The organism is Campylobacter sp. RM12647 (assembly GCF_020138135.1).
Classification (GTDB): domain Bacteria; phylum Campylobacterota; class Campylobacteria; order Campylobacterales; family Campylobacteraceae; genus Campylobacter_E.
Window position 1 is genome coordinate 1 of record NZ_JACGAS010000013.1, and the last position, 53,140, is coordinate 53,140.

Below are 53,140 nucleotides of genomic sequence, written 5' to 3' on the forward strand. Positions count from 1 at the left end.
GAGTTTAATATACATCATATTACTATTCAGCCAGAAATTAGCGAATAATTAGGAATTAACTTCCTAATTACTCTTCAATTAATTCTTTTTCGCCTTTTTTACGAGCTGCTATGATTAATGGAACTCCGCTTAAATCATAGTGTTTTCTTAATACATTTTGTAAATAGCGTTTGTAAGAAAAATGAAGTGCTTTTGGTCTATTCATTACAAGTGCGATTTTTGGTGGTGCAACGCTATATTGAGTAGCGTAATAAATCTTAACAAGTTTGCCTTTATCGTGTGGCAATGGATGAGCTAGACAAGCTTCTTCTATGATTTGATTTAATTTTGAAGTTTGGATTTTTTGAATGTAGTTTGAATGCACTTTTAAGATTAAATCTAAAAGATTTTTAATACGCTTTTTACTAAGTGCTGAAACGCTAATAATAGGTGCATAGGCTAAGAATTTAAATCTATCAAGCCTTAAATGTTTGCAAACTTCATCAAATTCTTTATCACTCTTACCACATAAATCCCATTTATTTAAAACTATAATCACGCCTAAATAATTCTTACCTAAAAGCCCAGCTATTCTTTCATCAAGCTCGTTAAATCCTTCAGCAGCATCTAATACAAGCAGAGCAATTTGAGAGTTTTCTAGCATTTTTTCGGTGCGATTTAGAGCGTATTTTTCTATACCTAAAATTTTACTTCTTCTTCTAATTCCTGCGGTATCAACAAATTCAAGCGTTTTGCCATTATATTCAATACTTTCATTTACAGGATCAATCGTAGTTCCTGCAATGCTACTTACAACACATCTTTCATCATTTACAAGTGCGTTTAAAAGTGAGCTTTTACCTACATTTACACGCCCTAAAATTGAGATTTTTATATGATTTTCATCAATTTCGCTAACTTCGTTAATGCCTTCTTCATCATATTCACCAGCTATATTTTCATCTAAGAAATCTTCTAAGCTAAGCTCTGAATTATCAGGCACGAAAGTATCACGCAAATGTGAGCTTAAAAAATCATTTAATTCATCAATCCCCGTTGCGTGAGATACGCTTATATTAAATACATTTTTAAATCCAAAACGAGTAAATTCCAAGCTTCTTTCTTCATCTTTTTTACTATCTACTTTATTAATTACTAAAGCTGTTGGTTTTTTAAGCTTTAATAAATCATAAAAATAAGATCTATCATCATCATTTGCACCCAATTTACAATCTACCATATAAACGATTATATCAGCGTCTTTTGCTTCTTTTAAGGTGTTCTTTTTAACATTTTGAAATAATTCATCTTTATCATCAAGCCCACCACTATCTACTAAAATAGCCTTTTTTCCATTAATATCAACTATTTTTCTATTAGTATCTCTAGTAGTGCCACTAATATCAGAAGTTATCGCTAAGCGTTCTTTTGCCAAGCGATTAAATAGTGAGCTTTTGCCAACATTTGGCTTTCCTATTAACATTATTTTTTGCATATATATCCTTTATTAAAAAAGCTCATTTTAGCTATTATTGTTTAAGTCCTAGCAAAGTATCTAACATTTTATCAACCGTTGTGATGATTTTAGCACTTGCACCAAAACTTGCTTGATATTTCATAAGATTGCTTAATTCTTCGTTCATATCAACTCCACTTACTGATTGAAATTCTGCTGTTACATTAGCCAAGATAGCTTCGTTTGTTTTGTATAAAGTATTATTGTTTTCTGCACGACTTGCTATATCTGTTGTCAAAGACCTATAAAATCCTTCAAAAGTAGCTTGAGTGCTTTCTCCTTTAGTATCGTAAAAATCAATTTTATTATATTGAAGTTGATTGATTGCGTTTGCTACATCGTTATTTCCATCAGCACCAGAACTACTTGCTCTAAGTAAAGTTGGGTCGTGTCTTAGGCTAGTATCTACATTTATATTGCTACCATTAGTGCCTTCAAAGAATTTTCCAAGACCAAAAATTCCAGGAAAATTAGTGCCATGATCTTCTACACCTACTTTAAATCCATCTAGTTTAGGAATAAGACTAAAAATACCACTATCTTTTGTTTCATCATAAGAATAATCAGCTAAAAAATAATCATCAAAATCGTTTAAATTGTTATTATCGTTATTATCATCTGTATTAGAATTAATTTTTTCTAATAAACTAGAACTTCTTACTCCACCTGTCATTGATGTGCTTGTATCAAGAGTGATTGTTTTTCTTGCTACTTCTTGACCATTATCGTTATATACGATTAAATCAAATGTGCCTGTTTTTAATCTATTATCTACATTCATAATAATATCATCATTTTTTAGATGAGACATTTCATTTGATAATATTTGCTTTTGAGCTGCTCTTGAGTAGATATTGTTTGTTTCTGTAATCATAGTTTTTGCAAAAGAATCAAGATTGTTTATATAATCTTGCAAAATACCATCATCAAATCCATTAGTTTGGGTATTAAACTCACGACCCCTTAAATTAAGTTGAGCTCCTAATTGTCCCCCACTTAATTTAGAAGTTAAATCAGCAGTAGTTCCATCTTGAAGCTCATAATAAATCCTTTGAAAAGGGCTTCCTGCAGCAACACTATCTATTCTTAATGGATGAAATGTTGTCCCATCAACTATAGAAAAACCTTCAATGTTTAAATGATAATCTATGCTCCCATCTTTTATATTTGTATCAAATGAAGCATTTTGTTCTAAATTCTCTTTAAAAACTGATGATTTAACGAGTTTTGAAAGTCTTAATTCTAATTCATCTCTTTTATCTCTTAAATCATTTGCCATAGAATCACCAGCACTCTCACTTGCCGCTATTTGAGCATTAATTGTAGAAATATCCTTACCAATTCTATTTATTTCTTCAATAGTTAAAACTACATCATCATTTACTGATTTTTGCATTTTAAACATATCATCTCTAGTAGCTTTTATATCTTTTGCAAGGGTTGTTGCTACTTGAACTAGATTTATTTTTGTAGCACCATCAGCAGGGTTGCTAGCATAATTATTCCAAGCTTTTTGATAAGCTTGTAAATCATTTAAAATTCCAACATCTTTTAAATCAGGAAATCTTTGTGCTGCTTCTTCAAGTTTTGTTTTTAGATATTTAGTATGTTCAAAATTATTTGTATTATCACGCATTTTTGTGAAAACATACTCATCGTGAATTCTTACAATCTTATCAACCTTAGTTCCAAGTCCAATATCACCAGCTGGCACATGTAAAGCATCTGCTGCTGATTGAACTACTCTTTGCCTAGTATAATAAGGATTGTTTGCATTTGTAATGTTATGTCCTGTTGTAGATATTTGAACTTGTGCAGCTCCAAGACCACTTACACCTGTATTTAGTGTTGAAAATATACTCATAATTAACCTTTAAAACTTTAACTTGATTTAAGCTTGTTAGCAAAATATATTCCATATCGTAAAAATTTTATTAATCTTTATATTTATTTGAAATTCTTTTTTTTAGATATTGATTTAAAAAATATTTTTTAATAACTTATATTAAAATTAAAAACTTATAATCCAACATTAAAATATTTATTAAAGGAAGAAATATGAAAATAATGGTAATTCAAGGACCAAATTTAAATATGTTAGGTCAAAGAGACCCTAGAATTTATGGAACTATGACTATGGCTCAAATACATGAACAAATGAGTATAGCTGCTAAAGAAAGCAATGTTGATATAGAGTTTTATCAAAGCAATTATGAAGGCGAAATAATTGATAAAATTCAAGAGTGTGTAGGAACTTGTGATGCAATTATTATAAATGCTGGTGGATATACTCATACATCAATTGCGATTGCTGATGCAATAGCAGCTACAAGAATGCCTGTAATTGAAGTTCATATTAGTAATATTTATGCTAGAGAAGAATTTAGAGCTAAGAGTTTCTTAAGTCCTGTATGTGCTGGAACTATTAGTGGTTTTGGACCATTTAGCTATCATTTAGCATTACTTAGTGCTATTCAAATGGTTCAACAACAAAGAGCATTTATAGCAGCTCAAGAAGAAGCACTAAAAGCAAATAACGCTTAATGCCAAATATCAAGATAAATGAAGCGAGATATTTTAAAAGGATTAAGTATTATCCGTATTTTAGCAAGGATAATAAAGCTTATAAATATTTAGCTTTAATTTCTCTTGGTAGTAATATAGAGCCTGAGTGTGAAAGATTTGTAAGATTATTTAAAAAATTAAAATCTGATAGAAGATTTAAGATTATTCAAACTTCAGCATTATTAATAAATGAAGCTTTTGGGTATAAAGAGCAAAAAGATTTTACAAATGCTTTAATGTTTGTTAAAACAAGTCTTCACGCAAGAGAGCTTTTAAAAGTTTTACAACACTATGAAAATATTTTTCATAGGACAAGAAGTTTTAAAAATGCACCTAGAACTCTTGATTTAGATATTGTTTATTTTAGTGAAAAAACATATTGCGATAAGAGATTAGTATTACCACATTATGGTGCAGAAGATAGGATTAGTATAACTTTAGTATTAGGAACAATGTAAGGAAAAAATATGGCAATTAGGCAAGATAGTTTTAGAGTAGAAAAAGGACAAGATTATTTAGCTTATGTTAGAGATTATTATGGAGATGAAGCTGAAATAGTTGCTGTAACTCAAGTAGAAGGAAGAACTCCAACAAGCCCTGCTATGGTAGAAGTAGTTGTAGCTATTAATGATACAAAAGAAAAAAAGCAACCAATTGTAAATAAAAGAGCAGCGTTACACTACGAAAATAGCTTAAAAGAATTTAAAAGCGATAATTTTGATAGAAAAATAGCTATAGAAAATAAGCAAAATCAAAATGAAAATAAATCACTTAATCAAGATTTAAATTCTAAAAAAGAATTATCTAGATTAAAGTTTAATCCTAATTCTAGCAATAAGTCAAAAGATGATAAGCAATTATTAAATGAGTTAAATAGCAAAGTAGATTATTTAATGAGTATGAGATGGGGAGAACTTGCTCCTGCTAGAAATAATCTTGAAATTCCACCTGAGTTTGCATTAATTTATGATAAAGCAAAAAAAAGTGATATGTTACAAACTCATTTAGATGAAATTATGAGAGCAACTCTTAAAAATATGCCAAAAGCTTTATTGAGTAATAAAGAAGCAATTACTAGATATTTTACAACCTTACTTAAGAGTATGATACCTTGCAGAGTTGATGCACCTATTAGAAAACAAAAAATAATTATGTTAGTTGGCCCAACAGGGGTTGGCAAGACTACAACATTAGCTAAGCTAGCTTATAGATACGCATACGGAAGCAAAAGATACAAAACTGCTATAGTTTCGCTTGATAATTTTAGACTAGGTGCTAAAGAGCAATTAGCTGAATACGCTAGGACTATGAGATTACCAATTGCATTTGTATCAACCGAAGAAGATTTGCATAAAAACCTTGAGACTTTAAGTGGTTATGATGTGGTTTTAATAGATTCAACTGGTAATTCTCAATATGATAAGACAAAAATTGAAAAATTAGAAAGTTATTTAAAGGCTAGTGAGAGTGAAATTGAGGTTGCATTGGTATTAAATGCAGGTATGAAGTATGATGATATGGAAGAGACTTTTAATGCTTTTAATGCTTTAAATATTGATACTTTAATACTTACAAAATTTGATGAAACTAGAGCTTTTGGTAATATTTTTTCATTAATTTTTAATATTAAAAAACCTGTTTCGTTTTTTTCAATAGGTCAGAATGTTCCTGATGATATTTTAGTAGCTAATAGCGAGTATTTAATTAAATGCGTTTTAGATGGATTTAAAGGATAAATTATGCAAACACAAGCTGATAAATTAAATGAGCTTATGAAAAATGAGCATAAAGTAAATAAGAAAAATACAAAATTTATTGCAATTACAAGTGGTAAAGGTGGGGTTGGCAAAAGCACAATAAGTGCTAATATTGCTAATTTACTTGCAAATGATGGATATAAAGTAGGTCTTTTTGATGCTGATATTGGTCTTGCAAATCTTGATGTGATTTTAAATGTAAAAATAGGTAAAAATTTATTACATGTTTTAAAAGGAGAATGCAAACTAGCTGATATTATTAAACAAGTAAAACCGAATTTAAAACTAATCCCAGGTGATAGTGGTGGAGAGATTTTAAAATACAATAATTCAAGTTATTTTGACGCTTTTTTAGAAGATGCTGAATTATTAGAAGATTTAGACTTTTTGATAATTGATACGGGTGCTGGTATTGGTGGAACTACTTTACATTTTTTAGAAATTGCTGATGAAGTTATTGTTGTAACTACACCTGATCCTGCTGCAATTACTGATGCTTATGCTACTATTAAAGTTACTTCTGATGTAAGAAATGATTTTTTAATGCTTTTTAATGTGGTAAAAAGCGAAAAAGAAGCACTAGATTTATTTACAAATATTTCAAAAGTTGCATCAGCAAATATTAAAAATAATCCTGAATTAAAATATTTAGGATACTTAGAAAGCTCTGCTTATGTTATTGATTGTATTAAAAGTAGGGTTTTGTTTTCTCAAAGTTCGTCAAGAGAAACTAATCAATTAAAAAAAGCTACTAATAATCTTTTATCAAGATTGGAACGAAATGTGCTTAAAGATTCTGATTCAGGAAATATAAAAAGCTTTTTTAAGAGATTAATTGATAGGATTTAAGGTATATGAGAACGGATAATTATATTGCTTTTGTTACAGTTTGTGGATTTTTTATAGGTTTTATTTGTGCTGTATTTAAGATTGATGATCCGTTTATGATGATAGGTTTTACCTTATTTACTACTTTTGTTTTTTATATTTTAATTCACCTTGTTGTTCTTAATTTTGTTGATGCAAAGAAATTAGGTAGTAGGAATTTTGATAAATTTGCTTATGAAAATACCACAAATCATTTCATAAAAGAGCTTGAAATTAGAGAAAATAGAATGGATAAGATTATTCAGAGTGTAGAAAGTGAATTAGAAATTATCAAAAAGCAAACAAAACCTGCAAGGAAATATAATGCAAAAGCGGCTTAATGCGTATGCAAGTGCTTTAAGAAATGCTCAAGATGAATTAGCTGTTAAATATCAACCAGCATTAAGAGCTATGGCATTTAGATTAAAAGAACGCTTGCCTGCTAGTGTTGATGTTAATGATTTAATAGGTGTTGGGACTGAAGAATTAATCAAATTAGCAAGACGCTATGATGATTTACAAAATGATAATTTTTGGGGATATGCTAGAAAAAGAGTATATGGTTCTATGCTTGATTTTTTAAGAAGTCTTGATACTTTAAGCAGAAGCAATAGAAAAATTGTAAAAGATATAGAAAAAATAATAAATGATTATATAAATGATTTTGATGAAGAACCAAGTGATGAGTATTTAGCAAGTGAATTAGGTATAGATATAGATAAGATTAAAGAAGCAAGATTAGCACAATCAATTAGCTATATCGTTCCATTAGATGAACAATTACAAGTATTAAGCGATGAAGACGCTAATGAAAGACTTGATAAAGAAAATTTATTAGAAAAAATTACCGAAGTTTTAGAAGAATTAAATGAAAGAGAACAATTGATTATTCAGTTATATTTTTATGAAGAGCTTAGTTTAAAAGAAATTAGTGAAATTTTGCAAATTAGCGAATCAAGAGTATCGCAGTTGCAAAGTAGAGTAATTAATACATTAAGAAAAAGGCTAATTGATGGCTGATATTTTATCTCAAGAAGAAATAGACGCACTTTTAAATTCCGTTGATTCAGCCGATAGTGTCCCTGAAGTAAAGAAAGAAAACGATGAAAGGCAAATCATAATATATGATTTTAAGCGTCCAAATCGTGTTAGTAAAGAACAACTTCGTGCAGTAAAAGGAATTCATGATAAATTAGCAAGAAGCCTTGCTACTCAAATTTCTCAAATGATGAGAAGTATGGTGGAAATAAAGCTACATTCAGTTGACCAGATGACTTATGGTGAGTTTTTGATGTCTTTACCAAATCCTACTAGCTTTAATGTTTTTTCAATCAAGCCTTTAGATGGAACTTGTGTTTTAGAGATAAATCCTAGTATTGCTTTTCCTATGATTGATAAATTATTAGGTGGAGCTGGAGAAGGAAGTGAAAAAAATAGAGAATTAACAGATATTGAGATTAATTTACTTGATAGTATTTTAAGAATTATGATGGGTAGACTTAAGGAAAGCTGGTCAATAATTACTGATATGTATCCTAGCGTAGAAGCTAAAGAAAGTAGCCCAAGTGTAGTCCAAATTGTAAGCCAAAACGAAATAGTAATAATGGTTGTTATGGAGCTTACTATAGGTAATAATAGCGGTATGATTAATATTTGTTATCCTGTAATTTATTTAGAACCAATTTTAGGTCGTTTAGCAAATCGTGATGTAATGCTAGGCGAAACAAGTGCTAAAAAAAGTAGAAATAAAGAAATCAAAACCTTAGTAGGTCGTGCTGATATGGTCTATGAAGTGATTTTAGGTAAGGCTTTTATTAGTGTAGAAGAATTTTTAGGACTTGAAAATGGAAATATTATTAAGCTAAATAGAAATGCTGATGATAAAGCTATTGTGAGCGTTGATGGAAAAGATGTATTTTTAGCTCAATTTGGTATTCATAGATACCAAAAATCAATTAAGATTTTAGATTTAATTAAAACTGATAAAGATGAGGTTAAAAACATACTTGAAGCTTATGAGTTAGAGCGTAAAACAAAGGCTGCAGAATTTGATAAAGTAGTAGAAATTCAAGAAGAATTGTCAATGGAAGATGAGGAAAAATTAGATGATTGATGAGTTTTTAGGTTTATTTGTAAATGAATGTATTGCCACTATTGAAGGGCTTACAGGAAAAAGTGCTAGATTTAGCGAATATAGTGAGTTTGATATTAAAAACAATGCCTTAAAGCCACCTATTTTAAAAGCAGTTTTTAAAAGCGAAGATAAAGAATTTGCATTTTTATCAAGTCCGGTTTTAATGAGTGCGATTTCTGAATGGATGATGGGCGAAGAAGAAATCTCAATGAATGAGAATTTAGGCACAGATGAGCTTGACGCTAGCAAAGAAGCAATTAGCAATATATTTTCAGCATTTTCAACTTCATTAAATGCACAAAAAGATTTACCTAAGTTTAATTTTAGCTTAGAAAAATGTGAGTTTTTGACTGATGAGTGTGATTTATCTAAGTTTTATAAAATTTATTTTTATGATGTAAATATCAATGATTTAAATGAGCAAATAAGTCTTGCTATCAATGAAAAAGCTTATAAGCTTTTAAATCCTAATTCAAATTCTACAAAAGAAAGTGAAGTAAGTGCGCCTAAAATGGATTTGGGTGAGTTAAAAAATATTAATTTAATAATGGATGTAAAGCTTCCGATTAGAGTTAGAATTGGTAGTAAAAAAATGCTTTTAAAAGATGTTTTAACAATGGATATAGGTTCTGTTATTGAGCTTGACCAATTAGCAAATGACCCTTTAGAAATCTTAGTTGGGGATAAATGTTTTGCTGAAGGAGAAGTTGTTATTGTTGATGGAAATTTTGGTGTGCAAATTACTAAAATCGGAGATAAAAAAGAAAGGTTAGAAAGTCTTAGATGAAATCAGTTACAATTTTTGGCTCGGCTAGATTTGATGAAAATAATAAATATTATAAAGACGCTTTTGAATTAAGTGAAGTTCTAGCAAAGAACGGCTATAGCATTACTACAGGTGGTGGCGGTGGTATTATGCACGCTGCTAATAAAGCTGCTTTTTTAGTTGGCGGGGTTGAGAGTATTGGTATTAATATAAAATTACCAATGGAACAAAGATTAAATGAATATTGCACTAAATCTATTGAATTTAGCGATTTATCTTTAAGAAAAAAAGCCTTAATGCAAAATGATGTAATGATAGTTTGTGCTGGTGGATACGGAACTTTAGATGAATTATTTGAAGTTTTAACCTTAGCTCAAACAAAATTAAGAAATTATAAAATCATTTTATATAACGAAGAATTTTTTAAACCATTAGTTGATTTTTTTAAAAATACACTTTTAAATTCTGGTGCAATTGATGAGAGTTCTTTAAATATTTTTAGCATAGCAAATACACCTAGTGAAGTTTTAGACTTAATAAAATAATTTTTTTACCGATATACCCTAAAGATTATTAACAAGGAAAAAGAATGAGAATAACAAGCTCTTATATTTATTCACAAAATTTAGGCAATTTTCAGCGTCAGCAAAATATGATAAATGACGCAAATAACCAATTAACAAGTGGTTTGAAGATTAATCAATCTTATGATGACGCTGGAATTTATTCAGAAGGTTCAAGACTTGTTTATGAGATTTCTACATTTCAGCAAATTAGCGAAGCTGCTAGTAAAGCTATAAATATTACAAAAAACTCTGATAAAGCAGTAGATGAAATGAGTAAGGCACTAGACCAATTTAAAAACAAATTAATTCAAGGTGCAAACGAAGTTCATTCTGATACTTCTTTAAACGCTTTAGCAAATGACTTACAAAAAATAAGAGATCATATTGTAAATATTGCAAATACAAGTATTAACGGACAATATTTATTCAGTGGAACTAATGTTGGGACTAAGCCTTTTGATGAAAAGGGCAATTATTATGGCAATGATGAAAATATGCAAGTTTTACTAGGGTCTAATGTGTATAATGATTACAATATTTCAGGTCAAGAGCTTATGAAGGGTGTTGATAATGATTATAAAAAAATAATCAGCACAAATGTTCGTTTGGTTGATAGAAGATATGATATTAATAAACCAGAAGAAGTGCATTATATTACTCAAGATAGTAAGATTAAAGACTTAATTGGTAAAGAGTATTTAAAACCACAAGCTAATGGAAAAGAGCTTAATGTGAATGATCATTTTTTAAAAAATGATGAAGGAAGATTTCCTGATACTTATTTTTATGTTCGTGGGACTAAGGGAAATGGTGAGAGTTTTAAAGCTAAGTTTAAGATGGGTGCTAGTGAAGATGTTGGTGCTATGCTTAATAAAATAGGTGAGTTATACGGAAACACTAAGGAAAATAAGGTAGTAGATGTAACGCTTAGCAATAATGGAACGATAGAAATTACTGATTTAAAAAATCAAGAAAGTAGAATTAATTTTTCTATGTTTGCAGCTACTGCTAAGGCTGATGATTTCGGACAAATTTATCCACCAAAAATACCTGATACACCACCAATGCCTATCATTCCTTTTCCTGTTAAAAGTGAGTTAGCAAGTGTAACTAATCCAAATGATTTAAGAAATAATAATAATGTTTTTGTTTTAGAATTTACAAATACAGGTAATATAGATACTTCTTTTACTAGTGATGGGATTGATTATTCTAGGTCTTTATTTAGTAAAAAAGATAATATCTTAAGCTCAAACATAGCTCAAGTAGATAAAAATAATAATGTAGCTACTAATGAGACTAAATTAGTTGAGGCTTCGCAAGGAACATTAAAGCTAAATCCAAATGATACTACAAGACCTGATAGTGTTTTAAAACTAGAAATTACTTCAAAAAATAAGGTACATTATTCAATAGATTTTAATATTACTCAAGGCACTGCAACGGCTAGTTATAAACAAAATGGTCAAGATAAAAAGGTAACTTTACCTATTACAAATGTGGTTTATGATAATAATCAGCATATTTCAGATAGTGTTAAGACAAATCCTGAAAATATAACATATAAGCAATTAGGAGATATTATTTCTATGTTTGCTAGTGATAATATCCCAACTAAAGATTATCAATTAGTTCAAAAATATCCAAATCAAGCTAATTCTCCTATGATTTTAAATAATGATGATAAAGCAGAATTAGAAAGGCTGTTAATTAATTCTAAAAATTCAGTTGATGTAGGTCTTAATGAAAAAGGTCAAATGACTTTAATAGACAAAGGTGCGACTACTACTAAAATAGATTTAGCTATATTTGACGCTAATACTATGAATAAAGATGAATTTGATTTTGGAAATGATGCTAATGGTTTGCCAATTGCTGAAGGTTCTAAAAAGGGAGATTTGTTTAATTTTAATACAAATTCTACTTTAATTGTTGATGAAGGTAGGGTTGATATTATAAAAGACCTTGATAAGATGATAGAAGCTGTTAGAAATGGAAATTATAGAGCAGATAGTAATAATCCTGAATTGTTAAAAAGTGTTGGTATTCAAGGAGCTTTAAAAAGGATTGACCATTTACAAGATCATATTAATAAAGTTCATACAAAAATAGGTGCAACTCAAACAAGTATTCAAAATTCTCAAGATAGAGCAGATTTAATGAAAGTAAATGTTGAACAAGTTAAGGCGAAGGTTCTTAATTCAGACCCTGTAGAAAGCCAATTAATGCTAATGCAAGCGACAATTACCTTACAAGCTACTTTACAAGCTAGTGCGCAGGTTTCAAAATTAAGCTTATTAAATTATATGTAAGATGAAAAAAGAATTTATATTTATATTTGTTTCATTTATATTATTTTATTTTAGTTTCGGGCTGTTTTTACCCGAAGCTAATGGATTATTTTTAGCAAGTGCTTATTTTAGCAAGGGCTTAAGAATTTGTTTTGGAAATCTTTCTTATATTTTTTTATTAGCATTTGTAGGAAATTACTTATTTGTATATAAATCTTTTAAATATGCTTTAAAAATATTAGCCAATATAATTTGTAGTATTTTGATATTATCTTTACCTTTTTCTAGTGTTTTTGATTTTGGAATTATTAGCTTTTTAGGTTTTGTAAATATTGTATTTTTTATCTTGCTTGTATTTGTTTTAATTTATTTTAATCATTCTTATATTTATTCAAAATTACAAGATAAAGATAAGTTCAAAAATCTTTTTAAAAGCAAAGAAAAACCTATTAAAAAAGAAAAAATCATAAAAGAAATAAAAACTCCTAAAGAAGACAAATCAAAACCAAAAGAAGAAATTTTAAGCGATTTAGGCAATATTAGATTTGTAAAATCATATGAAATAAAAACCACTAAAGAAGATGAAAAGACTAAAATTAATTTTACAAACGAACAAGGCAAAATAATTAGTGAGCCAAAAATAGTTTTAGAGCCTTTAATGCAGAAAATAAACAAAGATAGCATTAATAAAGATGATTTTAAAATAGTTAAAAACGAAATAAAAGAAGAAAAATCAGTAGAGCAAACCGAAGAAATACAAAATGAAATTCCTGTTTTAAATTCTAATGATTTTCAAGATATTTTGATAGTAGATGAGCAAGATTCTCAAAGTTTTGTCCCTAAAAAAGGCAAAAAAGTAGAGATTTTAAATGAGCTTGAAGAAAATAAAGCAATTTTAAAAGATATTGAATTAGGAGCGATTGAAATACCAAGAGATTTTGAGCTACCTAGTGTGGAATTATTAGATAAAGCTGTAACTACAGAAATAATAATTAATGAAGATGAGCTTGATGAGAAAATAAACGAGCTTTTAGCAAAATTAAAGCATTTTAAGATTGATGGAGATGTGGTTAAAACCTATTGGGGTCCTGTGGTTACTACATTTGAGTTTAGACCTGCTGCTGATGTAAAGCTTAGCAAAATTTCAGGCTTAGCTGATGATTTAGCTATGGCACTTAAGGCTACAAGTATTAGAATTCAAGCACCAATTCCAGGAAAAGATGTGGTAGGGATTGAAATTCCAAATAAGACTTCTCAAACAATTAATATTAGAACTATTTTTGAAGATGAATTATTTTCAAAGTCTAAAAGCAAATTAACAATAGCCTTAGGTAAGGATATAGTAGGAAATACTTTTGTAACTGATTTAAAACGCTTACCGCATTTATTAATAGCAGGAACTACAGGAAGTGGTAAGAGTGTGGGTATTAATGCTATGATTTTAAGTCTTTTATATAAAAATAGCCCAAGGACTTTAAGGTTATTAATGATTGACCCTAAAATGCTTGAATTTTCAATGTATAATGATATTCCGCACTTATTAACTCCTGTAATTACAAGAGCAGAAAAAGCAACTTTAGCTTTAAAAAATATGGTTTTAGAGATGGAAAGACGATATGAATTAATGGCTAGCGTTTATACTAAAAATATTGAAAGTTTTAATGAAAAAGCACCTAAATTAGGACTTGAGCCTTTTGCTTATATTGTAATTATTATTGATGAGTTGGCTGATTTAATAATGACTAGTGGAAAAGAAGTAGAAACTTATATAGCAAGATTAGCTCAAATGGCAAGAGCAGCAGGAATTCATCTAATAGTAGCTACACAACGCCCAAGTGTAGATGTAATAACAGGTCTTATTAAGGCAAATTTACCTAGTAGATTAAGCTATAAAGTTGGAACTGGAGTTGATAGTAAGGTTATACTAGATTCTAAAGGAGCTGAGAGTTTGCTTGGTCGTGGAGATAGTTTATTTACTCCACCAGGAACAAGTCAGATAGTAAGATTGCACGCTCCATTTGCAAGTGAAGAAGAGATAATTAGAGTAGTAGAGCACCTAAAAAAACAAGAAAAATCAAATTATGATGAGAGTATTTTACAAGATTCAAGCTTTACTCAAACCTATGTTAAAAATAATGATGATAGTGTAGATGAATTATTCAGTGAAGCTGTAAGAATTATGCAAGAGAGCGGAAAAACTAGTATTTCTTATATTCAACGCCAATTAAATATAGGTTATAATAGAGCTGCTAATATTGTAGAGCAGTGCGAAAAGCAAGGAATTTTGAGCGAACCTAACGCAAAAGGCGTAAGAAGTCTTTTGTAAAAAAATCTAAGGAGAAATATGACAAAAATAGGAAAAAAAGAATTTTATGTAGTTGCATTAATGCTATTTGCTATGTTTTTTGGTGCGGGGAATTTTATTTTGCCACCAAAACTAGGAATGGATGCGGGGAGTAATTTTTATTTAGCGATTTTGTTTTTTTGTGTAACAGGTGTTGCTTTACCTGTTTTAGGCGTTGCTGCAGTTGCTAAAGCAGGAACATTAAAAGAATTAGCAAGTAGAGTAAATGTAACATTTGCAGTAATTTTTGTAGCAGTTATTTATATTACCATAGGGCCTTTAGTAGCAATTCCAAGAGCTAGCACTATGCCTTATGAAATAATGATTTTACCTTTTGTTGATAATGAATATAATGTATATTATTTAGCTTTTTATAGTTTTATATATTTTGCACTTAATTATTATATATGCTTAAATCCTAGCACTATGTTAGATACATTAGGCAAGTATTTAACACCGATTTTACTTATTTTAATAGCAGTATTTTTTATATGCACTTTAATTTATTCAGAAGTAAATGTTAGCATTCCTAATCAAAATTACACTACCCACCCAGTAGCAACAGCATTTGTAGAAGGCTATCAGACTATGGATGCGCTTGCTGCTTTAGTATTTGGGATTAGTGTTGTTGGGGCTTTAAAATCATTAGGAGTTACTAATAAACATCAATTATCATTACTTACTATAAAAGCAGGATTATTTTCTGGAATTATTTTAATGATAGTTTATTTTGCTTTAGGGTATTTAGGCTATGTTTATGGTAATACCTTTAAAGACGCTAGTAATGGGGCTATTTTATTATCATTAATTAGTGATGATTTATTTGGTAGTTTTGGTAGATTTATTTTAGGATTTACTGCCTTACTTGCTTGTCTTACTACTACGATTGGTTTGATTGGCTCAAGTGCTAGCTATTTTAGTAGTGTTACTAAGATTTCTTATAAAACTTGGGTTATTATTTGGGTAGTTGCTAGTTTTGTTTTATCAATTCAAGGTTTAACGCAGATTTTAAAAGTAAGCGTTCCTATATTAATAGCGATTTATCCAATAGCTATAGTTTTAATAATTTTATCTTTAATAAATAATTTAATAAATGAGAGCAAAATCATTTATAGATTTAGCGTTTATACTGCGGCTTTTATAGGAATTTTAAACGCAATTGATAGCTCAATTTTAAGCATAAACGATGAAAAAATATTATCTTATTTAGGTATAGCTAAATATTTAGAAATGTTGCCATTTTACTCATCTATGCTTGGCTGGGTTATACCTGTGATTGTTATGTTTATATTAGGATATATTATTAATGCCTTTAGTAAAAAAGATGATTTTTAATTAAATCATCTTGTTACAATTCTACACACTTATTTCTTATTAATTAACAATTAATATCAAAAATTAAAATTTTGTGTTAAGATTAAGCATTTTTTAAAAGGAGTGCTAATGAAAGCAAAAATTTTAAAAGAAGCACTTAATTCACAAGAAATTCTAGTAGCACCAGGAGCTTCTTGTGCTTTATATGCAAGACTTATTGAATTAGCAGGTTTTAAAGTTGTTTATGCTACAGGAGCAGGTATGGCAAATATGCAGTTTGGTTTTCCTGATATAGGACTTGTTAGTATGAATGAAATGTTAGAAAATACAAAGAGAATAAACGATGCTACAAATCTTCCCGTAATAGCAGATATAGATAATGGCTACGGCAATGCTTTAAATGTTTATAGAACAGCAAAAGAATTTAGTAAAAACAAAATAGCAGCAATTCAAATAGAAGACCAGCAACTACCAAAAAGGTGCGGGCATTTTGATGGGAAAAAATTAATATCTCAAGATGAAATGTGTGCGAAAATCAAAGCTTGTAAAGACGCTTTAGAATATGATACTTTAATAATTGCAAGAACAGACGCAATTGCTGTTAATGGTTTTGATGATGCTATTAATAGAGCTAATGCGTATTTAGAAAGTGGAGCTGATATATTATTTATAGAAGCTCCTACTAGCATAGAACAAATGGCAAGTCTTCCTAAATTAGTAAAAGCTTATCATATTGCAAATATGGTAGAAGGTGGCAAAACTCCGATATTAAGCAATGATGAATTACAAAAAATGGGCTTTAATATAGTTCTTTATGCAAATGCTACTTTAAAAGCTGCTATTAAAGGTATGAATGATTTATTAAATCATCTAAAAACTACAGGCAGAACAGATAATGCAGAACATTTAATGATTTCTATGAAAGAAAGAAATAGAATATGTGAATTTGATAAGTGGATGGATATAGAAAATAAATTTAAAGGATAATTATGAAAATTAAATGCAGTGTTTATAGGGGTGGCACGAGTAGGGGGCTAATATTTAACGCAAATGACTTGCCTAAAGATAAAAGCACTTGGGCTGATATATTTAAAAAATCTATTGATTGTCATAACCAAAACGCTATTGATGGGCTAGGTGGTTCTATATCATCAACCAATAAAATATGCGTTGTAAAAAGTGTAAATAATAAAAATTATGATATTGAGTGGGAATTCTTTCAAGCTGGGGTTATGAAAGATAGTATAGATAATAAAGGCACTTGCGGGAATTTAATAGCTGCTGTTGGAGCTTATGCTATTAATGAAAAGTTATTTAGTTTTGATAGGTTTGCAAGCAATGTATGTGTTAGAATTTACAATACAAATATTCAAAAAATTATTGAATTTAAAGCTAAGATTAAAGATGGAGAATTTGTAGAAAAAGGCTCTAGTATTATGCAAGGAGTTTTTGGTGGTTGTGAGCTGGCTGATGTTTTTATTAAAAATGCAGGGGCTGAACAAACAGGACTTAAATATCCATTAGGAAAAATTAGCAATTTTAATGGTTATAGAGCTACTTTACTTGATTTAATAAATCCATTTTTATATGTTGATGCAAGGGAATTTGATTTAGATTTTAATTTAAATTATAATGATTTTAGTGCTTTAAAAGCTATTGAAGATTTAAACAAATTAAGAGATTTTTATGCTATTAAATTAGGTTTTGCTAAAGATGAAAATGATTTAGAAAACAATCAAGCTATACCAAAAATAGCAGCACTTTTTAAATCTGATAATAAAAGTGAATTTGATATAGGAATTAGGGTTTTAAGTCTTAGAAATCTTCATAAAAGCTCGCCTGCTAGTGGATTATATAATTTAGCCGTTGCAGCATTAGAAAATGGCACTTTAGCAAATGAGCTTAGTGGTTTAACTATGATACAAAATGGTATTCAAGATGTAAAAATTAAACATTTTTTAGGCGTAGTAGATGTTAGCGTAGAGATAGAAAGTGGTAAAATCATAGGTGTTGGACTTAAAAGAAGTGCAAGAAGAATAATGGACGGATTTATTTACATTAATTAAAAGGAGAAAATATGAAGAAATTTAAATGTAGTATTTATAGAGGTGGCACATCTAAAGCTGCTTGTTTTTATGAAAAAGATATGCCAGCAAGAGTTAAATGGGGCGAGTTTTTAGCTGATGTTATGGGAACTGCTACAAAGCAAATTGATGGAATTGGTGGTGCTGCGTCAGTAACTTCAAAAGTAGCTATAGTTGATATTAAAAATAATGAATTAACTTATACTTTCGCTCAAGTAAATATTGATAAAGAAATGGTTGATTTTAATAGTAATTGTGGAAATATTAGCTCATGCGTTGGTGCTTTTGCTTATGATTTGGGTTTGATTGATTTAAATGATTCTAAAATGTATGAAAAAATCATTATAAAAGATGAGTGTGATTTAGAAAATAAAATAATTTGCGTTAGGATTTTAAATACTAATACAAATAAATATTTAAAAGCTAGATTTAAATTAAGCGATGATTTAAAGAGTTTTGAACCAGCAGGAGATACTAAAATAGCAGGAGTGCCAAATACAGCTAGTGAAATTAAATTAGGTTTTATTAATCCTGAAGGCTCTATGAATAAAGGATTATTGCCTACAAATTCTGCAAAACAAGTTGTAAATACAAGTTTTGGCAATATTGAAATTAGTATAGTAGATGCTGGAGCAGCGCTTGTGTTTATGAGAGCTAAAGATTTATTAAGTGGCAATATATATGATGAAATTTCTCAAAACGAGCTTGATAAAATTGAAGAAGTAAGAAGTATAGCAAGTGAGCTAATTGGCTTAGCAAAAAAAGAAGAAGCAACAGCAAAAAATCCATCAGTGCCTAAAGCTTGTTTGGTTGATTTCGTGCAAGATTACACTAGCACAAGTGGTGCTAAAATATCAAAAAATGATATAAATGTATGCGTTAGAATGATGAGTATGCAACGCCCACACCCATCAATTGCAGTTACAGGAACGGTATGTATTTCAATGGCAGCAAAGACACAAGGTACATTAATTAATGAGCATTTAAGTAGCTTTTCTAATGAATTAGTAATAGCTCATCCAAGTGGGACAATTACGGGATTTATTGATAATGATAGCGTGAGTGTGATTAGGACTGCAAGATGCTTAATGCAAGGCTATGTATTTACTAGAAAAGATTATTAAGTTAAATTTCTAATTTAAATTCCTTTTTGGAATTTAAATTAGGATTAAGTATTTTATAAATTAATAATGGCTTATAAAATACTTTAAAAATTATTTGATTTGATATTATTTTTTTCGTGTTTATTTAAAAACTCTTTCATATTAGACACTTCACAAGTAAATCTTCCTAGACTTTCATCAGAGCGAATTACTCTATGGCAAGGTAGTATTATTAAATAAGGGTTTTTTGATAATGCAGTTCCTACTGCACGATAGGCTTTAGAATTTATTCTATATGCTAATTCTTTATAAGTTATAGTGTTTGCATAAGGTATATTTTTAAGTTCATTTAAAACTTCTTTTGTAAAAGTAGAAAATTTATCAAGATTAAGTTTTATATTTGTAAAATCAAAATCTTCTCCCTTAAAATACTTTAAAAGTTCAGATTTTACTAATGAAGTTATTTGATTTGGTTTTTCTTTTAAAGTAGCAAGATTTGTAATATCAACTGAAATCAAATACTCATCATTAGCTTTTATTAAAACTATAAAGTTTTTAAATTTTATAATTTCAATATACATTAAGAGCCAAAACTACCAGAACTACTAGCACCACTTGTGCTTTGGCTTTTAAAAAATCCACTACTTTTTGAAGCTCCTGCACTAGGTGTGCTTTTAAAGCTATTTACACTTCTTTGATATGTACTTGGGTTTTGATAATGCGTAGCTTTGTTTGCATTAAAATGTGAATTATTAAATAACTTATTGCCTATCCAAGAGCCAATGATTGCACCCGCTACAGAGCTTAGCAAAACTTCGCCTAATGAATGATTTGAACCAATACTTTCATTTGTTAATGAGCTTTGATTTGCTTCTATTTTTGCATTTTCAGCTTTTATTAGCTCGTCCATCTCAGCCTTGCTTAATACTCTTTCATTTCCATTTAATTCTTTTAGAACTACTCTTGTTTCATCGCTTGGAAATTCATCTTTAATTCTGTATTGTTTAGGAGCATATTCTTCTATTATTAAAAATGAGCCTTTAGCTTGTTGTTTCTCTTCACCACCACAAGCACTTAATAATGAACCAGCTACAATTGCAGTTAAAGACGCTTTGTAAGTTAAGTTATTCAAATTCTTAAACATTTTTCCTCCTAAATCTTTGATAATTTTTTGTTTCTTATAAATACTTGATTGTTTTCTAGTTTTATTTTTTTACTTTTAAAAAGCCTTGATATGAGATATTTTTTTATTTTTTCACGCTTTTTTTTCTTAAATCTTAATAAATATTCATCTATTAAAATCCATTTTGCTTTTATAATTACTGGTAGATTTATTTTATTTTTTAATTCTTCGTTTTCTTTTTTTAATTCTTCGTTGCTTAGTTTTAAGATTTTTATTTGTTCTAATAGCTCATCTTTAATAGCTAAACTATTTTGTTCTGGTTCTATTAAAACATAGGTTTTATTATCTTCTTTTATTGATTTTAAAGTGCCTCTTCTAATTCTATTATAAATAGCTTCTTTGCTGATATTTAAGTATTTTGCGGCGTCTTTTACTAAGAGTTTCATTTCTAACCTTTAAAAAGGGGATAACCCCTTTTTATTAAAGCTTTGCTTCGTAATGTCTTAACATATATAGGCGTTTTAGCATTTTTTTTCTAGCTGAAATTTTTTGTTTTTTGCGAATTTCAGTCATAGGTTCAAAAAAGCGTCTTGCTCTAACTTCTGTTACGATTAGGTTACGATCAGTTTGCTTTTTGAATTTGCGATAAGCCTCGTCAAAAGATTCGTTATTATGAACTTTAATCCCTGGCACGGCAATCACTTCCTTTCGTTGTAAAATTAAAAGTGCTAATTTATAAAAAAATTGTTAATAAACAAAATATTTTTTAATTTACTATTCTTAATTTTTAAAGACTAAAATTATCTTAAAATTACAAATTAAGTTAAAATTAAGGAGAGCGTAATGGGAAATATTACAAATTATTTTAAAAAGCGGACTACATTTTATGTTTTACTTACCTGTATTATCTTTATTATTCCATTTATTAGAATAAATGGTAATCACTTATTTTTGCTTAGTTTTGATAAACAAAAATTAGATTTATTTTTCATATCTTTTAATACAAATGAGTTGTATTTAATGCCATTTTTATTAATTATGATGTTTGTATTTATTTTTTTTATTACAAATTTACTTGGTAGAGTTTGGTGTGCTTGGGGCTGTCCTCAAACTATATTTAGAATAATTTTTAGAGATTTAATACAAACTAAATTATTTAGAATTTATAGTGGCAGAAAAAATAAACAAAATAAACCAAGAAATAAAATATTTGCAAGAATTGCAAGTGTTATTGTGTTTTATCCAATTAGCTTAATTGCTGCAAGTAATTTTTTATGGTATTTTGTTCCACCTGAAGATTTCTTTACTTATCTTGACCATTTTAATGAACACTTACTTTTATTTGGAATTGTTTTATGCTTATCTTTATTTATAACATTTGATATTACTTTTATTAAAGAGAATTTTTGTGCTTATATTTGCCCTTATGCAAGAATTCAAAGCGTTATGTTTGATAACGACACAAAAAGTGTTATATATGATGAAAGTCGTGGCGGAATTATTTATAAAGATGGAGAAAAAATTACAAAAAAACCAATAGGCGGAGAATGTATAGCTTGTGAAGCCTGTGTAAAAATATGTCCAACTCATATAGATATTAGAAAAGGAATGCAACTTGATTGTATAAATTGTCTTGAATGTGCTGATGCTTGTTCAAATGTTCAAGCAAGATTTAATAGGCCATCATTAATATCTTGGTCTAGCACAAAAGAAATAAAAACTAAAGAAAAACTTAAATTCTTTAGATTTAGAACTATTGTTTATATAGTTGTATTGTGTGCTATGTTTATTGGGTTAGTTTTAACGGCTGGTAGTAAAGAAACTATGCTTATGAATATAAATAGAACTACTGAATTATATACAATAAATAAAGATGAAAATTATGTTGATAATGCCTATGTTATATTATTTCACAATACTAGCAAGCAAGACCATAGATTTTATTTAGAAATATTAGATGATGATATTAGTATTTTAAAACCTAAAAAAGATTTTAGAGTTAAAGCTGGTGAGAAATTAAAACAAATTGTTATTTTAAGAAGCGAGCTTAAGAAAGTTAAAAAACATCATAAGCATATTAATATAAGAGCTTATGCCTTAGATGATGATAAAATATTTACCATAAAGGATACAATATTTATATATCCTAAGGAGAAAAAATGGAAGGAAAAGAAGAAATAATTTTAAAAGTAGCCCTTGAACTATTTTTAGAAAAGGGCTATGAAAATACAAGTTTAAATGATATTGTTAAAGTAACTGGCGGTTCTCTTGCGACGATATATAAAAAATTTGAAAATAAAAATACTTTATTTTTAAAGGCTTTAAAATTTAGGGCGGAAACTAGGTTAGAGAATTTAAAAATTATGATTTCTTCAAAAGCCAACTTGGATTTACCAGATTTTTTAAATGTATTTGGTAATGAATATTGTAATTTTTTTATAGGCGAAGATAATGCAAAATTTTTAAGATTAGTTCTTGAGAGAACTTATCAAGATATTAATTTTAAACAAGAATGTGCAAAAGCAGATAAAGATGTAATAATTAGATTTTTATGTGAAGTATTTGAGAAAAAAATCAAAAAAGAAATTCTAAATGAAATAAGTGCTTATAATTTAGCTAATTTATATTGCTCTATGATTAGAAGTAATAAGATTTTTGATTTGATTTTTAACTCTAAAGAAATCTTTACAAAAGATGAATTAAGTGAGCATGTAAAAAATGTAAATATCTTATTTTTAAGGGCTTTGCGTTAATTTCATTAACTTAAATGTAATTATAATTACATCTTTAAAATTTAAAATTACAACAAGGAAGATTTATGAAAAGACTTATTAAATTAAGTTTCGTTGCTAGCTTATTATTATTTACAGCTTGCAATGACAAGGTAGAGCAAAAGCAGCAAGAAATGCCACCTTCTATTGTAGATATTAAAAAAGTAAGTTTAGAAAATGCTGAAATTTATTATCAATATGCAGCGAAATTAGAAGCTAATAAAGATGTAATAGTTTTGCCAAAAGTATCTGGTGAGATTAAAAAAATATTATTTAAAGATGGTGATTTTGTAAAAAAGGGAACAATTTTATATAAAATTGATGATGAGCAATATAAAGCTAGTTTGGATTTAGCGTTAGCTGATGTTGGTGTTGCTAAAGCAAACTACGAAAACGCTAATACTGATTATAATAGAACTAAAGACTTATATGCTAAAAAAGCAGTTAGTCAAAAAGAATTTGATACAAAAGAAGCAGCCTTTAAAAGTGCAAAAGCTAGTTTAGATAAAGCCAATGCAGCTTATAAGATAGCTAAATTAAACTATGATTATACTAATGTAAAAGCTCCATTTGATGGATATGTGCAAGCTTCGTTAGTTGATGCTGGAAGCTATGCTAATGCAAATAATACTCAATTAGTAAAAATTGTAGATCAAAATACTTTAAAAGCTACATTTTTTATATCAGATACAAATATGGAACAAATTAAAAGAAATAATAATGATTTAAAAAGTGCAAAAGCTAATTTTACTTTAAATGGTAAGACTTATGAAGGTAAAGTTGAGTTTATATCAAATTATAATGAATTAGCAAGCACTAAAGCTTATGCGGTTTTTGAAAATACTAATCAAGAATTAAGTGCAGGAACCTTTGTTAGTCTTAAACTAAGCAATATTATGCAAAATGATTCTTTTGTAATTAGTAGAGAAAATTTATTACAAGATATTGATGGATATTATGTATTTGTTAAAGACAAAAATATAACAAAACAAATTCATGTTAAAACAATTTTTGATGATGAGAAAATTGCCGTAATTGATGCAAAAACAAGTGATTTAAAAGTTGATGATGAATTGATTTTAAATAATTATAAAAAGATTTATCCTGGCGCAAAAATAGCAACTAAGGCAGAATTTGGTGCGATGATGCAAAAGCAAGCTCCTAAAGAGCAGACTAAGGAACAATAATGTTTTCTAAGTTTTTTATATATAGACCAGTATTTGCGATAGTTGTTTCAATTATAATTACTATTGCTGGTATTTTAGGAATGAAGGGTTTGCCTATTGAAGAATATCCTAATGTAACATCTCCAACGGTTAGGGTAACTGCTAATTATTCTGGCGTTGATGCAGCTACGCTTTCTCAAAATGTAGCAAGTATTCTTGAAGACGCAATTAATGGTGTTGAAGATATGATTTATATAACTTCAAGCTCAAGTTCAAGTGGTTTAATGTTTTTAAATGTTTATTTTAAGGTTGGAAAAGACCCATCAAAAGCATTAATTGATGTTAATAATAAAGTTCAAAGCGTTCAAGCAAAAATGCCTGAAGAAGTTAAAAAATTAGGTGTTAGTGTTGATGAGACTAGCTCAAATATTTTAGCTGTTGTTTCGTTTTATTCTCCTGATGATAGCCGTGATGAAACTTATCTAAGTAACTATGCTACATTAAATGTGGCTGAAGAGTTAAAGAGATTAGAAGGTATTGGTAGTGCTGAAGTAATTGGAGCTAAAGATTATTCTATGAGAATTTGGCTTGATTCAGAAAAGCTTAATAAATATGATTTAAATCCAGCTGTTGTAAGTGCAGCTATAAGAGAACAAAACTCACAATATCCAACAGGAACGATAGGCGATTTACCTATGAAAGAAATTAGTCCATTTGTTTATACAATGAGTGCTAAAGGTAAGCTTAGTAAGGTAAGTGATTTTGAAAATATCATAATAAAAGCACTTCCAAATGGAAATATTTTATATTTAAAAGATATAGCAAGAGTAGAGATAGGAACTAAAAACTATGGTTTTGCCGGACTCAATAATGGTAAAAAAATGGTTCCTATGATGATTAATTTAAAATCAGGTGCAAATGCTATAGCAGTAGCTAAAGCTGTGCAAGAAAAATTAGAAGAGCTAAGCAAATTCTTCCCAAGTGGTGTTGCTTATAGTATGCCTTATGATACTACCGATTTCGTAAAAGATAGTATAAGCGAAGTTGTTCAAACATTTGTTGAAGCTATTTTACTTGTTTTAATAGTTATGTATATGTTCTTAAAAAACCTTCGTGCAACTATTATTCCATTAATTGCTGTGCCGGTTTCTTTACTTGGAACTTTTGCTTTCCTTTATGTTTTTGGTTTTACAATCAATCTTATTACATTATTTGCTTTAGTTTTAGCAATCGGCATTGTTGTTGATGATGCTATTGTTGTTGTAGAAAATGTTGAGCGTGTGTTTAGAAGTGGTATTACAAAAGATGTAAAAGCAGCTACTAAAATGGCAATGGATGAAGTAACCGGACCTGTAATTTCTATCGTTTTAGTATTAAGTGCGGTATTTATTCCTGTATCATTTTTAGATGGATTTGTAGGGCAAATTCAAAGACAATTTGCAATTACTCTTGTAATTTCTGTTTGTATTTCAGGTTTTGTTGCATTAACGCTAACTCCTGCATTATGCGGTATATTATTAAAAGACCATGAAGATAAGCCTTTTTATTTAGTTAAAAAATTTAATGACTTTTTTGATTGGAGTATTAATATTTTTGGTAGTGCAGTTGCAAAAGTTTTAAGACATGTAATTCCAAGTTTAATAGTAGTTGCTATATTCTTTTATGGAATTTTTGCCTTACTAAAAATTATTCCTAGCTCACTTGTTCCTAGCGAAGATAAGGGTGCTGTATTAGTTTTATCACAATTAAAATCTTCTAGCAACCTAGATAAAACTCTAGCCTTTAATAATAAAATCTATGATATGGTTAAGAATAATCCTGCAGTAGAAAGTATGATTTCTTTAAATGGATTTGATGTAGAGAGTTCAGCTCTTTCTCCAAGTGCTGGAATTTCATTTATTACATTAAAAGATTATAAAGATAGAAAAGATTTAGGTATTAATGGAGATAGTGAAAATTTAGCTAATACTTGGATGAAAAATATGTGGCTTGACCCTGATGGTTTTGCATTTTTCTTAAATCCACCACCGATTATGGGGCTTTCTTTAACAGGCGGATTTGAAATGTATGTGCAAAATAAATCAGGTAAAAGTTATGAAGAAATTAAAAAAGATATAGATACTTTACTTGCAGCAGCATCAAAAAGACCTGAATTAACTCAAGCAAGAACGACTTTAAACACTGATTATCCTGAGTTAAAAGTAAGTGTTGATGAGAAAAAAGCTAAAATTTTAGGGCTTAGTTTAAGTGATATATATTCAAATTTAAATTTAATTTTTGGTTCTGTTTATGTGAATGATTTTACTGCTTTAGGTAAAAATTTCCAAGTAAATGTAAGAGGCGATGAAGAATTTAGAAATAAAAGAACAAGTCTTGAAAATATTTATGTTAAAAATAGTGAAGGCAAAAGTATATCTTTAGCTAGTGTTGTTGATATTAAGCCAAGTGTAGCAGCGTTTTCAGTAACTAGATTTAACCTTTTCCCAGCTGCAAAAGTTACAGCTTCGCCAGCTCCAGGATATACTAGTGGAGATGCTATTAATGCTATAGTTGAAGTATTTAATGAAACTATGAATAAAGATGAATATTCTTATGCTTGGGCAGGAAGTTCTTATGAAGAAGTAAATGCTAGTGGTAGTGGTTCTACTGCATTTGCATTAGGTATGGTATTTGTATTTTTAATACTTGCAGCTCAATATGAAAGATGGTTAATGCCACTTGCAGTAATTACGGCAGTTCCTTTTGCAGTATTTGGAAGTTTAGCAGCAACTTATTTAAGGGGTATGCAAAATGACATATATTTTCAAATAGGTTTATTATTGTTAATTGGTCTTAGTGCAAAAAATGCTATATTAATTGTTGAATTTGCTATGGAAGAAAAATACAAACACGGCTTAAGCACTTATGATGCAGCTATAAAGGCGGCAAAACTTAGATTTAGACCTATTATTATGACTTCTTTAGCGTTTGGTTTTGGTATTTTACCTTTAGTATTTAGCGAAGGTTCAGGTAGTGCTGCTAGACACTCACTTAGCACAGGGCTAGTTGGTGGTATTATTATAGCTTCTAGTATATCTATTTTATTTGTGCCTTTATTTTTCTATTTACTAGAGAGTTTAAATGATAAGGTTTTTAAAAAGAAAGGAAAGCAAATTAATGAATAAGCTTTTAATATCAGCAATCGCAGCTTTATTTTTAGCTGCTTGCTCTAGTGTTAATAATTATGAGCTTAAAACTCCAAATAATTTAGATAATAATACTAAATTTGAAATTAAAGATTGGAGAAGCTTAGGCAAAGATGAAAATCTTAATCGTTTGATTGAGATTGCTATGGAAAATAATGAAGATGTTAAAATAGCTATTAATAATCTTTTAATAGCTGAATCAAATTTAGTAAGTGTTGGGATTAAAAGAGAGCCTAGCATTAATCTTGGCATTAATGCAAATGAGAGATTAATTAAACACCAAAAGCCAACTTACGGGCATTCTTTAGGTCTTAATTTATCTTATGAAATAGATTTATTAAATAAATTTGGTAAGGCTAAAGATAATGCTATTTATAGTGCTAATATTAGCGAATTTGATGTAGAAAATACTTATCAAACTATTGGATTTAGTATTGCAAAACTTTATTATCAAGTTGTAGCAACTAATAAAAAAATAGAAATTTTAGAAGACTTTATAAATAGCTATGAAAAAACTTTAAAATTAAAAGAAGAGCAATATAAATTAGGCTTTATTACAAAATCAGTTCTTTTACAAACTAAAGAACAATTTACTCTAAATCAAACTAAATTAAGAAGTTTAAAATTAGAAAGAGATTTATATATTAATTCTTTAGATATTTTAGTTTATGGATTAAATCAAGAAAAAGAACCAATTAAATTTGCTAATAACTTAATAGAAGATTTTGTTATGCCAGCTACTATACCAAGCTCTGTTATGACAAATCGTCCTGATATAGCAAAAGCAATTTTAGATGTAAAAATAGCTCATAATAATGCAAAAATTGCTTGGGATAGCTTTTTTCCAACCTTTACAATAGGTGCTGGTGTTAGTTGGAGTGGAGATACACATAATGTATTTTCTGACCCTGTTGGCTCAATTACTGCTAGTTTGTTACAACCTTTATTTAATTTAGGTGATGTTGATGAGCAAGTAATTAGAGCAAATTTAGCTCAAGATAATGCAGTATTAGGCTATGAAAAAGTAGTCAAAACTGCGTTAAAAGAAATAGAAGATGCTATTTTAAAATATAATAATGCCGAAGTTAAATTAAGAGATTATGATGAAATAGTAAAACTAGAAGAAGAAATTTATGAGTTTAATAAGCTTAAATTTAATGAAGGAGAAATCAGCTTTTTAGAATTCTTAGATAGCGAAAGAGCTTTACAAAATAGCTTAATAGAGCAAATTGATTTAAAATTAGGCAAGATAACTGCAGGAATTGATGCTTATAAAGCTATTGGAGTTAAAAAACTTGAATTTAGGAAGTGATTTTTATATGAACCTAGCCTTAAAAGAGGCTTGGAAATATCAATTCTTAACTTATCCAAATCCTGCCGTAGGTTGTCTAGTATTAGATAAATACGGCAAGATTTTAAGTATTAAAGCACACCAAAAAGCAGGAACATTTCACGCAGAAAGATTATGTGTGAATGAAATCTTAGAAAAATATGGAAAAGATGCTTTAAAAGATAGTGTATTTTATGTAACTTTAGAGCCTTGCAGTAAGCAAGGTCGCACTCCACCTTGTCATGAATTATTAATAAAATATAAAGTTAAAGAAGTAAATATAGGCTCAAGTGATAGTTCTCAAAATGGTATAAATGAATTAAGACAAGCTGGAATTAAAGTAAATCTTGGGATTTTACAAGATGAATGCGATAAATTAATTGCTCCATTTAAATTCTGGCTAGATAATAAGCCTTTTGTTTTATTTAAATTAGCAATTAATCTAAATTATAACAATGAAGGTAGTATTAGTAATGAGTATTTAAGGACATATTTTCACGAAATTAGAACCAATATAGATTATTTAATAATTTGTGGCAATACTTTAAGACTTGATAATCCTATGCTTGATGCTAGATATTCTACTAGCAAAAAAGCACCTAATTTATTAGTATTTTCAAAATATTTTCAAGATTTAAATTCTAATTTTAAATCACTAAATATTTTTAAAACTAATAGAGAAATTATTTTTGGTAAAAATCCTTTAAAATTAAAAGATGAATTGCAAGAGCAAAATATTAAATTTGTAATGATTGAAGGCGGGTTTAATGCCTTAGAACTTTTCAAAAATCAAATAGATTGGTTGTTTTTACAACAAAGTAATTCTACTTATAAAAATTCAAATAACTTTAAGTTAAGTTTAAGTCCTATTTATCAAAGCACTACAAAAGATTTTTATAATAAACCACACGAATATCAACAATTCGGATTTTATGAAATAAGGGAATAAATGTTAGAAAAATATTTTGAAAAATTCCTAGTAAATTCTAGGTTTATTACAATCTTACCTGTTATTTTTGGTCTTTTAGGTGCTTTTATGTTATTTTTTATTGCTAGTTTTGATGTGTATAAGGTCATAAAAGTTACATATACTTATTATTTTTTAGGTGCTGATATTGATATTCACGAAGAAGCTGTAAGCACTATAGTTGGAGCTGTTGATTTATATTTAATGGCTTTAGTTTTTTATATATTTTCTTTTGGAATATATGAATTATTTATAAGCGATGTTGAAGAATTTAAACAATATAAACAAAGCAAGGTTTTAGAAGTTCATAGTTTAGATGAGCTAAAAGACAAGCTTGGTAAAGTTATTATTATGGTTTTAGTTGTTAATTTTTTCCAACACGCACTTAATTTAAAATTTAGCTCAAGTATGGATATGCTTTATTTAGCAATCGGTATTATGTGTATTTGCCTTGGATTATGGGCTTTACATAAAAGTGATAATAAATCTAAAGAACACTAAGGAGCAAAGATGATATTTATAGATACTTGTTTTGGAAAAAAAAGTGATGTTATGCCTATTTGGATGATGCGTCAAGCAGGTAGATACCTAGCTGAATACAAGGCTACTCGTGCTAGAGCAGGAGATTTTTTAAGTCTTTGTAAGGATTATAAATTAGCTAGCGAAGTTACGCTTCAGCCAGTGGATATACTAGATTTTGATGCAGCTATTATATTTTCAGATATTTTAGTAGTGCCACTTGAGATGGGCTTACCACTTAGATTTGAAGCAGGTGAAGGTCCTGTTTTTGACGAGATAATATCAAGTGAAATTGATGTAGAAAAATTAAATATAAATGCAGCTAATAAATTAACTTATGTTTATGACGCTATAAAATTAACTCGTGAAAAATTAGCTTCAAATAAAGCTTTAATAGGATTTTGTGGTGCTCCTTGGACTTTAGCAACATATATGATAGAAGGAAAAGGCTCTAAAACTTATGCAAAAAGTAAAAGAATGATTTATGAAAATCCAGCCCTAGCACATAAATTATTAGCAAAAATTACTGAAGTTTTAAAAGAATACTGCGAAAATCAAATAAAAGCAGGTGCTAATGCTATTCAGATTTTTGATAGCTGGGCTAATGCACTTGAGCCTAGTGCTTATTTGGAATTTGCTTGGAAATATATTCAAGATTTAGCAAGTTATTTAAAGACAAAATACCCACATATTGCAATAATTGCTTTTCCTAAAGGAGTAGGTGGTTTTATTGAATGCTTAGATGCAAAAATTGATGTTTTAGGTGTTGATTGGAGCACTCCACTTCAAGTAGCAGCAAAAACTCCTTATGTATTACAAGGAAATCTTGAGCCTTGCAGACTTTATAGCAAAAAAGCTATAAAAGAAGGCGTTGAAATTATAAAAGAACTTACAAAAGATAAGGCTCATATATTTAATTTAGGGCATGGAATTTTACCTGATATTCCAGTAGAAAATGTAAGATATTTAATAGATTGTGTAAGAAATGCTTAGTTTAATATCTCTTGGCGGGACAATTTCTATGCTTAATTTAGGCGAAGGAGCAATTCCTAGCCTAAATGCTGATGATTTAACAAGTTCATTTAAAGACATTAATGCAATAACTTTTAGCAATATCTCAAGTCCAAATATAACTTTTTCAATGTTAATTGAAGTTTTAAATCTTGCAAGAGAAGAGATTAAAAAAGGCTCTCGTGCTGTAATTATTACTCAAGGAACTGATACTTTAGAAGAAAGTTCATTTTTTTGTAATTTATTTTGGGATTTAGATGAGCCACTAATTTTTACAGGTGCTATGAAAAATCCTAGCGAGTTAGGAAGTGATTATCTAGCTAATATTAGCAATGCAATTACTTTAGCAAATAGTGAGTTAGCAAGGGGTTTAGGTGTGCTTTGTGTATTAAATGATAGCGTTCATTCAGCACAATTTATCCATAAAAGCAATTCATTTAGTCTTGAAACTTTTACAAGTTTTAATCGTGGTTTGGTTGGAGAGATTAAAGAAGGTAGGTTTTATTTATTTAATAATAATTATAAAAGGCTAAAACTAAAGCCTTTAAAAGAAATTACTAAAAAAGTAGCCTTACTAAAAATGTGCCTTGATTTTGACAATGATATGCTTGAATATGCTTTAAATAATTATGATGGTTTGGTAATTAGTGGCTATGGAGCAGGGCATGTAATGGCTAGAGCTATGCCAATTATTCAAAAAGCAAATATTCCAATAATTATGACAAGTAGATGTGAAAGTGGTAAAGCAGGTCTTAGAACCTATGCTTATGCTGGAGCTGAAGTTGATTTGATTAAAAATGGTGTAATTATGAGTGAATATTTAAGTGATGTTAAGGCTAGAGCTTTATTAATTAGTGCTTTATCTTTAGGAATTACAAATATAAAAGGTATGATTGAAGAATTGATTTAAAGGCAAATAAATTGCCTTTAGTTCTGTAGCGCTAAAATTAGATTGTTATTAATTAGTGCTTATCTTTAGGAATTACAAATATAAAAGGTATGATTGAAGAATTAATTTAAAGGCAAATAAATTGCCTTTAAACTTATAGTTTTTCTTTTATTTTTTCTGCATCAAATCCAAAATATTTAAATACATCCTTTTCTTTACCACTAGCGCCAAAACTATCCATTATGAAAAGTTCATCGCAGTATTTATATAATTCATAAGACCTTGCAGCTTCTATTCCGATAATCTTGCCTTTTAATAAAGATTTATCAAATTCTTTATCAAATAATTCAAAGCAAGGCATACTTAATACATTTATATTTTTATCTTTTGCAACTTCAAGTGCGAGTGCAACTTCACTACCACTTGCAATTATTGTAGCTTCTGCATTATCGCTATATTTTATAAAATAAGCTCCCTTGCTAATATCAGGAATACTTGTATTTAAGCTTGGAAGTGCTGAACGACTAAGTGTGAATGCACTTGGATTATTTAGCTTTAAAGCCACTTGCCAACAAGCTATATTTTCAGCCATATCAGCAGGACGGAAAGTGTATAGATTAGGAATATTTCTAAGAGTGCTGATTTGCTCAATTGGTTGATGAGTTGGACCATCTTCTCCTACTCCTATGCTATCGTGTGAAAATACAAAAAATGCTTTCAAATTCATTAAAGCCGCTAATCTTATTGAAGGCTTTAAATAATCACTAAATACTAAAAATGTAGCACAAAACGGATGCAAACCATATCTTGCCATTGCATTTATAATTGCACCCATTGCATGCTCACGAATACCAAAAGCTATATTTTTACCACCATTTCTAATATCTGCATAATCTTTTAGATAAGTTTTATTTGATGGTGCTAAGTCTGCTGAACCACCTAAAAATGTAGGAATTTGTTTTGCTATTTCGTTTAGACAAGCGTGGTTGCTATCTCTTGTAGCGTAATTTTTACTTAAATCAAGTTTAGAAAAATCCACATTTAAATCTTTTTTGCCTTCTAAATAAGCTATAAATTCTAATTGTTCATCATTAAATTTATTTGCTTTATCCCAACTTGCAAAATACTCATCACTTCTTTTACACATTTTCTCAAAGCCATTTTTAGCTTCGCTATCTATATAAAACTCTTCTTCATTCCAATTAGCAGCTTTTTTAGCTTTTAAAGCTAGTTCAGCACCTAGTGGTGAGCCGTGAGTTTTCTCGCTTCCTTCTAATTCACAAGCACCTTTTCCAATCTTGGTTTTAGCTATTATAATGCTTGGACGCTCAGCATTTTTAGTCATTTCTAAAGCCTTGCTAATTTCATCAAAATTATGCCCATCAATAGTATAAACATCAAAGCCAACGCTATTAAATCTAGCCTTTATATCATCACGAAATGCTTGTTTTACATCGCCTTCAATACTAATTTCGTTACTATCATAAATTAATACTAAATTATTTAAATTATGAACATTTGCTAAAGAACAAGCCTCATAGCTAATTCCTTCTTGCAAATCCCCATCTCCACAAAGGCAGTATATTTTATGATTTAACGAATTATTTAGTTTGCTACTAGCAAATTTTGCTGCCATTGCGAAACCAACAGCATTTGCAATACCTTGACCAAGTGGGCCTGTATCTATTTCTACTCCGTGAGTTTTAATCTCAGGATGCCCTGCTGCAAGTGAGCCTAATTGGCGAAAATTTTTAAGCTCATCAAGACTTAAATTAAATCCACTTAAATGTAAAAACGAATATATTAAAGAACTTGCGTGTCCGCCTGAAAATACTAATCTATCACGATTTATATGATTTTTTGTATTTAGATTAATTTTTGTGCTAAGCACTGCTAAAATATCACTAAGTCCCATTGCTACGCCTGGATGACCACTATTTGCACAATTAATCATATCTACACTTAAAAATCTTAAATTATTTGACATTTTTTCTAACATTTATTTTCCTTTGTTAATTGTTATAAAGAATTGAAAACCCCCGTTTTTATTCTCGTCTTTAATATATCTTTGAATTAATATATTTAAAACACCGCTTTGTTGAATTTGTTTATTAAAATCTGCTTTAGTATTTACTATTACATTATTTACTCTTAGGATTTTATCTTTTAGCTTAAAGCCTAAATTTTTATTTGAAATTCCTATTACATTTAGATTATTATCTAAAGTTATTCCTAAAGAATTTGAAATCTGTTTTTTAACAATTGCTTTTTTTGTTGTAAATACTGGTTGTTCATATATTTTAGGACTTACAACAGAGCTTATATTAATTTCTTCATTATCTCTTAAAACTTTTAAATAAATAGTGCTTTGATTTTCTGCAAAAAGTATTCTTTCATTTAATGCCCTAAGTGATTCTATAGGCTTATCATCTATGCTTAAGATTTCATCATTTAATCTTAAGTTGCTATTAAAAGTAATACCACTTACAAAATATCTATCCCCTCTTTGAGTAAATGTAGCACCAATATCGCCCCAATAAACATCATTATATTTTTTGAAATGATTTAAATAGCGATTGCCTATGAATTCTCCATTTAATAAACTAATACCCAAAACCTTGCAACAAGGAGAATTTAATAAGCCAATTTTTGTATTAAAATCAAGCTTATCTCTTTCAAACAAACCTTGAGCTAGATATTTTAAATGTCCTATATATTCTTTTTTAGCATCAATAATTCCTAGCCAATCATTTCTAGTTCTTGTTGTTTCATCATCTGTGATTGGCTTTATTAAAGAAAAATCAGTCCTTACTAAATAAAGATTTAAAAATGGGTCGTATTTAATGTATGAATTTAATTTTGTATCAGGTAATTTTACTACAGCTAAAAGATTTTCATCTAACACAAAAGCAGGTAAGCCTTCGTAATTTAACATACTTGCTTTATTTTTTTCATAACATGCTAAATAATCATCAAATGTAGGTCGCTCTACGCCAAATAAGGTCGCTACTAACATTAAAGATAATGCAAGTTTTCTCATTTTCCTGCCTTAAAAAACATATCAGCCGCAGCATTTTTTGTGCTTGAACTTGCACTTTCTAATGCTTCATTTAGTGCAGAAATTAATAATATTTGCATAGATGATTTGTCTTTTAATAATTCATCATCTATTTTTATATCAATTACTTGAAATTTGCCATTTACTTTAACTTCTACCATTCCAGCACCACTTTTTGCTACAAATTCTTTATTTGCTAATTCGTTTTCAAATTCTTTAGCTTTATTTTGGACATCTTGCAACATTTCTTGCATTTTAGAAAAATCAAAATCTTTAAACATATTCACCTTTCAATCTAATTTTTTCTTCATAATTGTGTATTTCATCTAAGCATTCAAGTGCTACTTTTTCATCTAAAAATGGATATTTTACACCTTTTATTTCTTGGTAATCTTCATCACCTTTACCTAAAATCATAACACATTCATTTTTATTTTGAGCTAAAAGTGCTTTATAAATTGCTAATCTTCTATCAATTACAATATTTATATTTTTTAATTCGTTTTCGCTTAAGCCATCTATCATATCTTTAAGAATTGCAATAGGTTCTTCATCTCTTGGATTATCACTTGTTAAAAATAAAGTTTTTGCATAATGACTAGCTATTTTTGCCATAGGAGTTCTTTTACTTTTATCGCGATTACCACCTGCGCCCAATACTACTATTAATTCTTTATGTTTCATTGCTTCTAGCACATTAGCAATTCCATCTGGAGTATGGGCAAAATCTACTATTATTTCTTTATTATATTTATTAGGAATGCTTTGCATTCTTCCCATTACCCCTGCATAATTAGCAATAGCATTAGTTAAATCATCTTTATTAGGTTTTACTAATTCATTAACACAAGCAAAAGCTGCAAGAAGATTATAGATATTAAATAAGCCTTTTAAAGAAGAGCTAATCTCATAAAGCTCATTTTTAACAGCAAAAACTGCTTCAATACCATCAATTAATGTATAAGCTTTTACACTATATAAAGCAGGATTTTCTATACCATAAGTAATAGCACCTTTTACATTATAAGAAAATTTATAAGCATCTTGATTTATTATTTTTAAGCATTCATCTTGAAAAAAACTTGCTTTACAATTTGCATAATTTTCAAAAGTTTCGTGAAAGTCTAAATGGTCTTGAGTTAAATTAGTATAGATTTTAGCAGTGAATTTCATATCTCCATAGCGATTTTGTGCAATTGCGTGAGAGCTTACTTCCATTACAAAATATTCGCAATTATTTAAAGTTGCAATTTGTAAATACGATAATAATTCTAATAAAAATCCTGTTGTTAAAGATTTTGCCGCAACTTTTTCATCATTACAAAATGCCCCACGAGTTCCACATAAAAATACTTTTTTACCTAAATCAAGCAATATAGAATAAATTGCAGCAGCGGTAGTGGTTTTACCATTTGTGCCTGTTATACCTATAATTTTTATATTTTCATCGATTTTTAAAAGTTCTCTTGCTTTTGCTTCGTTAATTACTAAAGCACCTTTAGATTTTGCATCGTTTTCGTATTTGGAATTTGAATTGGTTAGTAAAAAATAACAACCTTTTTCACATTCATTTGAATTATCTGTTATGTAAGAATTATCTAAATTAACTTTCATAGTTTTTCAAAAGCTTCCTTTCCACCTTCAAGATTTATTAACGAAATATTGCTATCAATTTGTTCTTTTAAAGCCCTTTCAAGCCCTAATTTTAAAGTGGTATTTGCAGCAGCACAACCATGACAAGCACCAAGTAATTTTATATAAACAACCCCGTTTTTAACACCCAAAAACTCCAAATCGCCACCATCATTATGAAGTATGTGAAGCTTTGATTTTAGGACATTTAAACAAGGTTCAATTAATTCTTCATCACTAAATATCATAATTTTTCCTTATTGTAATTTGTGTTATTGTGCTTTAATAAAATAAATATTCATTAACTAAGTTAGATGATAATTTTTATTTACAAATATTTTTTTAGGAGAATAAAATGGCAAAAGAATTAACAAGTGAAAATATTAATTTAGCTAAAAAAGGCGTTGCTTTAGTAGATTTTTGGGCACCATGGTGTGGACCTTGCAGAATGCTTGCACCTGCTATTGAAGAATTAGCAAATGAATTTGAAGGTAAAGCATTAGTGGCTAAGGTTAATATTGATGATTGTGAAGAATTAGCTGCTGAGTTTGGAATTCGTTCAGTTCCTACTATGTTATTTTTCAAAAATGGCGAAATAGTTGATACAGTAATTGGTGCTCAAGCAAAACAAGCTTTAGCTGATAAATTAAACTCACTATTATAATAAAATGATAAATCTAGCAGTATTTGGGGCAAATGGTAGAATGGGTAAGGAGCTAGTAAAACTAGCTTTGGCTGATGAGAATATTGATTTAGTATATTCTTTTACTAAGGAAAATAATGATTATAATGAGCTTTTTAAAGCTAATGTTATAATAGATTTTTCTACTCCTGCTGCTAGTGTTGAGTTACTTGAAAAAGCTAGCTTATTAGATAATCCACCAGCTTTAGTTGTTGGAACTACTGGGCTTAAAGATGAATATTTTAAAAAAGCTACAACTTATAAAGGTAAGTTTTTTTGGGCTTCTAATACTTCATTGGGTGTTGCAATATTAAATGAACTTACGAAAATTGCTGCACTTGCTTTAAAAGAATTTGATATAGAAATTTATGAAAAACATCATAAGCATAAAGTTGATGCTCCTAGTGGAACAGCTCTAACATTAGCAAAAAATGCACTTGAAGCTAGAAATAAAGCTTTAAATAAAGAGCATAAGATTTGCTTTAATAGAGAAGGCAAAAGAGAAGATAACGAAATAGGTTTAGTAAGCCTTAGAGGTGGAAGCGTTGCAGGGTATCATAGTGTTGGATTTTATGGAGATGATGAAAGTATAGAATTAATTCATAATGCAAATTCTAGAGCAATATTTGCTAAAGGTGCTATTAATGTAGCAAAATGGCTTATTACTAAAGAGAATAAAAATTATTCTATGAGTGATTTTGTAGGTGAATTATTAAATAAGTAAATTATAAAAATATATTTTATTTTTAAAATTGCTTATAAAATTTACAATTAGTATTGCTTAATAACGAATAAAAATAATACCTTTAAACAATACAGGTTCAAAATTTATAATCGTTATTTGGGCTTAATTTTTACAATATAAGTGATTTATAAAAAAGGGTTTTTATTTTATAAAATGTTTTTAAAGTCCTTAAAATGTAATTTAATAATTTTTGTAAAACCTACTAAATAGATTTTAAAATCAATTTATGTGTTAAAAATTGATAGAATTTTTTATTAAAACAGATATTAAAATTTTTAAGAGAATTTAAGCTAAGATATTTTAAATCTTCACAAAATAATTAGTATTCAAATTTATGGATTGTATTTGCTTAATTAAAATATTTATAAAATTTTTTATTGCAGAGCAATTGTTGTTGTAAAATAAATTTGTTTTTATATTCTTTTATATTCATAAAATTATATATCAAACTAGAAATAAACTTATAATTCAAAGAATTTTATAAGCATATTATTATTGATTTATAAGTTTATATTTAATATCAATAAAATACATATTTTAAGTGATATTTAGAAATTACGATTTCTCGTAATTTCTTAGTTTTAATGTAAATCTTTATTTAGTTTAATTGCTTTTTTATTAAAGCCTACTTGAAGTTTTCCATTAGTTGAGTTTAGTCTAAAGTGTAGGGCATTTAATCCTGATAATTCTTTAGCTTTATAAACATTTTTATCAAAATTAAAATTAGGATTTGCATTCTTAAGTCCATCACATAATAACAATTCAACCTTGCTTCCACCTAAAATTGCAATACCTGCATCAATTACACAATCATCTCCTAAAACTATTCCTGTAACACTATTTGCTCCTAATAAACATCTTTTACCAACACTAATTGGTGTGCCATCAGTCCCGCTTAATACTCCTAAAATACTTGCACCACCGCCAACATCACTACCTTCGCCTACTATTGCAGAGCTTGAAATTCTACCTTCACACATCACTGAACCTAGAGTTCCTGCGTTAAAATTCACATAACTTGCACCTGGCATAATCGTTGTTCCATTAGCTAAATGTGCTCCTAATCTAACCTTAGAAGTATCTAAAATCCTTGTATTATCAGCTGGGATTATTGTTTGTAAATATCTTGGGAATTTATCTACAAAATCAATTTCAGGATAAGTTTTGCTAAATTTTAATTCAGCTTCAAATTCTCTTAAATATTCTAATTCATAAGGTTTTGAATTGCTCCAAGCAAGATTTTTTAATAGTCCAAAAGCTCCATTTAGATTAATCTCTCTTGGTTTTACGAATTGTCTTGATAATAAATGTAGTTTTAAATAAACACTAGCAATACTTTTAGGTGCTTCATCACTATTTAGTGCAACTAGGAAAAATCTTTCATTTTTTATATTTTTTAAAGCTGCTTTTAGACTTATTATATTTTCGTGTCTTTTGCCATCGTTTTCAAAGCATTCAAAATGTTTTAAGATATTTTTGATTTGCTCTTCTTTAAGCTCGATACAAAACTCACTTTCATTTTTGTAATTATTTAGTGCTAATTCTTTAAAATACACAGCAAAAGTGCCGAAATTTTGCATATAATTTACATTTGCAAAATCAATATAAATTAATTCTTTGCTTTTTTGTCCGAAATACCCAACTCCTAAAGCAAACGCAAGTGGTTTAAAAAAGTCTTTTTCACTTTGAACTTTTTCACAAAATTCATTAAAATTATTCATAAAATCTCCTTAAATCATATAACTTGTTTGATATAAAGTAATTAGCTCTTTATAAAGGTCTTCATCACTTCGTTTTTCTATAATACCATTACTTGGAAATAATCCATCATAAATCATTTGAACATTTTTAAATCTATTAGGGTGTAAGTGTGCTAATAGCTTTGCTGATATTTCTTTTCTTACTAAAACGGTTGGCGGGATTAGCCCTGAATGAAGCATTTCTCTAATCATTGATGAACGATATTTTATGTGATGATGAGCTCCGTGTGGGCATGATTTTGTGCTTACCATTACATTGCATTTATTACAAAATACAAATTCAGGTAAAACTATTAGCTCTAAGCCTGTTTTTTTAGATAATTCATCTATGGCTGTATGAGCTAAATTATTATCATAAAACAATCCTAAACCTTGATGGTTTTGTCCTATTACTAGCTTATTTGCACCAAATGAACTTGCCAATAAACATTCGTAATTTGGGTCAAGATAAGGACTAAATAAATCTATGTTTTTTAAATACACAGGGAAAATTCTCTCAAGTGGTAAAAAGTTTTTCGCATAGTATTCAAAGCATTCTTTTTTTGCTTGAAAATTTAAAGAATTTGTATCATATCCTTCAACTACGAAAATTATCACTAAATCAGCCTTATCAATAGTCCATCTTAGCATTCTTTCGTGTGCTCTTGTAATTGGGTCGGCATTTAGGATTAGGGCTGTTATTTTCTTAGCATTATTTTTTTTGATTTTATTATTTAGAGCAGTTTTTACTTTTTTAAATTCATTATTAAAAATCTCAACCTTTCCTGCTATGCAAGGATTTAATTCTTTATCTAATTTGCAAGTATTTGCACTAAATATATTTGTATATGCTTTATCATTATCAAAAGTAGTTGCTTGAGTGATTTTTCCTACTTTTTTATCATTTAATATTAAAGCAACTTCATTGTTGCATTGATAGTTTTTAATATCATTATTTAATTCGTAATTAGGAGAAAAAGCCAAAGTACAGGCTGATATATTTTTATCAATTGTGGCGGAATTAAATTCTTTAAAAACTTCTTCTTTATTTGGTAAATATCCATTGGTATTAAAAGAATTAATTTCAATTAGACTTAATATACTTAATTCTTTTTCAGTAATTTTTATTTCTTTTATTTTATTTTTTATTGATTCCATATTTTCTCCTTTTTTCCCAAAGTGATTTTCTGCTTAATCCTAATTTTTTACTAAGTTCTGTATCAGAATAGCTTTTTTGCCAATTAATTATCATATTTTTTATGTAATCATCAATTGTTAGAATTTCTCCTAATGCTAGTGTATTTGAATTGTCTTCTAGCTCAATTATGTTAAAGCCTTCAATATCGGCATTTCCATTAGTGTGAAATATAAAATTTTGCCCTTTACTAAGCTTGATAATTTGCTCTAATTTAGAGCCTTTTAAAACTTGAAAATTTGTAAAATATCTAATATCTCTATCTCCTACTAATAAATTATTTAGGTTAAATGAGCTACTTAAATCAGTAAAATGAATATTTACATTATGAGAAAATACATAATTAAAAACATAGCTATCTGCTAAGATTTGCTTATTTGTTTTTATTAGTGTTGGAAATACTAATCTTTTTGCTGTATGAAATTTTGAATCAATAACTGATTTTATATAGCTACTTAATGCGGTATTTTGAGCTTTTAGCTTGTTGTAGCCATAAAAATAGTTTATTTTTCTAATAAGTTCTTCTATCATAAAAGGTTTTTGTATGTAATCATACGCTCCAGCTTCAATAGGCATACTAACTGTATCACTACTCACATAAGAAACTAACAATAATATAACGCTATTTTTATGATTTTGAATAACCTTTAAAAAATTATCTATATTAGTAGATAGCAAAATAACATCATAATATTTGTTTTTTATATCTTTAAAATCATTTGCAACTTCACAAATATATCCAGCATCATTTAGCTTTAAAGCCATACTTTGAGCTAAGTAAATCTCATTTTCAACTATTAATATTCTCATACTCGCTCCAATCAAATAATTTCATATTAACAACTACGCTTACGCTTATACCTTCGCATCGCCCAACAAAACCTAGTTTTTCTGTTGTAGTAGCTTTTATATTAATATTGCTTGTTTTTAGGGTAGTGATTAAATTTTTTAGCATTTCTTGTTTATGTTTTAAGAGTTTTGGTTTTTCAGCACATATTGTAATATCAGCATTAATTAACTCGTATCCATAAGATTTGCATTTATCATAAGCAAGTTTTAATAGTTGCATAGAATTTGCGTTATGATAATTATCATCATCAGGGCTAAAAGCAGCCCCAATATCTCCTAAGCCACAAGCTCCAAATAAAGCATCAGTAAATGCGTGAGCTAATACATCTCCATCAGAGTGTGCTTTTAGAGCATATTCTTTTCCTAGTCTTACACCTGCTAAGATTAATTCTTCATTTTTATTATCTTCATCTAATTTATGCCCTACATTAGAGTGGCAAAACTCATGCACATCGTATCCATATCCAACAAAAATATCTTTACTTGGCTTTGCTAGATTGAGTAATTTTAATTTTTGCAAGTCATTTTTTGTAGTTATTTTAAAGCTTAATTCATCTCCATTTATAGCTTTTATTGTTCCATTATTTGCTAATATTGCCGAGCTTTCATCTGTAAAATTTTTTAAATTCGCAGATTTTAAAGCAGAGCTTTTGCTAAGTTGTGGGGTTTGAACCAATCTTAGTTCATTTCTATTTAAATAGCATTGTTTTTCTTCATTATAAATTGTATCAACAATTTTAATAGCTGGAAAAACGCAATCATAATTTTTAGCATTTAATATAAGTTCGTTTAATACATTAGGATTTATAAAAGCTCTTGCTACATCAGTAATTAAAACATATTGAGAATTTACTTTTTCTAAAGCATTTTCAATACTTTCAAATCTTTCTTTACCGCCTTTAACATAAATATAATTTGGCTCTTTAACTTCATAAAAACAAGGCTCATCACAAACAATTATTATTTTTGAAAACTTATATAATTTCTCAAATTCTTTTGCTAAATATAGCCATAATGGGGATTTATTTATATATAAATTTTGCTTTTTACAAGGTAAATTAAACCTAGTAGAATTACCTGCAGCTAATAAAATAAGCGTTATATCCAACATAATTATCCTTAAAATTATGATTTTGAGTAAGTTTTTAACATAATTTTATTTAAATCTTATCTAAAATGTAACATTTTTATAAATTAAATTAAAAATTGTTACATTCCGTAACAAGTTATAAAGATACTATGATTTTTTTAGCGGGAATTTGAAATTGAATTACATCATTTATTGAGTAATTTTTACATAATTTATTTTTTTTACCAATTGCTTTGATGATTTGGTTATTAAAATTCAATGTAAAATAAATTAGCTCATCTTTAATATCTATATTTTGAATAATTGCATTAAAGCTATTTTCTTTATTATTTTCTAATTCTATAAAATTAATTTTTGCTATTAATATAACTTCATCAAATAATTTTAGATTTAATTCAGTAAGAGCAGCTACTGAAATATTTGCTTTTATTAAGTCATCACCGCATTTGCAAGTTAGATTTATATAATTTTTCTCATTTTTAATCTCAACTATTTTAGCCTTAATTTTATTTTGAGCTGATAGTTTATAGGTAAAATCATCATTGAGTTTGGCTTTAAAATTGCAAAATTCTTCATATTTTTTTAATATATCTTCACTAAAAGCACTTAATTTACTTCCTTCTTTTCTTGAAGTATTTGAAAATAGATTATACTCACTAGCTTTGCTTATTTCATCAAGACTATCCCAAGCATTTTTATAAGAAATATTCAAATTCTTAGCAGCTTTGCTAATGCTTTTGTCTGTTTTAATTTGTTGTAAAAGCAATATATGTTTTTTTGTAATTTTTACATTATCATTTAAAATAAATTCAATTTCTAGATTAATTTTCATAGTTTGTTCTTAATATTTTTTTGTTATTATTTGCCAAAAATACTAAATATGGAGTAATTTTGTGATAAAAAAATTATTTTTTATCCTTTCTTTGATTACGCTAGTAGTTGCGAACGAAATTGATGATTTTGAAGCAGAATTTAATCAAGTAGAAAGAGTAGATAAATTTTATAATTACAATAAAGCTGTTACTAGTTTTAATTATGCAGTTTATAATATGAGTTTAAGACCACTTAGCAATATTTACAATACTATCACTCCTCCAATAGTTAAAAAAGGTGTTAATAATTTTTTCCACAATTTAGGGTCTCCGCTTAGATTTATTACTTTATACTTGAGTGGAGAATTTAAATCAGGAACTGCTGAATTAGGAGCATTTTTAGGTAATACCACATTGGGTTTAGGTGGTATTTTAAGACCTTTTAAATATGAAAAAGAAAGTGATTTTGGCTTGATGCTTGCTAGATGGGGTGTTCCACCAGGAGAGCATATTGTTTTACCATTTTTAGGACCTTCAAATGTAAGAGATGCTTTGGCTTTGCCGTTTGATTATGCTTTAAAGCCTAATTTTTATTTAACTAATAATGCTAGTATTAGCGTTTCTACTTTTGGGCTGATTGATAAAACAAGTAGTAATTCTGCTTTAATTAATGAAGCTTATAAAAGTATAAATCCTTATGTAACAATAAGGGATTTTTATGAAAAAAACCGAAAGGAATTAGAATGAAAAAATTATTAATAATAGCTTTAAGCTTAGCAAGTTTATATGCTTACAAAATTGATACTTTTAAAGATGACATTGTTTTAGATGTTGCAAAAATACAAGATATCTTTAAGGGTGATGGCAATGATAAATCACAAGATTTATTTAATTTATTAAAAGATGATTTAGATATTGAATTAATGACAAAATTAGTTCTTTCAAAAAACGCTAATGAGTTAAGTGCTGAAAAATTAGCAGAATTTCAAAATATTTTTATAGAAAGACTTAAAAAAGATTTTTCATCTAAAATTGATTTGGTTAAAGGTAGTAGCCTTGAATTAACAAGCACTAATGTAGATGATAAAAGATGTCAGGCAAATATGAAAGTTGAGTATGAAGAACAAGTTAAAGAAATGATATTTAAGTTTAGAATTATCAATAACGAATGTAAGTTATATGATATTGATATTTTAAATACAAGTTTAATAGCTAGTTATAGAGCTCAGTTTTTAGATATTATAAAACAGAGTGGAATTAATGGCTTATTTGAAAAGCTTAAATGAATAAAATAATTAATTTTCTTCTTGTAAATTCTAAAAAAGTTTTTATGATAACTCTTTTACTTTGTTTAGGGTTATCATATTATTCTACTAAGATAGAAGTTGAAGCAAAATCAACTAGCTTTTTCTTAGAAGATGATAAGGATTTACAACTATTTAATGAAAGTATAAAAACTTTTGGTTCTCAAGATTTTTTAGTATTAGCCTATAAAAGCCAAGGCGATGTCTTTAGTATTGAAAGTATTGAAAAACTTCAAAATATAGAGAAAAAACTATTAAAAATAGATGGTGTTAAATCAGTTCTTAGTATTTTAAATGCTCCATTATTTTTAAGTGATGGAAAAAGTATAAATGAAGGAGCTAATTTATTAAAAGCTAAAGATGAAATAAGTAAAAATAAATTTTATTTAAAGAATTTAATTAGCAAAGATTATTCAGTTGTTGATTTTTTAATATATGCAAACAATCCAGATGATTTGATTGTTACATTAAAGCAATTTGCGCTTGATAATGATTTGATTTTAGGTGGGATGAGCGTTATTGCAAGTGATATGATTACTTATGTTAAATCTGATTTATATGTTTATGGAATAGGGTTGTTTGTATTATTATCAATTGCTATTTTTATATTTTTTAGAAGTTTGTATTTTGTATTTGTTTGTATGTTTATATGCTTAATTTCTCTTTTTAGCACGACGGGAATTTTGGCGATTTTGGGTTATAATATAACCGTTATTTCAAGTAATTATGTAGCATTGGTTTTAATTATTACAATTTCTGTTATAGTGCATTTATTATCTCATTTTTCAGAACTTATAAACTTTAATAAAAATACAGATAGATTAACACAAGTAAGACACACATTATTAGCTAAGGCAAAACCTAGTTTTTATGCTATTTTAACAACCGTAGTTGGGTTTTTAAGTCTTGTTTTTTCAGGAATAAAACCTATTAGTGAATTAGGCGTTATGATGAGCATTGGTATTAGTGTTAGTTTGCTTTTATGCTATTTATATTTGCCTTATTTGTTACTTGCAAAAAAAGATTTTAAAAATGTATATTTTGCTAAAGAGCCTAAGTTTTTATTGTTTTGTGCAAATACTGCAATAAATCATAGAAAAATAGTATATTTTGTAAGCTTGATAATAGTTGTTTTTGCTATTGTTTCAATTCCAAAGCTTAGTGCTGAAAATAGTTTTGTGAATTATTTTAAAGATAGTAGTGATATTAAAAAAGGTTTATTATTAATTGATGAAAAACTAGGTGGAACGCTTCCGTTAGATGTAATTGTTAAATTTAACGATGAAGACGATGAACAAGCTGATGAGTTTGCTGAATTTTTAGATAATAGTGATAAGTACTATTTAACACCATCAAAAGTAGAAATTCTAAAAAAAATTCATAATTTCTTAGAAAATCAAAATTATGTAGGCAGTGTTTTAAGCCTTTATTCGCTTTTAGATTTTGCAAAATCTATGAATAATGGTAAAGATATTGATGGCTTTTTGCTAAATATATTGCAAAATAACCTTGAAGAAAGCACTAAAAAGCAAATTATTTATCCATATTACAACGAAAAATCAAAAGAATTTAGAATAGCAATTAGAATGGTTGATAGTGATAAAACTTTAAAAAGAGCTAAATTTTTAAAAGATTTAAATGATAATTTAAGAGAACTTACAAAAAATGATAATATAAATATTCAAGTAAGTGGAGTTATGGTGCTTTATAACAATATGCTAAGCTCACTTATAAGCTCTCAAGTAGATACTCTTAATTTTGTTATACTTAGCTTATTTGCATTATTTTTAATAATTTTTAGAAATATAAGATTTAGTATTATTGGAATAATTGCTAATTTGATTCCTATTTCATTATTATTTGCGATTATTGCTTTTAGCGGGTTAAGTCTTGATTTAATGAGTATTACAATTGCAGCAATTTCTATTGGAATTGGAGTTGATGATATAATACATTATGTTCATAGATTTAAAGAAGAAATCAAAAAAAGGAATTTAAATGATGCTATTAGGGCAAGTCATCAAAGTATTGGTTCAGCACTTTATTATACAACTTGCACTATTGTTTTAGGATTTTGTCTTATGATGAGCTCTAATTTTACACCTACTATTTATTTTGGATTACTGACTGTTTTAGTTATGATTTTATTATTATGCGGTTCTTTGTTTTTATTACCATCACTTATAATTAGTTTATATTTTAAGGGTTATTTTAAAAACGAATTATCAAAGAAGGATTTAAGTGCTTAAGTTTAATAATATAATTTGGCTTTTAAGAAAAAATTTTTTTATTACTTTTATTTTACTTGTATTAGTATTATTTTTTAGTTTTTATGTAAATTTTACAACAGTCAATGATAAACTAATTAATAATAACAAATTGATTTCTCATAGTATTCAAAATGCTATAAAACAGCATAAAATTAGACTAGATTTATATTCAAAAGCACTTGAGATGAATCCTAGTTTAAAAAATTTAGACTTAAATACATTTTCAGCATTTTATTATCTTAATGAAGATGGAGAAGTTTTAGATAAAATTAGCAGTGATGAAGTTGACCCTTTAAAAAAATTTATAGAAATTAATACTAGGAATTTAACTGGCAAAACTACTTATATTAGCGAATTAATTACTACTAAAGACTTACAAAGTAGCATATATTTTGCAAAAAAATTAGAGAATAATAAAAATACATTTTTGGTTGCAAAGCTTGATTTAAAAGAACTTTTAAAAAGTGTGAATAAATTTAATACTGATTATATATTAGTAGATTCTTTTGGTAATGTTTTGTATTCAAGTAATCAATCAAAATTAGATTTATCTGTCAATGTAAATGAGTTTAGTTACTATTGGTATTTATCTGGAATTTATCAAACAGCAAGTAATTCTGATAATATTATTAAAGAAGTAGAATATAGCGGCTTTAATGTGAGAAGCTTTATATCTGTAAGCGAGTATTTTAATTATTATTTTGTGTTAAGTGCATTTTTGCTAATAATATTAGTTATGTATTTTTGGAACGCTTATCTTGATTCTATGTTGGTTGAAAATGGTTTAGTAAGACAAGTAAGGTATTGCTATGATTTACAAGGTGCTAGCGATATTGATGAGTTTCAAAATTTTGAGCTAATAGAAGGCTCTGATTTAGAAGATTTGCAAAAACAAACGGCATTTTCAGTTCTTGAATATAAAGATATTAAAAAAGAATATAGAGAATTAGAACAAAGACTTAGCTCTATGTTTAGTAAAAGCACAATTCCTATGCTAATGATTGATGCTTTTACGGCTAAGATTTTTAAAGCAAATCAATCAGCACTTGATTTTTATAATCAAAAAATTACAGGTATGTCTAAAATGAATTTGTATATGCTTGGTAAAAAAGAGCAAAGAGATACCATTATAGACCCGATAAATTTTGCAAACAATATGCAAAATTCTATTAAAAATCAAGGATTTTATATACAAACTGAACACTATGTGAATGGAGAAGACTTTAAAGAAGTTAAAATATATCCATTCGTTATGAGATCAGAGAGATTTTGCTACGATATTTTGATGATTTTAGATACTAATATGGTTAGTAAAAGTTATGAAAATATTAAATCTCAATATGAAGCTTTAGAAAAAAGTTTCATTATTACTATGAATTTTACCCTTAAAGGTGGTAAGTTAAAAATAAGAAGTTGTAGTAAAAATATAGATAGAATTTTAGGTTATACAGCTTTAAGTTATACTTATTTTAAAGAGCTTTTACATAAAAGTAGCTATCCTGCTTATATTGAATTTTTATTAAAATTAAAAAATCTTAAAGATAATAGTTTTACAAATTATTCTAAAGTAATTGAACAAAATTTATATTTAAGACAAAATAATGGTAGATATGCAGAATTTAAAGTTAGCTTTAATATTTCAAGAGATTATAATTATGATAGTAAACAAGCTAGATTTTTAAATATAACAGCTCATCTTGCTTTATTAAAACAAGATATATTAGAAGATGAAATAAAAGAACCTATATCTTTTAGTGATATTTATAAACAAAGTAATTCTATCATAGGTATATTTGATAAAGAATTTAAATGTATTAGTGCCAATAAAGAACTAAGAAATTTATTAAATACTCAAAATGTACCTAAGATATATTTAAAAGACTTGTTAGCAAAAGAACAAGATAAAATTATTGCAAATATATTAGATGGCAAAACTTGTTTTATTAAGGATATTGTTTATTTAAAAGACTTTAATAACATATTGCATCCTAATAAATTAAGCTATGTTGTAACTAAGAATTCTTTAGGTGAGAATTTATATTGTTTAATTTTTAGACAAGAATACGACCCAGCAGAATTGGATAATTTTGTTGTATTTTGCAAAAATAGAATTGTAAATAATGAGAATTTAGATATTTTGTATTGCGAATATTACTATAAAGTAATTGGCAATAGAATTAACAATAATGAATCTTTTGATAATTTAGATTTTGATAAATTCTTAAATAATATTAGAAATTTTGATTTTACTAATGAAGAATTGGCTATTAAAGCAGATTATATGAGTAGATTAGTATCTTTAGTGAAAGAAAAAAATAGAGATAAAATTATGCAAATGTATGAAAACGGAAATAATATTTTTATAGGAGATATATATGAGCAAAGCTGACATATTAGTAGGTATTCAGTGGGGAGATGAAGGTAAAGGCAAAGTTGTAGATAAATTATGTGCTAACTATGATTTTGTATGTAGGAGTGCAGGAGGACACAACGCAGGTCATACTATTTGGGTTGATGGAGTTCGTTATGCTTTACATTTATTACCTAGTGGTATTTTGCATCATCGTTGCAAAAATGTAATAGGAAATGGGGTTGTATTAAATCCTGAAGTTTTAATTACAGAAATGGCTCAATTTGATAATTTAGAAGGTAGATTATTTATTAGTGATAGAGCTCATCTTAATTTAAGTTATCATGCACAAATTGATATCGCTAAAGAAAAATTTAAAGGTGATAATGCAATAGGAACGACTGGTAAAGGAATAGGACCTTGCTACGCTGATAAGATTTCAAGAAGCGGGCATAGAGTAAGTGAGTTGCTTGAACCTGAAAAACTTTGTAATGCAATTTTGAAAGATTTTGTGATAAATAAACCATATTTTGATACTTTAGGTGTAAATGCTCCTGATGCAAATGAGCTTTTAGCTAATCTTAAAAGATATAAAGAAATGTTAGCGCCATTTATTTGTGATACTACAAGACTTATATGGAAAGCTTTAGATGAAGATAAAAAAGTCTTATTAGAGGGTGCTCAAGGTAGTTTATTAGATATTGACCACGGAACTTATCCTTATGTAACTAGCTCAACAACTATTGCTGCAGGAGCTTTAAGTGGTTTAGGATTAAGTCCTTATGAAGCAGGCAAATCAATAGGAATAGTAAAAGCTTATACTACAAGAGTTGGACACGGACCTTTCCCTACAGAAGATAAAACAGAGCAGGGCGAAAGAATAGGCGAAATAGGAAAAGAAATAGGTGTTAGCACAGGTAGAAAAAGACGCTGCGGATGGTTTGATGCAGTAGCTGTAAGATATACTGCTAGATTAAATGGGCTTAGCGAACTTGCTTTAATGAAATTAGATGTTTTAGAAAATTTTGATAGTATTAAGATTTGTAAAGCATATGAATATAAGGGCGAAATAATTGATTATGTTCCAGCTGATTTAGAAAATGTAAAACCAATTTATGAAAGTGTTGATGGCTTTGGTAAAATTTATGGAATTAGAAGATACGATGATTTACCTGTAAATGCGAAAAAATATATCTCAAAAATTGAGGAATTAGTTGGTGTAAAAATAAAAATGATTTCTACTTCTCCTGAGCGTGAAGATACAATCATTTTATGAAATTTAAACAAATATTAAGTGTAAAAAAGCAAGCTTTACAAAATGCAGAGCTTGCTTTAAATAAAGCAAAACTTAAAAAAACTGCAATTGAGCAAGAATTTGAATTAGTAAAAAAAGAATTAGACACATATCCAGAACCAAAAACTATACTTGAAATAAAATTAGCAAATGAAGCGATTTTTTTTAATTTAAATAAACAAAAAGAATTACTAGAAAAAATTAGTTTATGTGAAAAAGAGATAGTGCATTTTACTCATTTGTATAAAAAAGCTTCGCTAGATTATGAGAAAATAAAATACTTACACGATGAAGAAATTAAAAAAAAGAAAAAAGAATTTGAAAAAAAACAAGCGTTAGAGTTAGATGAGATTGCAACAATGAGATTTTTTGCAGCTAATCAAGATATAAATTAAGTTTAAGGTTTTTAGTAAGATATTTTATAAATTGCTAAAAAAGGCTATAAACCAAAAATAACTTTATTTTAGACATACAACCGATATTCAAAAGAATATAATTAAAGCAATTGTTAATAATAAAGATAAATATAGTAATATTTTTTATACGGAAGAAGAAAAAACGAAGTATTAAGCCTTAAGTGGAAAGATATAGATTTTATAAATGAAAGCTATATAATACGCTCCGAAAATTGTAAAATCTCTAAAACTATGGAATATTCTTTAACCCCTTTATTAAAATATAGATTAAAAGAGCATTATAAAAATACTCTATTTAACTCACCTAAAGATTATGTATTCACAAACCCAGATACAGCAAATAAATATATAGATTTACGCAGAGCTTGGAATAACTTTTTAAATAAAAACAATCTACCAAAAATGAGACTTCACGACATAAGGCACTTAATAGGAACTTATGCTATTAATCATTTAGGACTTAGTATGGAAAGCGTAATGCTTACCTTAGGACACGCTAACATTACTACTACTCATCACTATTTAACACGCAATAAAAACCTTTCAAAAATGGTAATTAATAGCATTTTAGAAAGTATTATTATTCCTAATAATAATGATGATTTACAGAAAGCCGAGTAAATAAAAAAACTTCAATTGGGGTTATTAGGGGTTTACCCCTAATTAACAACGAACACGCCAAAGCGTGTGAGTGGAAGCATTGAAAAACGAAGTTTTTCACACTCTATCTATTCTAACGCATAAAAACGCCCTTTATTTCAAAAATCTACTAAAAACAATGATAACTCTTTCTTATCAGCCCTTAATAACTTTAAGCTTAATTACGCTTATTTAAAAGCTATATCTTAGAGTTTATAAAATATAATGCTAAATTATGTAAAAAGAGCAATAAAGGGCGTGAGTTATGGCGGGGGGCGTGAGCCCAACGCCGTAACGAACCCCGCCTTGTCTTATTTATACAAATTTGCGAGATTTTAAAAATTCGCCCCTTAAATGCCTATGTAATAGGCATTTTAACCTTATTAAGTTTCACTTAAGAAAAGCAATAAATCAACATAAAAAAACAACATTTTCAAAGTAAAATAAAACTAAACTATTTTAAGAATTTTTTAAGTTCAAAGATGTTAAAATTCTAAACATTTATATAAAAAAGAAGTCTGATAAAGATTTATATATTAAATAAGTATTCTAATTATGCTAAAATGGTTGCGAAAGAGGGATTTGAACCCCCGACCTTCGGGTTATGAGCCCTAATTGCTCAAAACATACCATTTTTAAGTAAAGTTTAATTTTATTTTTGCGTTAGTATAATAGTATATTCTTAAATATAACTTAAATGATTATATATCTAAAAAATAGGCTTTTAAATTACTTTTAAAACTTATAGAAAAAAATCTCGCACTTTTTTAATAAATTGACAAGGCGGGGTTAGTTATGGCGTTGGGCTCACGCCCCCC

General features: G+C 28.0%; 48 protein-coding genes and 1 pseudogene. 33 read left to right on the forward strand and 16 right to left on the reverse strand.

The genetic code is table 11. From position 1 onward, the window contains the following. Positions 1–67: 67 nt before the first annotated feature. Positions 68–1,474: a ribosome biogenesis GTPase Der gene (der, locus tag AVBRAN12647_RS05890; protein WP_336614837.1), complete on the reverse strand. Its 1,407-nt coding sequence runs from the start codon at positions 1,472–1,474 to the stop codon at positions 68–70. A 34-nt stretch (positions 1,475–1,508) separates the two neighbouring features. Continuing rightward, on the reverse strand, positions 1,509–3,359 hold the full coding sequence (flgK, locus tag AVBRAN12647_RS05895) for a flagellar hook-associated protein FlgK (protein WP_336614838.1): 1,851 nt from the start codon (positions 3,357–3,359) through the stop codon (positions 1,509–1,511). A gap of 194 nt (positions 3,360–3,553) precedes the next feature. Between flgK and aroQ the strand changes: the two genes are divergently transcribed. From aroQ to AVBRAN12647_RS05970, 15 genes are all read left to right on the forward strand, one after another. Beyond that, positions 3,554–4,039, forward strand: a complete 486-nt coding sequence (gene aroQ, locus AVBRAN12647_RS05900) for a type II 3-dehydroquinate dehydratase (RefSeq protein WP_214149801.1) — start codon at positions 3,554–3,556, stop codon at positions 4,037–4,039. Further along, positions 4,039–4,518 (forward strand): 2-amino-4-hydroxy-6-hydroxymethyldihydropteridine diphosphokinase, encoded by a 480-nt coding sequence (gene folK, locus AVBRAN12647_RS05905; RefSeq protein ID WP_214117274.1) that lies wholly within the window; start codon positions 4,039–4,041, stop codon positions 4,516–4,518. The genes aroQ and folK overlap by 1 nt, the downstream gene beginning before the upstream one ends. Positions 4,519–4,527: 9 nt before the next feature. Further along, entirely contained in the window at positions 4,528–5,796 is a 1,269-nt protein-coding gene (gene flhF, locus AVBRAN12647_RS05910) for a flagellar biosynthesis protein FlhF (RefSeq protein ID WP_214117273.1), read from the forward strand. 3 nt (positions 5,797–5,799) lie between these two features. Next, a complete protein-coding gene (locus tag AVBRAN12647_RS05915; RefSeq protein WP_214117271.1) occupies positions 5,800–6,666 on the forward strand; it encodes a P-loop NTPase in 867 nt (288 codons plus the stop codon). A 5-nt stretch (positions 6,667–6,671) separates the two neighbouring features. Beyond that, positions 6,672–7,025, forward strand: coding sequence for a hypothetical protein (locus tag AVBRAN12647_RS05920; protein WP_214149799.1), 354 nt, complete (start codon positions 6,672–6,674; stop codon positions 7,023–7,025). Then, positions 7,009–7,704: an RNA polymerase sigma factor FliA gene (locus tag AVBRAN12647_RS05925; RefSeq protein WP_250325125.1), complete on the forward strand. Its 696-nt coding sequence runs from the start codon at positions 7,009–7,011 to the stop codon at positions 7,702–7,704. The genes AVBRAN12647_RS05920 and AVBRAN12647_RS05925 overlap by 17 nt, the downstream gene beginning before the upstream one ends. Next, entirely contained in the window at positions 7,697–8,797 is a 1,101-nt protein-coding gene (fliM, locus tag AVBRAN12647_RS05930; RefSeq protein WP_214117268.1) for a flagellar motor switch protein FliM, read from the forward strand. The genes AVBRAN12647_RS05925 and fliM overlap by 8 nt, the downstream gene beginning before the upstream one ends. Continuing rightward, entirely contained in the window at positions 8,790–9,605 is an 816-nt protein-coding gene (gene fliY, locus AVBRAN12647_RS05935) for a flagellar motor switch protein FliY (protein ID WP_214117267.1), read from the forward strand. The genes fliM and fliY overlap by 8 nt, the downstream gene beginning before the upstream one ends. Beyond that, positions 9,602–10,129: a TIGR00730 family Rossman fold protein gene (locus AVBRAN12647_RS05940; RefSeq protein WP_214117266.1), complete on the forward strand. Its 528-nt coding sequence runs from the start codon at positions 9,602–9,604 to the stop codon at positions 10,127–10,129. Before fliY ends, AVBRAN12647_RS05940 begins: the two co-directional genes overlap by 4 nt. 44 nt (positions 10,130–10,173) lie before the next feature. Next, on the forward strand, positions 10,174–12,462 hold the full coding sequence (locus AVBRAN12647_RS05945; RefSeq protein ID WP_336614839.1) for a flagellin N-terminal helical domain-containing protein: 2,289 nt from the start codon (positions 10,174–10,176) through the stop codon (positions 12,460–12,462). Between the two features lies 1 nt (position 12,463). After that, complete coding sequence (locus AVBRAN12647_RS05950; protein ID WP_336614840.1) at positions 12,464–14,767, forward strand: DNA translocase FtsK; 2,304 nt, start codon at positions 12,464–12,466, stop codon at positions 14,765–14,767. Positions 14,768–14,785: 18 nt separating this feature from the next. Further along, positions 14,786–16,120, forward strand: a complete 1,335-nt coding sequence (gene brnQ / locus AVBRAN12647_RS05955; protein ID WP_336607860.1) for a branched-chain amino acid transport system II carrier protein — start codon at positions 14,786–14,788, stop codon at positions 16,118–16,120. Positions 16,121–16,228: 108 nt separating this feature from the next. Next, the gene (locus AVBRAN12647_RS05960; protein ID WP_214119946.1) at positions 16,229–17,086 is read left to right on the forward strand and encodes an isocitrate lyase/PEP mutase family protein; all 858 of its coding nucleotides are present in this window, start codon (positions 16,229–16,231) and stop codon (positions 17,084–17,086) included. Positions 17,087–17,088: 2 nt separating this feature from the next. Then, a complete protein-coding gene (locus AVBRAN12647_RS05965; RefSeq protein ID WP_214117259.1) occupies positions 17,089–18,165 on the forward strand; it encodes a PrpF domain-containing protein in 1,077 nt (358 codons plus the stop codon). An 11-nt stretch (positions 18,166–18,176) separates the two neighbouring features. Continuing rightward, the gene (locus AVBRAN12647_RS05970) at positions 18,177–19,307 is read left to right on the forward strand and encodes a PrpF domain-containing protein (protein WP_214117255.1); all 1,131 of its coding nucleotides are present in this window, start codon (positions 18,177–18,179) and stop codon (positions 19,305–19,307) included. Positions 19,308–19,390: 83 nt separating this feature from the next. Here the strand turns inward: AVBRAN12647_RS05970 and AVBRAN12647_RS05975 are convergent, their stop codons facing one another. From AVBRAN12647_RS05975 to rpsU, 4 genes are read right to left on the reverse strand one after another with little or no spacing between them, the layout of a single operon-like run. Then, positions 19,391–19,867 carry a methylated-DNA--[protein]-cysteine S-methyltransferase gene (locus AVBRAN12647_RS05975; protein WP_239803544.1) on the reverse strand — a complete coding sequence of 159 codons (477 nt, stop codon included), beginning with the start codon at positions 19,865–19,867 and terminating at the stop codon, positions 19,391–19,393. After that, positions 19,867–20,430: a UPF0323 family lipoprotein gene (locus AVBRAN12647_RS05980; protein ID WP_336614841.1), complete on the reverse strand. Its 564-nt coding sequence runs from the start codon at positions 20,428–20,430 to the stop codon at positions 19,867–19,869. The genes AVBRAN12647_RS05975 and AVBRAN12647_RS05980 overlap by 1 nt, the downstream gene beginning before the upstream one ends. Positions 20,431–20,438: 8 nt before the next feature. Next, on the reverse strand, positions 20,439–20,855 hold the full coding sequence (locus tag AVBRAN12647_RS05985; protein ID WP_214117248.1) for a helix-turn-helix domain-containing protein: 417 nt from the start codon (positions 20,853–20,855) through the stop codon (positions 20,439–20,441). 34 nt (positions 20,856–20,889) lie between these two features. Continuing rightward, on the reverse strand, positions 20,890–21,102 hold the full coding sequence (gene rpsU / locus AVBRAN12647_RS05990) for a 30S ribosomal protein S21 (protein ID WP_214117291.1): 213 nt from the start codon (positions 21,100–21,102) through the stop codon (positions 20,890–20,892). A gap of 150 nt (positions 21,103–21,252) precedes the next feature. Between rpsU and ccoG the strand changes: the two genes are divergently transcribed. The 9 genes from ccoG (at position 21,253) to AVBRAN12647_RS06035 (ending at position 32,268) form a co-directional block, all read left to right on the forward strand. Then, positions 21,253–22,590 carry a cytochrome c oxidase accessory protein CcoG gene (gene ccoG, locus AVBRAN12647_RS05995; protein ID WP_336609536.1) on the forward strand — a complete coding sequence of 446 codons (1,338 nt, stop codon included), beginning with the start codon at positions 21,253–21,255 and terminating at the stop codon, positions 22,588–22,590. Next, entirely contained in the window at positions 22,569–23,162 is a 594-nt protein-coding gene (locus AVBRAN12647_RS06000) for a TetR/AcrR family transcriptional regulator (protein WP_336614842.1), read from the forward strand. The genes ccoG and AVBRAN12647_RS06000 overlap by 22 nt, the downstream gene beginning before the upstream one ends. Positions 23,163–23,227: 65 nt before the next feature. Then, complete coding sequence (locus tag AVBRAN12647_RS06005) at positions 23,228–24,367, forward strand: efflux RND transporter periplasmic adaptor subunit (RefSeq protein WP_214142574.1); 1,140 nt, start codon at positions 23,228–23,230, stop codon at positions 24,365–24,367. After that, a complete protein-coding gene (locus AVBRAN12647_RS06010; protein ID WP_214119950.1) occupies positions 24,367–27,510 on the forward strand; it encodes an efflux RND transporter permease subunit in 3,144 nt (1,047 codons plus the stop codon). The genes AVBRAN12647_RS06005 and AVBRAN12647_RS06010 overlap by 1 nt, the downstream gene beginning before the upstream one ends. Next, positions 27,503–28,843, forward strand: a complete 1,341-nt coding sequence (locus AVBRAN12647_RS06015) for a TolC family protein (RefSeq protein WP_214117236.1) — start codon at positions 27,503–27,505, stop codon at positions 28,841–28,843. Before AVBRAN12647_RS06010 ends, AVBRAN12647_RS06015 begins: the two co-directional genes overlap by 8 nt. A gap of 7 nt (positions 28,844–28,850) precedes the next feature. Beyond that, the gene (ribD, locus tag AVBRAN12647_RS06020; RefSeq protein ID WP_214117234.1) at positions 28,851–29,810 is read left to right on the forward strand and encodes a bifunctional diaminohydroxyphosphoribosylaminopyrimidine deaminase/5-amino-6-(5-phosphoribosylamino)uracil reductase RibD; all 960 of its coding nucleotides are present in this window, start codon (positions 28,851–28,853) and stop codon (positions 29,808–29,810) included. After that, a complete protein-coding gene (locus tag AVBRAN12647_RS06025; RefSeq protein ID WP_214117232.1) occupies positions 29,811–30,329 on the forward strand; it encodes a YqhA family protein in 519 nt (172 codons plus the stop codon). Between the two features lie 9 nt (positions 30,330–30,338). Further along, positions 30,339–31,340: a uroporphyrinogen decarboxylase gene (gene hemE / locus AVBRAN12647_RS06030; protein WP_214117230.1), complete on the forward strand. Its 1,002-nt coding sequence runs from the start codon at positions 30,339–30,341 to the stop codon at positions 31,338–31,340. Continuing rightward, the gene (locus AVBRAN12647_RS06035) at positions 31,333–32,268 is read left to right on the forward strand and encodes an asparaginase (RefSeq protein ID WP_336614843.1); all 936 of its coding nucleotides are present in this window, start codon (positions 31,333–31,335) and stop codon (positions 32,266–32,268) included. Before hemE ends, AVBRAN12647_RS06035 begins: the two co-directional genes overlap by 8 nt. A gap of 133 nt (positions 32,269–32,401) precedes the next feature. On the opposite strand, the gene AVBRAN12647_RS06040 is transcribed toward AVBRAN12647_RS06035, so the two are convergent. From AVBRAN12647_RS06040 to AVBRAN12647_RS06060, 5 genes are read right to left on the reverse strand one after another with little or no spacing between them, the layout of a single operon-like run. Then, on the reverse strand, positions 32,402–34,246 hold the full coding sequence (locus AVBRAN12647_RS06040) for a transketolase family protein (protein ID WP_336614844.1): 1,845 nt from the start codon (positions 34,244–34,246) through the stop codon (positions 32,402–32,404). Continuing rightward, on the reverse strand, positions 34,247–35,287 hold the full coding sequence (locus AVBRAN12647_RS06045; protein ID WP_336614845.1) for a DUF7488 domain-containing protein: 1,041 nt from the start codon (positions 35,285–35,287) through the stop codon (positions 34,247–34,249). It abuts the gene before it with no gap. Next, complete coding sequence (locus AVBRAN12647_RS06050) at positions 35,284–35,586, reverse strand: YbaB/EbfC family nucleoid-associated protein (RefSeq protein WP_214117222.1); 303 nt, start codon at positions 35,584–35,586, stop codon at positions 35,284–35,286. Before AVBRAN12647_RS06050 ends, AVBRAN12647_RS06045 begins: the two co-directional genes overlap by 4 nt. Further along, positions 35,579–36,919: a UDP-N-acetylmuramoyl-L-alanyl-D-glutamate--2,6-diaminopimelate ligase gene (locus tag AVBRAN12647_RS06055; protein WP_336614846.1), complete on the reverse strand. Its 1,341-nt coding sequence runs from the start codon at positions 36,917–36,919 to the stop codon at positions 35,579–35,581. The genes AVBRAN12647_RS06050 and AVBRAN12647_RS06055 overlap by 8 nt, the downstream gene beginning before the upstream one ends. Beyond that, on the reverse strand, positions 36,916–37,188 hold the full coding sequence (locus AVBRAN12647_RS06060; protein WP_214117289.1) for a NifU family protein: 273 nt from the start codon (positions 37,186–37,188) through the stop codon (positions 36,916–36,918). Before AVBRAN12647_RS06060 ends, AVBRAN12647_RS06055 begins: the two co-directional genes overlap by 4 nt. A 104-nt stretch (positions 37,189–37,292) precedes the next feature. On the opposite strand from AVBRAN12647_RS06060, the gene trxA reads away from it, so the two are divergent. Together trxA and dapB are read left to right on the forward strand one after the other, a co-directional pair. Next, on the forward strand, positions 37,293–37,601 hold the full coding sequence (gene trxA, locus AVBRAN12647_RS06065) for a thioredoxin (RefSeq protein ID WP_214117217.1): 309 nt from the start codon (positions 37,293–37,295) through the stop codon (positions 37,599–37,601). Between the two features lie 4 nt (positions 37,602–37,605). Then, on the forward strand, positions 37,606–38,343 hold the full coding sequence (gene dapB, locus AVBRAN12647_RS06070; RefSeq protein ID WP_336614847.1) for a 4-hydroxy-tetrahydrodipicolinate reductase: 738 nt from the start codon (positions 37,606–37,608) through the stop codon (positions 38,341–38,343). Positions 38,344–38,945: 602 nt separating this feature from the next. Here the strand turns inward: dapB and AVBRAN12647_RS06075 are convergent. The 5 genes from AVBRAN12647_RS06075 to AVBRAN12647_RS06095 form a co-directional block, all read right to left on the reverse strand. Next, positions 38,946–40,085 carry a tetrahydrodipicolinate N-succinyltransferase N-terminal domain-containing protein gene (locus tag AVBRAN12647_RS06075; RefSeq protein WP_214117213.1) on the reverse strand — a complete coding sequence of 380 codons (1,140 nt, stop codon included), beginning with the start codon at positions 40,083–40,085 and terminating at the stop codon, positions 38,946–38,948. Positions 40,086–40,094: 9 nt separating this feature from the next. Further along, positions 40,095–41,261: a sulfate adenylyltransferase gene (locus AVBRAN12647_RS06080; protein WP_214150510.1), complete on the reverse strand. Its 1,167-nt coding sequence runs from the start codon at positions 41,259–41,261 to the stop codon at positions 40,095–40,097. Next, positions 41,242–42,108: a response regulator gene (locus AVBRAN12647_RS06085; RefSeq protein ID WP_214117208.1), complete on the reverse strand. Its 867-nt coding sequence runs from the start codon at positions 42,106–42,108 to the stop codon at positions 41,242–41,244. The genes AVBRAN12647_RS06080 and AVBRAN12647_RS06085 overlap by 20 nt, the downstream gene beginning before the upstream one ends. After that, positions 42,089–43,258 (reverse strand): 2-C-methyl-D-erythritol 2,4-cyclodiphosphate synthase, encoded by a 1,170-nt coding sequence (gene ispF, locus AVBRAN12647_RS06090; protein WP_336607324.1) that lies wholly within the window; start codon positions 43,256–43,258, stop codon positions 42,089–42,091. Before ispF ends, AVBRAN12647_RS06085 begins: the two co-directional genes overlap by 20 nt. Positions 43,259–43,373: 115 nt before the next feature. After that, positions 43,374–44,069, reverse strand: a complete 696-nt coding sequence (locus tag AVBRAN12647_RS06095; RefSeq protein WP_336614848.1) for a molybdenum-dependent transcriptional regulator — start codon at positions 44,067–44,069, stop codon at positions 43,374–43,376. Positions 44,070–44,130: 61 nt separating this feature from the next. Between AVBRAN12647_RS06095 and AVBRAN12647_RS06100 the strand changes: the two genes are divergently transcribed. From AVBRAN12647_RS06100 to AVBRAN12647_RS06130, 7 genes and pseudogenes are all read left to right on the forward strand, one after another. Then, the gene (locus AVBRAN12647_RS06100) at positions 44,131–44,796 is read left to right on the forward strand and encodes an MlaA family lipoprotein (RefSeq protein ID WP_336607323.1); all 666 of its coding nucleotides are present in this window, start codon (positions 44,131–44,133) and stop codon (positions 44,794–44,796) included. After that, the gene (locus AVBRAN12647_RS06105) at positions 44,793–45,335 is read left to right on the forward strand and encodes an MlaC/ttg2D family ABC transporter substrate-binding protein (RefSeq protein WP_336607851.1); all 543 of its coding nucleotides are present in this window, start codon (positions 44,793–44,795) and stop codon (positions 45,333–45,335) included. Before AVBRAN12647_RS06100 ends, AVBRAN12647_RS06105 begins: the two co-directional genes overlap by 4 nt. A 44-nt stretch (positions 45,336–45,379) precedes the next feature. Further along, entirely contained in the window at positions 45,380–47,602 is a 2,223-nt protein-coding gene (locus AVBRAN12647_RS06110) for an efflux RND transporter permease subunit (protein ID WP_336607321.1), read from the forward strand. Beyond that, positions 47,595–50,012 (forward strand): hypothetical protein, encoded by a 2,418-nt coding sequence (locus AVBRAN12647_RS06115; protein WP_336614849.1) that lies wholly within the window; start codon positions 47,595–47,597, stop codon positions 50,010–50,012. Before AVBRAN12647_RS06110 ends, AVBRAN12647_RS06115 begins: the two co-directional genes overlap by 8 nt. Next, the gene (locus AVBRAN12647_RS06120; RefSeq protein ID WP_214117184.1) at positions 49,999–51,249 is read left to right on the forward strand and encodes an adenylosuccinate synthase; all 1,251 of its coding nucleotides are present in this window, start codon (positions 49,999–50,001) and stop codon (positions 51,247–51,249) included. The genes AVBRAN12647_RS06115 and AVBRAN12647_RS06120 overlap by 14 nt, the downstream gene beginning before the upstream one ends. Further along, on the forward strand, positions 51,246–51,662 hold the full coding sequence (locus tag AVBRAN12647_RS06125; RefSeq protein ID WP_214117182.1) for a hypothetical protein: 417 nt from the start codon (positions 51,246–51,248) through the stop codon (positions 51,660–51,662). The genes AVBRAN12647_RS06120 and AVBRAN12647_RS06125 overlap by 4 nt, the downstream gene beginning before the upstream one ends. 162 nt (positions 51,663–51,824) lie before the next feature. Further along, positions 51,825–52,304, forward strand: a pseudogene (locus AVBRAN12647_RS06130) (tyrosine-type recombinase/integrase); the annotation flags it as partial. Between the last annotated feature and the right edge of the window lie 836 nt (positions 52,305–53,140).

Excerpts from the sequence above, each read along its gene's own strand:
- der (WP_336614837.1), bottom strand. The coding sequence starts at position 1,474 with ATGCAAAAAATAATGTTAATAGGAAAGCCAAATGTTGGCAAAAGCTCA.
- flgK (WP_336614838.1), bottom strand. The coding sequence starts at position 3,359 with ATGAGTATATTTTCAACACTAAATACAGGTGTAAGTGGTCTTGGAGCT.
- aroQ (WP_214149801.1), top strand. The coding sequence starts at position 3,554 with ATGAAAATAATGGTAATTCAAGGACCAAATTTAAATATGTTAGGTCAA.
- folK (WP_214117274.1), top strand. The coding sequence starts at position 4,039 with ATGCCAAATATCAAGATAAATGAAGCGAGATATTTTAAAAGGATTAAG.
- flhF (WP_214117273.1), top strand. The coding sequence starts at position 4,528 with ATGGCAATTAGGCAAGATAGTTTTAGAGTAGAAAAAGGACAAGATTAT.
- AVBRAN12647_RS05915 (WP_214117271.1), top strand. The coding sequence starts at position 5,800 with ATGCAAACACAAGCTGATAAATTAAATGAGCTTATGAAAAATGAGCAT.
- AVBRAN12647_RS05920 (WP_214149799.1), top strand. The coding sequence starts at position 6,672 with ATGAGAACGGATAATTATATTGCTTTTGTTACAGTTTGTGGATTTTTT.
- AVBRAN12647_RS05925 (WP_250325125.1), top strand. The coding sequence starts at position 7,009 with ATGCAAAAGCGGCTTAATGCGTATGCAAGTGCTTTAAGAAATGCTCAA.
- fliM (WP_214117268.1), top strand. The coding sequence starts at position 7,697 with ATGGCTGATATTTTATCTCAAGAAGAAATAGACGCACTTTTAAATTCC.
- fliY (WP_214117267.1), top strand. The coding sequence starts at position 8,790 with ATGATTGATGAGTTTTTAGGTTTATTTGTAAATGAATGTATTGCCACT.
- AVBRAN12647_RS05940 (WP_214117266.1), top strand. The coding sequence starts at position 9,602 with ATGAAATCAGTTACAATTTTTGGCTCGGCTAGATTTGATGAAAATAAT.
- AVBRAN12647_RS05945 (WP_336614839.1), top strand. The coding sequence starts at position 10,174 with ATGAGAATAACAAGCTCTTATATTTATTCACAAAATTTAGGCAATTTT.
- AVBRAN12647_RS05950 (WP_336614840.1), top strand. The coding sequence starts at position 12,464 with ATGAAAAAAGAATTTATATTTATATTTGTTTCATTTATATTATTTTAT.
- brnQ (WP_336607860.1), top strand. The coding sequence starts at position 14,786 with ATGACAAAAATAGGAAAAAAAGAATTTTATGTAGTTGCATTAATGCTA.
- AVBRAN12647_RS05960 (WP_214119946.1), top strand. The coding sequence starts at position 16,229 with ATGAAAGCAAAAATTTTAAAAGAAGCACTTAATTCACAAGAAATTCTA.
- AVBRAN12647_RS05965 (WP_214117259.1), top strand. The coding sequence starts at position 17,089 with ATGAAAATTAAATGCAGTGTTTATAGGGGTGGCACGAGTAGGGGGCTA.
- AVBRAN12647_RS05970 (WP_214117255.1), top strand. The coding sequence starts at position 18,177 with ATGAAGAAATTTAAATGTAGTATTTATAGAGGTGGCACATCTAAAGCT.
- AVBRAN12647_RS05975 (WP_239803544.1), bottom strand. The coding sequence starts at position 19,867 with ATGTATATTGAAATTATAAAATTTAAAAACTTTATAGTTTTAATAAAA.
- AVBRAN12647_RS05980 (WP_336614841.1), bottom strand. The coding sequence starts at position 20,430 with ATGTTTAAGAATTTGAATAACTTAACTTACAAAGCGTCTTTAACTGCA.
- AVBRAN12647_RS05985 (WP_214117248.1), bottom strand. The coding sequence starts at position 20,855 with ATGAAACTCTTAGTAAAAGACGCCGCAAAATACTTAAATATCAGCAAA.
- ccoG (WP_336609536.1), top strand. The coding sequence starts at position 21,253 with ATGGGAAATATTACAAATTATTTTAAAAAGCGGACTACATTTTATGTT.
- AVBRAN12647_RS06000 (WP_336614842.1), top strand. The coding sequence starts at position 22,569 with ATGGAAGGAAAAGAAGAAATAATTTTAAAAGTAGCCCTTGAACTATTT.
- AVBRAN12647_RS06005 (WP_214142574.1), top strand. The coding sequence starts at position 23,228 with ATGAAAAGACTTATTAAATTAAGTTTCGTTGCTAGCTTATTATTATTT.
- AVBRAN12647_RS06010 (WP_214119950.1), top strand. The coding sequence starts at position 24,367 with ATGTTTTCTAAGTTTTTTATATATAGACCAGTATTTGCGATAGTTGTT.
- AVBRAN12647_RS06015 (WP_214117236.1), top strand. The coding sequence starts at position 27,503 with ATGAATAAGCTTTTAATATCAGCAATCGCAGCTTTATTTTTAGCTGCT.
- ribD (WP_214117234.1), top strand. The coding sequence starts at position 28,851 with ATGAACCTAGCCTTAAAAGAGGCTTGGAAATATCAATTCTTAACTTAT.
- AVBRAN12647_RS06025 (WP_214117232.1), top strand. The coding sequence starts at position 29,811 with ATGTTAGAAAAATATTTTGAAAAATTCCTAGTAAATTCTAGGTTTATT.
- hemE (WP_214117230.1), top strand. The coding sequence starts at position 30,339 with ATGATATTTATAGATACTTGTTTTGGAAAAAAAAGTGATGTTATGCCT.
- AVBRAN12647_RS06035 (WP_336614843.1), top strand. The coding sequence starts at position 31,333 with ATGCTTAGTTTAATATCTCTTGGCGGGACAATTTCTATGCTTAATTTA.
- AVBRAN12647_RS06040 (WP_336614844.1), bottom strand. The coding sequence starts at position 34,246 with ATGTTAGAAAAAATGTCAAATAATTTAAGATTTTTAAGTGTAGATATG.
- AVBRAN12647_RS06045 (WP_336614845.1), bottom strand. The coding sequence starts at position 35,287 with ATGAGAAAACTTGCATTATCTTTAATGTTAGTAGCGACCTTATTTGGC.
- AVBRAN12647_RS06050 (WP_214117222.1), bottom strand. The coding sequence starts at position 35,586 with ATGTTTAAAGATTTTGATTTTTCTAAAATGCAAGAAATGTTGCAAGAT.
- AVBRAN12647_RS06055 (WP_336614846.1), bottom strand. The coding sequence starts at position 36,919 with ATGAAAGTTAATTTAGATAATTCTTACATAACAGATAATTCAAATGAA.
- trxA (WP_214117217.1), top strand. The coding sequence starts at position 37,293 with ATGGCAAAAGAATTAACAAGTGAAAATATTAATTTAGCTAAAAAAGGC.
- dapB (WP_336614847.1), top strand. The coding sequence starts at position 37,606 with ATGATAAATCTAGCAGTATTTGGGGCAAATGGTAGAATGGGTAAGGAG.
- AVBRAN12647_RS06075 (WP_214117213.1), bottom strand. The coding sequence starts at position 40,085 with ATGAATAATTTTAATGAATTTTGTGAAAAAGTTCAAAGTGAAAAAGAC.
- AVBRAN12647_RS06080 (WP_214150510.1), bottom strand. The coding sequence starts at position 41,261 with ATGGAATCAATAAAAAATAAAATAAAAGAAATAAAAATTACTGAAAAA.
- AVBRAN12647_RS06085 (WP_214117208.1), bottom strand. The coding sequence starts at position 42,108 with ATGAGAATATTAATAGTTGAAAATGAGATTTACTTAGCTCAAAGTATG.
- ispF (WP_336607324.1), bottom strand. The coding sequence starts at position 43,258 with ATGTTGGATATAACGCTTATTTTATTAGCTGCAGGTAATTCTACTAGG.
- AVBRAN12647_RS06095 (WP_336614848.1), bottom strand. The coding sequence starts at position 44,069 with ATGAAAATTAATCTAGAAATTGAATTTATTTTAAATGATAATGTAAAA.
- AVBRAN12647_RS06105 (WP_336607851.1), top strand. The coding sequence starts at position 44,793 with ATGAAAAAATTATTAATAATAGCTTTAAGCTTAGCAAGTTTATATGCT.
- AVBRAN12647_RS06110 (WP_336607321.1), top strand. The coding sequence starts at position 45,380 with ATGATAACTCTTTTACTTTGTTTAGGGTTATCATATTATTCTACTAAG.
- AVBRAN12647_RS06120 (WP_214117184.1), top strand. The coding sequence starts at position 49,999 with ATGAGCAAAGCTGACATATTAGTAGGTATTCAGTGGGGAGATGAAGGT.
- AVBRAN12647_RS06125 (WP_214117182.1), top strand. The coding sequence starts at position 51,246 with ATGAAATTTAAACAAATATTAAGTGTAAAAAAGCAAGCTTTACAAAAT.